The organism is Prevotellamassilia timonensis, from assembly GCF_900106785.1.
Taxonomy (GTDB): domain Bacteria; phylum Bacteroidota; class Bacteroidia; order Bacteroidales; family Bacteroidaceae; genus Alloprevotella; species Alloprevotella timonensis.
In genome coordinates this window covers 125535-183205 of record NZ_LT629845.1, presented here as the reverse complement: position 1 = coordinate 183205, position 57671 = coordinate 125535, and the positions used below count along the sequence as shown (strand labels likewise).

At 47.3% G+C, this 57671-nt stretch carries 33 protein-coding genes and 4 pseudogenes (1 of these 37 only partly in view); 16 read left to right on the top strand and 21 right to left on the bottom strand.

All coding sequences use genetic code 11. The annotated features are described in order from the left end of the window. On the bottom strand, nt 1–239 hold the beginning of the coding sequence (locus tag BQ5453_RS09400) for a phosphoribosylaminoimidazolesuccinocarboxamide synthase (protein ID WP_022102762.1). 703 nt of this gene lie to the left of the window's left edge; only the first 239 of its 942 coding nucleotides appear in the window; its start codon is at nt 237–239; the stop codon falls past the left edge of the window. A gap of 344 nt (nt 240–583) precedes the next feature. Further along, complete coding sequence (locus BQ5453_RS09395) at nt 584–1567, bottom strand: PhoH family protein (protein WP_071123025.1); 984 nt, start codon at nt 1565–1567, stop codon at nt 584–586. Between the two features lie 147 nt (nt 1568–1714). On the opposite strand from BQ5453_RS09395, the gene BQ5453_RS09390 reads away from it, so the two are divergent. Continuing rightward, nucleotides 1715–2530, top strand: a complete 816-nt coding sequence (locus BQ5453_RS09390) for a DUF5715 family protein (RefSeq protein WP_071123024.1) — start codon at nt 1715–1717, stop codon at nt 2528–2530. Nucleotides 2531–2759: 229 nt separating this feature from the next. Continuing rightward, entirely contained in the window at nt 2760–4592 is a 1833-nt protein-coding gene (locus tag BQ5453_RS09385; protein ID WP_071123023.1) for a DUF262 domain-containing protein, read from the top strand. A 67-nt stretch (nt 4593–4659) separates the two neighbouring features. Here BQ5453_RS09385 and BQ5453_RS09380 read toward each other — a convergent pair whose 3' ends face one another. From BQ5453_RS09380 to lpxD, 6 genes are all read right to left on the bottom strand, one after another. Further along, nucleotides 4660–7317 (bottom strand): transglycosylase domain-containing protein, encoded by a 2658-nt coding sequence (locus tag BQ5453_RS09380; RefSeq protein ID WP_071123022.1) that lies wholly within the window; start codon nt 7315–7317, stop codon nt 4660–4662. 231 nt (nt 7318–7548) lie between these two features. Next, on the bottom strand, nt 7549–8406 hold the full coding sequence (gene miaA / locus BQ5453_RS09375) for a tRNA (adenosine(37)-N6)-dimethylallyltransferase MiaA (RefSeq protein WP_071123021.1): 858 nt from the start codon (nt 8404–8406) through the stop codon (nt 7549–7551). A 435-nt stretch (nt 8407–8841) separates the two neighbouring features. Then, nucleotides 8842–9417, bottom strand: coding sequence for an IS1096 element passenger TnpR family protein (locus BQ5453_RS09370; RefSeq protein WP_071123020.1), 576 nt, complete (start codon nt 9415–9417; stop codon nt 8842–8844). A 211-nt stretch (nt 9418–9628) separates the two neighbouring features. Then, nucleotides 9629–10396, bottom strand: coding sequence for an acyl-ACP--UDP-N-acetylglucosamine O-acyltransferase (lpxA, locus tag BQ5453_RS09365; RefSeq protein WP_071123019.1), 768 nt, complete (start codon nt 10394–10396; stop codon nt 9629–9631). Between the two features lie 36 nt (nt 10397–10432). Next, the gene (locus BQ5453_RS09360; RefSeq protein ID WP_071123018.1) at nt 10433–11818 is read right to left on the bottom strand and encodes a bifunctional UDP-3-O-[3-hydroxymyristoyl] N-acetylglucosamine deacetylase/3-hydroxyacyl-ACP dehydratase; all 1386 of its coding nucleotides are present in this window, start codon (nt 11816–11818) and stop codon (nt 10433–10435) included. 166 nt (nt 11819–11984) lie between these two features. Further along, entirely contained in the window at nt 11985–13019 is a 1035-nt protein-coding gene (gene lpxD, locus BQ5453_RS09355; RefSeq protein WP_071123017.1) for a UDP-3-O-(3-hydroxymyristoyl)glucosamine N-acyltransferase, read from the bottom strand. A gap of 1215 nt (nt 13020–14234) precedes the next feature. On the opposite strand from lpxD, the gene BQ5453_RS09350 reads away from it, so the two are divergent. After that, complete coding sequence (locus tag BQ5453_RS09350) at nt 14235–15638, top strand: VapE domain-containing protein (protein WP_071123016.1); 1404 nt, start codon at nt 14235–14237, stop codon at nt 15636–15638. Between the two features lie 930 nt (nt 15639–16568). Here BQ5453_RS09350 and BQ5453_RS09345 read toward each other — a convergent pair. The 7 genes from BQ5453_RS09345 to BQ5453_RS09315 all read right to left on the bottom strand — a co-directional run bounded on the left by BQ5453_RS09345 (nt 16569) and on the right by BQ5453_RS09315 (nt 35126). Beyond that, nucleotides 16569–18803: a RagB/SusD family nutrient uptake outer membrane protein gene (locus BQ5453_RS09345; RefSeq protein ID WP_071123015.1), complete on the bottom strand. Its 2235-nt coding sequence runs from the start codon at nt 18801–18803 to the stop codon at nt 16569–16571. 84 nt (nt 18804–18887) lie between these two features. Beyond that, nucleotides 18888–22310 (bottom strand): SusC/RagA family TonB-linked outer membrane protein, encoded by a 3423-nt coding sequence (locus BQ5453_RS09340; RefSeq protein WP_083361194.1) that lies wholly within the window; start codon nt 22308–22310, stop codon nt 18888–18890. Nucleotides 22311–22396: 86 nt separating this feature from the next. After that, nucleotides 22397–24289 carry a hypothetical protein gene (locus BQ5453_RS09335; protein ID WP_071123014.1) on the bottom strand — a complete coding sequence of 631 codons (1893 nt, stop codon included), beginning with the start codon at nt 24287–24289 and terminating at the stop codon, nt 22397–22399. Between the two features lie 26 nt (nt 24290–24315). Continuing rightward, the gene (locus BQ5453_RS09330) at nt 24316–26532 is read right to left on the bottom strand and encodes a fasciclin domain-containing protein (RefSeq protein ID WP_071123013.1); all 2217 of its coding nucleotides are present in this window, start codon (nt 26530–26532) and stop codon (nt 24316–24318) included. Nucleotides 26533–26540: 8 nt separating this feature from the next. After that, on the bottom strand, nt 26541–28499 hold the full coding sequence (locus BQ5453_RS09325) for a RagB/SusD family nutrient uptake outer membrane protein (protein WP_071123012.1): 1959 nt from the start codon (nt 28497–28499) through the stop codon (nt 26541–26543). A gap of 91 nt (nt 28500–28590) precedes the next feature. Continuing rightward, nucleotides 28591–32064 carry a SusC/RagA family TonB-linked outer membrane protein gene (locus tag BQ5453_RS09320; protein WP_071123011.1) on the bottom strand — a complete coding sequence of 1158 codons (3474 nt, stop codon included), beginning with the start codon at nt 32062–32064 and terminating at the stop codon, nt 28591–28593. 11 nt (nt 32065–32075) lie between these two features. After that, complete coding sequence (locus BQ5453_RS09315; RefSeq protein WP_071123010.1) at nt 32076–35126, bottom strand: fasciclin domain-containing protein; 3051 nt, start codon at nt 35124–35126, stop codon at nt 32076–32078. A 1798-nt stretch (nt 35127–36924) separates the two neighbouring features. Here BQ5453_RS09315 and BQ5453_RS09310 point away from each other — a divergent pair. The 7 genes from BQ5453_RS09310 to BQ5453_RS09280 all read left to right on the top strand — a co-directional run bounded on the left by BQ5453_RS09310 (nt 36925) and on the right by BQ5453_RS09280 (nt 45847). Next, the gene (locus BQ5453_RS09310; protein ID WP_143033361.1) at nt 36925–38754 is read left to right on the top strand and encodes a hypothetical protein; all 1830 of its coding nucleotides are present in this window, start codon (nt 36925–36927) and stop codon (nt 38752–38754) included. 16 nt (nt 38755–38770) lie between these two features. Beyond that, on the top strand, nt 38771–39418 hold the full coding sequence (gene rpe / locus BQ5453_RS09305) for a ribulose-phosphate 3-epimerase (protein WP_071123008.1): 648 nt from the start codon (nt 38771–38773) through the stop codon (nt 39416–39418). A gap of 496 nt (nt 39419–39914) precedes the next feature. Continuing rightward, nucleotides 39915–40943, top strand: coding sequence for a DHH family phosphoesterase (locus BQ5453_RS09300; protein ID WP_022101495.1), 1029 nt, complete (start codon nt 39915–39917; stop codon nt 40941–40943). Nucleotides 40944–41122: 179 nt separating this feature from the next. After that, nucleotides 41123–42646, top strand: a complete 1524-nt coding sequence (locus tag BQ5453_RS09295) for a DUF4301 family protein (protein ID WP_071123007.1) — start codon at nt 41123–41125, stop codon at nt 42644–42646. 181 nt (nt 42647–42827) lie between these two features. After that, nucleotides 42828–43379, top strand: coding sequence for a chromate transporter (locus tag BQ5453_RS09290; protein WP_071123006.1), 552 nt, complete (start codon nt 42828–42830; stop codon nt 43377–43379). A 262-nt stretch (nt 43380–43641) separates the two neighbouring features. Then, nucleotides 43642–44214, top strand: a complete 573-nt coding sequence (locus BQ5453_RS09285) for a chromate transporter (protein ID WP_071123005.1) — start codon at nt 43642–43644, stop codon at nt 44212–44214. Between the two features lie 253 nt (nt 44215–44467). Beyond that, a complete protein-coding gene (locus tag BQ5453_RS09280) occupies nt 44468–45847 on the top strand; it encodes an NAD(P)/FAD-dependent oxidoreductase (protein ID WP_071123004.1) in 1380 nt (459 codons plus the stop codon). Between the two features lie 108 nt (nt 45848–45955). Here BQ5453_RS09280 and BQ5453_RS09275 read toward each other — a convergent pair whose 3' ends face one another. Next, a complete protein-coding gene (locus BQ5453_RS09275) occupies nt 45956–47083 on the bottom strand; it encodes a hypothetical protein (RefSeq protein WP_071123003.1) in 1128 nt (375 codons plus the stop codon). A gap of 154 nt (nt 47084–47237) precedes the next feature. Here BQ5453_RS09275 and BQ5453_RS09270 point away from each other — a divergent pair, with 154 nt between their 5' ends. The 4 genes from BQ5453_RS09270 (at nt 47238) to BQ5453_RS09255 (ending at nt 52625) form a co-directional block, all read left to right on the top strand. Next, nucleotides 47238–49067: a S9 family peptidase gene (locus BQ5453_RS09270; protein WP_071123002.1), complete on the top strand. Its 1830-nt coding sequence runs from the start codon at nt 47238–47240 to the stop codon at nt 49065–49067. Nucleotides 49068–49163: 96 nt separating this feature from the next. After that, a complete protein-coding gene (locus BQ5453_RS09265; protein WP_071123001.1) occupies nt 49164–50462 on the top strand; it encodes an MATE family efflux transporter in 1299 nt (432 codons plus the stop codon). 138 nt (nt 50463–50600) lie between these two features. Further along, nucleotides 50601–51311 carry a UMP kinase gene (gene pyrH, locus BQ5453_RS09260; protein ID WP_022102554.1) on the top strand — a complete coding sequence of 237 codons (711 nt, stop codon included), beginning with the start codon at nt 50601–50603 and terminating at the stop codon, nt 51309–51311. Between the two features lie 150 nt (nt 51312–51461). Beyond that, complete coding sequence (locus tag BQ5453_RS09255) at nt 51462–52625, top strand: sugar transporter (RefSeq protein ID WP_071123000.1); 1164 nt, start codon at nt 51462–51464, stop codon at nt 52623–52625. A gap of 954 nt (nt 52626–53579) precedes the next feature. Here BQ5453_RS09255 and BQ5453_RS14165 read toward each other — a convergent pair. After that, a pseudogene (locus BQ5453_RS14165) lies at nt 53580–53723 on the bottom strand (IS1380 family transposase); the annotation flags it as partial. 432 nt (nt 53724–54155) lie between these two features. Between BQ5453_RS14165 and BQ5453_RS09250 the strand changes: the two are divergent. Next, a complete protein-coding gene (locus tag BQ5453_RS09250; protein ID WP_235860071.1) occupies nt 54156–54800 on the top strand; it encodes a hypothetical protein in 645 nt (214 codons plus the stop codon). On the opposite strand, the pseudogene BQ5453_RS09245 reads toward BQ5453_RS09250, so the two are convergent. The 4 genes and pseudogenes from BQ5453_RS09245 to BQ5453_RS09230 form a co-directional block, all read right to left on the bottom strand. After that, nucleotides 54781–55182, bottom strand: a pseudogene (locus tag BQ5453_RS09245) (IS982-like element IS1187 family transposase); the annotation flags it as partial. The gene BQ5453_RS09250 and the pseudogene BQ5453_RS09245 sit on opposite strands and share 20 nt — an antisense overlap. Nucleotides 55183–55195: 13 nt before the next feature. Continuing rightward, a pseudogene (locus tag BQ5453_RS09240) lies at nt 55196–55597 on the bottom strand (IS982-like element IS1187 family transposase); the annotation flags it as partial. Between the two features lie 13 nt (nt 55598–55610). Beyond that, nucleotides 55611–56012 (bottom strand): annotated as a pseudogene (locus BQ5453_RS09235) (IS982-like element IS1187 family transposase); the annotation flags it as partial. A 13-nt stretch (nt 56013–56025) separates the two neighbouring features. After that, entirely contained in the window at nt 56026–57006 is a 981-nt protein-coding gene (locus BQ5453_RS09230) for an IS982 family transposase (protein ID WP_071121765.1), read from the bottom strand. 50 nt (nt 57007–57056) lie between these two features. On the opposite strand from BQ5453_RS09230, the gene BQ5453_RS09225 reads away from it, so the two are divergent. Beyond that, nucleotides 57057–57572, top strand: coding sequence for a helix-turn-helix domain-containing protein (locus tag BQ5453_RS09225; RefSeq protein ID WP_235860070.1), 516 nt, complete (start codon nt 57057–57059; stop codon nt 57570–57572). Nucleotides 57573–57671 lie beyond the last annotated feature (99 nt).

Below are 57671 nucleotides of genomic sequence, written 5' to 3'. Positions count from 1 at the left end.
GTGGCCAACTTCCAGTTAGGACAGATGTCGGTTGTGGCATCGAGGAATTTGGCAGCAATTTGGTTGAGCACTTGTCCCTTGAAAGGAATGCCCTTGGGCAAGATTACATCAAATGCCGAGATACGGTCAGTTGCCACCATGGCTAAACGGTCGCCAAGGTTGTAAACATCACGCACCTTGCCATGATAAACACTCTTTTGTCCTTGAAAATGGAAATCAGTTTTTGTTAAAGCAGACATTGTTATTTGGTATTTTGAGCAAAGCTTCAGGCACAGGCCTTTGTCCCTGCCAATGTTTGTAATTATCCGAATTTATGAGTCGTTGTTCACTATCAGCTGGCATGAATTGCGCAGCGTTTGCTTCAGTAGTTTTGGCCTCATCACGTACGCAACCCGTTACGCACGTTCTTCAATCTGAACGTATGCTAACAAGTCGAGGCATATTGACTAATGCTGGACGTGAGCGTATAGACGGAACTTGAATACCTGCATAAAATACAAAAAGGCAACAGGAGAAGCGCCATTTGCCGCATGGCGTTTATATCACCATCACATTGTGCTCCAACTACTACCTTCCCGTCTCATTACGATATTTTGCTTTCGTTTTCTCGCTGCTCGCGCAGTTGCTTTACACGATCGTCCTCACGCTTGTATGCCTCGACTATACGTGTCACAAGTTTATGGCGAATGATATCCTTCTGCGTCATTTCAACAAAAGCTATGCCATCAACTCCCTGCAATATACGCTGGGCTTCGACAAGACCGCTTTTTTGCGACAACGGCAAGTCTATCTGCGTGCGGTCACCCGTCACAATCATTTTGGTATTCCAGCCCATACGGGTCAGGAACATCTTTATCTGTGCCGAGGTGGTGTTTTGCGCTTCGTCAAGTATCACCACTGCATCATTAAGCGTGCGGCCACGCATAAAGGCCAACGGCGCTATCTGAATGACATTGGTGTCCATGTACTCCTGCAGTTTGGCTGCCGGAATCATCTCTTGCAACGCGTCATACAAGGGCTGCAAGTAGGGGTCAATCTTGTCCTTCATGTCACCCGGCAAGAAACCAAGTTTCTCACCAGCCTCAACAGCGGGACGACTTAATATGATTTTCTTTACCGCCTTGCTTTTCAAAGCGCGCACAGCCAAGGCTATGGCAGTATAGGTCTTTCCCGAACCTGCCGGCCCAACGGCAAAAATCATGTCACATTTGTCGTAGGCTTCAACCAATTTGCGCTGATTTTCAGAGCGCGGCGTGATGGGCTTGCCACCCGTGCTGTACACTATTACGTCTTGCGACGTTTCGGCATTGGTTGTATGCCCTTTTACTATATTGAGTATATCCTCCTCTGCCAGGCGGTTGAATTTGGCACAATGCTTTTCAAGCTTTTGAAACACATCTTCAAAATCAGCCATATCCTCTTCACCACCCATTACACGCACCACATTGTCGCGCGCCATAATACGTAATTTCGGACACAAGGCACGCAACATCTTTATGTTCACGTTGTTTGCCCCATAAAATATGACGGGGTCGGCCTCCTCAAGTATGAAATGCTTCTCTATCATGAAAAAGTTTGTACCAGCCCATTTATAGGACTGCCTTTATTATTTCAGTTTTATTTATCTGCAAAATTAAAAAATACCACCGAAATGCGCTAACTTTGTGAACGCATTTTCGCGCAAACTTTACATTTCAAAGCAAGTAACACCTTTATGAAGAACTTTTACAAACCGCGTCGCATACATTTCATCGTGGGTTTCGGCATTATATTCATCACGCTTGGCATACTTAAATGCACACACCCTGAGTGGCGGTTGCCACGACTGGCCAATAACGACAATGACAAAAGCGAAATCAAATCGCACACGCCCGACAGCATAGAGGTGCAAGCTGCCAAAGTTGACAAACTGTTGCTCACCGTGCGCAACAAGCCCATTCTGCTACGCAAAGACGGTAGTCGTGTCAAAAACCGCGTGACAAGTGTGCCACGATTTGAGACCTCCTTTCCCGACCTGAATGATGTGCAACTGGCTACTGCCAAGCGCCTTGGCATTCCGCAAATCCAAAACCGCGAGGAAGCACACAAGCACATGCAGGAGCTGGTCTACATTGCCGACAATCCTTTTTACCATGTGCAACGCCTGCACCAATCTATCCCCTACCTTGTACCACGGGCAGCTCGACTGCTCAATGTCATAGCAAGGGCCTTCAACGACTCGTTGGCCACAAAGGGCTACCCTCCACACAAACTGCTCATCACGTCGGTGCTACGCACAAAGGAGGACGTGCAAAAACTACGCAACTTTAATCAAAACGCATCAGAAAACTCGTGCCACCAATTTGGCACGACATTCGATGTGTCGTACAACCGCTTTTTGGAAATTCAGCCCGACGGCAAATGCGAAATGCGATGGGTGACGGTTTATAAATCTATCCTTGCTGAGGTGCTCAATGATATGCGCGAAATGGGAGTATGCTATGTAAAATACGAAAAGAACCAATCGTGCTTTCACATCACAGCGCGATGACGCCCAATCTGCCACACTACACAGTTTACTGTTAAGTTGCCCATATTGTTCGTCTATAGATGCGACATCTGATTTCAAAAGATTTTCACTACTCGCACTAATATAACTTAATATGCTATAATAGCGCATCTTATATAAAATACGCTACAAGACAATACAAGTCATAAACAAACGTAATGAAGCATCATTCAATTTTGTCTAAACAGCGAACAAACATACAAAGTAAACCATGATACAAAGCGTAAACAAATACCATATCTACGAGATATTCGCCTCGGACGGCAAATTTTACTATTCTATTCCAAAATATCAGCGTGAATACACATGGAACTGCAAAGAATGGGATGCTCTCTATGACGATATCAGCGAAAATAATCCTGAATACTTCATTGGTTCCATCATCTGCATACCTTTAGGGGATTCGATCTGCCCCTACATGGAAGTGATAGATGGGCAGCAACGACTTACCACTATCAGTTTATTTTTAGCTGCCATCTACACTCGTTTGAGAGAATTCAAAAATTATATGGACGAAGATGACGAGGATATTCTTCCAGCATTACGAAAGTCATTGAAAAGTTCTTTGTCACCAAATGAGATGAAGTTGGTTCCACAGGTGCAGAACAACAATTTGGAAGATTACAACTTCATCATGTCCGAACTTGGACTGAAAAAATCAGCCTCAACAAGGAAACCATACTTTGTCTCACGAAAAGTTTCACGTTGCTATCAACATTTTCTGATGCTTATGGATAAAGAGATGGAGAACATGAAACCAGAAAATAAAGTGGCATTCCTTTTAGGCAAGTTTGATAAATTAAAGCAAGCTATGCTTGTCAAGATGGAGGTATCCTCTCATTCGGACGCTTACATTCTGTTTGAATCACTTAATAACAGGGGAACTCCTCTTACAGCCATAGACTTAATGAAGAATCTCATAATGGCAAAAGCTGAAAACAACCATCTCACAACCGATGATTGCTTCAATCGCTGGCAGCAGCTTTTGGCATATCTTTCCGACGACTATGGAACTCAAGAACGTTTCTTCCGTCAATATTACAATGCTTTCAAACGTACCTTAAACGATCCCTTCCGCAGCGACAGCGACAGAAAAAAAGACCCTCTTGGAGTTGTAGCAACGAAATCGAACTTGCTAAAGATATTTGAGAAACTGATAAATAAAGATCTCAACCTGTTTCTTACAGACGTTATCGAGTGCGGAAAATACTACTCGTGGCTAATACTACAAGAACAAGAAGACAACCCATACAAGAAACATCTTGAAGACCTTGAACACATACAAGGTGCTCCTTCTTATCTTCTTCTAATGTATGTATTAAAGTATAAAACGGAGCTTGAATTGGCAGATACTGACATAAACACTTTGATAGAATTGCTAAACAAGTATTTTGTCAGACGTAATGTTACGGACTACCCAAGCACGCGTGATCTTACACGCATTTTTATGGACATCATTGCTCACATAGAGAATGAAATGCCTAAGGGTAAAGAGGTTATTAAGGTTATTGTAAAGTTATTGAATACAGCCAATAACTGCGCGACAGACGAAATGTTCGAGAGAAGTCTGCAAGGAGATATCTACAAGGAAAACGTGGGTGCTGCGCGATATATGCTTTGCAAACTTGCAGAATCTGCCATGACACAAGAAACATGGACTGACCTTTGGGCTCGTACTCCAAAGAATGTGTATATCTGGACTATTGAGCATATATTTCCCGAAGGAGAAAATATACCACAAAGTTGGGTTGACATGATTGCTGGAGGCGATACAGAACGTGCAAAAAAATACCTTAACGAATACACGCATAAAATAGGCAATCTGACAATCACTGGCTATAATAGCACATTGAGCAACAAATCATTCCTTGAGAAACGCGATCGACAGAGTAAAGATGGCAAACGCTTTATCGGTTACCGAAATGGACTCGATATCAACAAAGAAATAGCCGAGTTAGATACATGGACAATCGAGGATATTAAACGCAGGTCTGAAGCTTTAATACAACAGTTAATGATAATGTTTAAGTTCCCCGATATTTAGATAAAGGAGGTTGGAACACACTTGCGTTCCAACCTCCTTTTATTATTCTACTTTGAAGCAATACTCACTAATCAAAGAAAGCTTCAGGGTTATTATTGTTCTTCTTTGATTTTCTCTCCTTCTTCTCCTTCTTTGTAGCAGATTGTGCACTGCTTTGTGAGGAAGATACCGATGATGCTGCACTGTTGTTATGCGCATTGTTGTTATGCGCATTGCCTTCTTTATGGGTTGCTGCATTCTCGTTATGCGACTCTGCTGCATCGGCACCAGCCTCATGACCTTCGCTATGACCTTCGCCGCCCAACAAGTTTTCATCATCATATTCTTCGTTTACCGAAAGCGAGTCGTTCGACAGCGAGTCGTTCTTTGCAGCCGGAGCGTTATAAACAGCCTCATAAGTTGAAGGTGCCACATCAGAAGGGGGCATGCCATACTTACGCTGATATTTGCCGCGAAGCGAGGCATCGTCCATCACACTGCGGAAGAATTGGGCCACAATAGGCAGTGCTGTACGGCTGCCCTGTCCCAAAGCGCCCGTGCGGAAGTGTATGCTGCGATATTCGCCACCAACCCAAGCGCCAGCCACAAGACTCGGTGTCACGCCCACAAACCAGGCATCAGAGTGATTGTTTGACGTACCGGTTTTGCCACCCATATCCAGTTGGTTTGAGAATGGGCCGAGATACATACCTGCACCCAGAGTCTGCGATGTACCGCCAGCGTCGCGCACACCAGCCTCCAACAGTTTCTGCATATAGAAAGCGGCAGTTTGCGGCAGGGCGCGGGTGCCCTCCTCTTGCTTAGCCTCGAATATGGTGTTTCCGTCAGCATCAACAATCTTTGTCACCATCACCGGTTCCTGATGAATACCATCGTCCGCTACGGTGCCATAAGCATTAACCAATTCGAAAAGGTTCACGTCATTAGAGCCCAAAGCCAACGACGGATTGTCATCAAGCGGTGACTTGATGCCCATATCCTGTGCTGTTTGAATCACATTAGATATGCCAACCTCCTGACCAAGTTTTACTGCTATGGTGTTAACACTGCGCGCAAAAGCCGAGCGCAGGGGCATTTCAGCGTTTGAAAAACGGCCATTGGCATTATGCGGTTGCCAATAAACGCTATCGTGCTTAAACTTGTCATACACACGCATACGTATGTATTCGTCCTTGCGCGTATCGGCCGGTGTCAAGCCCTGTTTCATTGCGGTAGCATACACAAAGAGTTTGAACGTTGAACCAGGCTGTCGCATAGAGCGCACCTTGTCGTATTTCCACGTCTTAAAATCGATGTCGCCCACATAAGCTCTCACATAACCCGTTTCAGGTTCCATTGCCACGAAACCCGTGTGCATGAATTTCACCATATACTTCAGCGAGTCGACGGTTGACATGTTCTTGTGCACCGGTCCGTCATAGCTGTACAAAGTCACATCGTGGGGCTTGTTCAGGTAATAATCTACCGAGTCGGGGTTGTTGGGGAACCTTGCCTGCAACATTTTATAGGTATCAGTCTTGCGCACCTTGTCCTCAATAAATCCGGGTATCACTTGTCCCTTTTCGTCACACCAAGGGTCGCCCACACCACGCCAGTGTGCATCAAAATTGCGTTGCACCACCTTCATTTGGTCGTGCACAGCCTTCTCAGCATACTGTTGCATACGCGAGTCGAGCGTTGTGTATATCTTCAAGCCATCAGAGTACACATCGAGGTCGGGAAAATTCTTCTCCATATAATCCTTCAATGCTTCGCGGAAATAGAGAGCCTGTCCATCGTAAGCATTCTCTACGCTAAACTTCAAGTCGATAGGCTTATTCTGCAATTTTTCGAGCGTCTGCTTATCAGCAATATACACATCACCAAAGCGTTCCGACAGCATGGCACGATGCGAATACATGTTGCTGAGCACCGTGTTACGACGCTTCTTTGAGTTTTCAGGATTTATTTTCGGATTGTATGCCGATGTAGCCTTGAGCAGACCAACAAGCACAGCAGCCTCCTCGGGTTTCAAATCGAGCGGTGTTGTACTGAAGTAAGTTTTGGCAGCGGTTTTGATACCGAAAGCATTTGAGCCAAAATCAACCGTATTGGCATACATCTCGAGTATCTGCTTCTTATCGCAGAACATTTCTATCAAGCGCGCAATGATAATTTCCTTGCTCTTCATTATCACGATGCGCAGTCCGGGCACCTTGCCGAGCAAGCCCGTTGAATATTGCGTGCGCACGCGAAACATATTCTTCACCAACTGCTGCGTGATGGTAGAGGCACCACGTGCATGGCCATGAGTAGCATCTTTTGCCGCAGCAAACATACCACGATAGTCTATGCCATGATGTTGAAAGAATCGTTCGTCCTCAGTCGACACCAAAGCTTCGAAGAAAGCCGGACTGATTGAGTCGTAAGGCACTGGCGAGCGGTTTTCATTGAAATATTTGCCGAGCAACTTGCCATCAGCACTATATATTTCAGAGGCTGCTGCCGTTTTAGGGTTTATAATATCTTCAATCGAAGGCGACTTGCCAAACAGCCAGAACAAATTGAAGTATACGGCGAAACAATAAAAAATGACAAAAGCAAAGAACGACCAAATGGCTGTAATAGTCTTATACCACCAGGGGCGACCTTTATATTGTCCTTTATACCAGTTCCAACCGTTGCGCACACCTCGTCCCAACTTGCACAAGGACTGTGCCACTTTACTGATAATATTGCTACTCATTGTAGTAAATTTGTGTGTATTTGTTTTACATTGCCACTGTATTGACAAGGCTACATTTTGTTTCAGTCCTAATCACGGCAATGCCTAATATGCTGCAAAGTTAATGTAATGCTAACGGAAGGCAAAAATTATGCGATAAAAAAATATTAAGCACAACACCGGCAGCGTACGATAACGACCATCTACCTGCCACCCCCCACGCCTGCCAGCCTCCTGCTAACCATCGCGCATTTACAACTCGAGCCACCTCACACCGGCGTCCTTCTTAAACCAAGTAAGTTGCTTTTTGGCATAGACACGCGAGTTGCGACGAATTTTGTCGAGTGCAAAGTCGAGTGTCCATTCGCCATCAAGATATTTGAACAACTCCTTATAGCCCACCGTGTTGAGCGAGTTACACTGCCGGTAGGGCAACACGCGGCGCACCTCGTCAAGCAGCCCCTCCTCCATCATCAAGTCCACACGTCGGTTGATACGGTCAAACAATTCGGGGCGCGGCCTGTTCAAAGCTATTTTCTCTATATTAAATGGGCGCTGCACCTGTTTGCGCACCCGGAACGAGGTGAAAGTGCGTCCCGTCATATAGCATATTTCGAGCGCATGCACCACGCGTTTGGGGTTGCGCTTGTCACAAATGTCATAATATTCGGGGTCGAGCAAGCGCAGTTCGGCCACCAAAGGCTCAAGCCCCTCCTGCTCATAGCGTGTCTTGAGCAAGGCGCGTGTCTCATCGTCCACCGTGGGTATGTCGTCTATGCCATTACACACCGCATCGATGTACATCATCGACCCTCCGGCCATCACCAACGTGTCATGCTCTGCAAACAATTTGGTGAGCAACGCCATGGCATCTTGCTCATACTGCGCTGCACTATAATAGTCCTCAAGCCCGAGTGTGCCCACAAAGTAATGCTTAACACGGGATTGTTCCTCAACTGTGGGTGCAGCAGTGCCTATGGGTATGTCGCGATATATCTGCCGCGAGTCAGCATTGAGTATGGGGCAGCCATACTGCTCTGCCAGTTGCAGGGCATAAGCCGTCTTGCCCACCCCCGTCGGACCGATTATTACCTTTAGTGTCTTGTTCAAAATAGCACGTTATTAAATGTCGTTACCGAATAACAAACAACTGATGTCCTTCACCGGCATGACGCATCTGGTCATTCCCCTTTGACGGACATCAGTTCTATCGTATTCCTTTATAACTTAATTGAAGTTTCGGATTTAGGAAGGCGGGCTGAAAACCTGGGTGCTCAAAACGCTACCTCTAATGGGGGCGACGCGTCTCGCGTCGGAAAAAAATGCAGCTATTATTTAGTAGAGTTTGTATCTTTCCTTTTCATTATCCCGACGCGGGACGCGTCGCCCCCATTAGAGGTAGCGTTTGGTGCTCACGTTTTTTTGCAGCGCGTTTCTGGCAACTCAAAATGCCCAAATTCGGCGTCGCTTTTGAAGCCGATTTTGAACGCCCGAGCTTTCAGCCCACTCTTGCTGAATTCAAAAATTCAACAACTTAGCCAGCAATTACGCGTACGGGGCGCCTTCAGATATTTCGAAGCCGTCCAAATCTATTTCATCATCATTGAACGAAGCGCCACCAAATATGGCATCATCTGCATAATCATCGTCAGCGGCCGACCCCCCTTTATTCTTTTTGGCAGTTATAGCCGTCACGGGGTCATCGTCCATACCCTCAATCTGCTGGGGGGCATCGCCCTTCGAGCGTACAATCTCAGCCTTGTCAAGATGTTCACCAGGTATGAGCTCCTTCACATCGAGGTAGAAACTGCGGTTGTTGAATGGGTCGAACACAAACTCCAGGCGTTGTTCCTCGTCCTCTATCAACTCCGACAGACGTGTGCTGTCCATCACATAGATATCCTCATCTGAGTCGCCAAGGCCCATATCCTCACGTGTTACCTGCTCGCCGCGTTCCCATTCGTCGTTGCACAAATAGAACGAAGTCATTTGGTCATCGGGGTAGCCACACGATTCGAGTATTATTTTATTCAAGTCAAGGAAGCTTGCCTCGCTGTCGATTTTCACCTCGCGAACAAAGCCGTCCACCTCCTCGCATATAAATTTTATTCTGTATACCATATTATTAAGTCGGTGTTTGTAAGTTAGGCTGGGTGGTTCTAATAATTCTGAAATAGGGATTTGTACGTTATCGGAAGTGTATTTTTGAAAGTTTGTGAGGGAGCATAGCAGGCTATGTGACCGAACAAAACTTCAAAAAGACACTTTCGAGAGCGTGCAAATCACATTTCAGAATAGCAGAACTCTAAAAACAGAATTTTTAGAACCACCCTTATTTGATAATACCACGCTTTGACGACGTTATAAAGTCGAGGATATACTCAATTTCCGGACTCATTGGCACCGTTTCGCGTATTTCCTGCAAGCACTCTTCACGCAGTTTGCCGCGCTGATAAAGCAAGCGGTAAGTGTTGTGTATGTTTTCAATCAGCTCACGGCTGAAACCACGACGGCGCAAGCCCACCAAGTTCAAGCCACAGTAAGCCACCGGCTCACGGGCTGCCATGCAGTAAGGCGGTATGTCCTGGCTGGTGCGTGTACCACCACCCACCATCACATAACTGCCCACATGGCAGAACTGGTGTATCAGCACACAGGCCGAAATGATGGCAAAGTCGTCTATCACCACCTCACCGGCTATTTTGGTAGTATTGCCAATGATGCAACCATTACCCACCACAGCATCGTGTGCCACATGCATACCCTCCATCAGCAAGTTGTTGGAGCCTACCACAGTCTTGCCTTTTGCGGCAGTACCACGGTTAATAGTCACATTCTCGCGAATGGTGTTGTTGTCGCCCACCTCGGCGGTAGTTTCCTCACCCTTAAACTTGAGGTCTTGTGGAATGGCACCTATCACAGCACCCGGAAAAATGCGGTTACCATCGCCAATGCGCGCACCCGACAGCAGCGTAACACTGTTCATCAGATGGTTATTTTTGCCTATTACCACATTTTTGTCGATGTAACAAAACGGACCAATCTCACAACCCTCGCCTATCACAGCTTCGGGGTGTATGTATGCTAACGGACTTATCATATTTAATCTTTATATGCATGAGAGCCTTACAAGCTCTTACTTATTCTTAACTATCTGAGCCGTAAAGGTGGCCTCCATCACCACTGTTTCGCCCACAAAGGCAAAACCATGCATTGTAGAAATGCCGTGGCGTATTGGCGCCATCAGCTCAACCCTGAACAGGAGCGTATCGCCCGGCACCACCTTCTTGCGGAATTTTACATCGTCTATGCGCAGGAAGTAAGTGCTCCATCGCTCGGGTTCCTCAATAGAGTTGAGCACGAGCAAACCACCTGCCTGGGCCATGGCCTCAATTTGCAACACGCCGGGCATGACAGGCTCCTGCGGGAAGTGACCTTGGAAGAAGGCTTCGTTCGACGTCACATTCTTTACAGCCACAATAAAGTTTGAGCCAGTCTCTACCACCTTGTCCACCAACTGCATGGGGTAGCGGTGCGGCAACAACTCGCGTATACGGTTAACGTCCATCAGCGGCTCTTCATTGGGGTCGTAGTTTGGCGCCTGTATTTCGTGCTGACGGATTTCGCGACGCATTTGGCGCGCAAATTTATTGTTGATAGTGTGTCCCGGACGTGTGGCAATAATTCTACCCTTTATCGGACGGCCTATAAGGGCCATGTCGCCTATGATGTCGAGCAACTTGTGGCGTGCCGGTTCGTTCTGCCATACCAAGGCACGATCCTGCACATAGCCAAGCTTTGTAGCGTCGCGATGCTCCACGTGCAGGTGGTCGGCCAAGCGGTCGAGCGCCTCTTGCGATATTTGCTTCTCGTATATAACGATGGCATTGTCCAAGTCGCCGCCCTTGATAAGACCGGCCTTGAGCAGAGGTTCAATTTCGCGTACAAACACGAATGTACGTGCCGAGGCTATTTCTGTTTCAAAATTGGCCATGTCGTCAAGGGTCGCAAACTGACTGTTGATAAACTGCGACTCGAACGATATCATGGTAGTGATCGAGAACTGGTCGTCGGGCAGTATGATAATAGACGAACCGGTCTCCTCATCGCGGAACTCGATCTTCTTCTTTATCACATAAAAGTCTTTGGGGGCATTCTGCTCCACCACGCCCACGCGCTTGATGTTTTCAACGTAAAGTATAGAACTACCATCAAGGATAGGGAACTCCGGACCATTCACCTGTATCAAGCAGTTGTCAATACCCATGGCATAAAGTGCAGCCATGGCATGCTCAATGGTGCTGCATCGGGCTTCACCCTTTGCCACCACTGTGCCGCGCGAGGTGTCTACCACATTCTCGGCTATAGCTTCAATTATGGGTTCGCCCTCAAGGTCTATGCGTTGTATTTTATAGCCATGATTCTCAGGGGCGGGATTAAATGTCACCGTCAAACTGAGTCCGGTGTGCAGCCCCTTGCCATAGAGCGAGAAACTGCCGGCCAATGTTTGCTGTTTTAACATAATGTTATATGATGTGGACAATTACAAGCAACTGTCCTCTGTTTTGTATGGATAATATGATTTGATTTTCGAAATTGAGCAGCACATACCGTGCAAATGCCAAAGCGCCCCAGGGCCGAGATTCAACTTACTTTGCCTCTGCACCGCCAAGTGCGTTTTACGCACGCTATTTTGCCTTCAGCGCCTGTATTTCCTTTTTGAGCGCCTCTATTTCCTGACGCATTTCGGGCAGATACTTGAACACCACGCTCGAGCGCATAAAGTTCTTGGCATCGATTGCCGGACTGCCCTGTATTGTCACATGGCCCTTGCGTATGCTGCCTGCTATGCCTGCCTGGGCGCCACAAAGCACACGGTCGCCTATCACAGCGTGGCCCGCTATGCCTACCTGTCCGCCAAACATACACCATTCACCAATCTTGGTAGAACCTGCCACACCCACCTGGGCCGACATCACTGTATTGGCGCCTACCTCGCAGTTGTGTGCCACCTGCACGAGGTTGTCAAGCTTAACGCCCTTGCGCACAATGGTCGAGCCCATGGTTGAACGGTCAACACAAGTGTTGGCACCTATTTCTACATCGTCCTCAATGGTAACAATACCTATTTGAGGAATTTTTTCATAGCCATCGGCAGCAGGAGCAAAACCAAAACCATCGGCACCTATCACACAACCTGAATGCAGCGTCACACGGTTGCCAATTTTACAATCGTGATATACCGACACGTTGGGATAGAACAAGCAATCGTCGCCCACGGTGGCACGTTCCTCTATCACCACGCCGGCATATATTTGACAGCCCTTGCCCACAACGGCGTGTTCACCTACATAAGCAAACGGGCCCACATAGCTGCCCTCGCCCACCGTAGCCGTTTCAGCCACACAGGCCAAGGGGTGAATGCCTGTGCGCTTCTGCATGGTCGACTGATAGAGCGTAAGCAAACGGGCTATGGCCTCATAGGCATTCTCCACACGTATCAGTGTGGTGTGCACCTCGTGTTCTGGCTTAAAATCCTTATTTACGAGCACAATACTCGACTGGGTGTCGTAAAGGTAGTGTGCATAATGCGGGTTAGCAAGGAAAGATATGGCACCTTTCACGCCTTCCTCTATTTTGGCAAAGGTTTTTACAGAGGCATTTTCATCACCTTCAACTGTACCGCCAAGATACTCGGCTATTTGCTTTGCAGAAAATTCCATGTATAGTGATTGCTTTTCTTGTTTGTAAAGAGTGGTCTCCACCCACCTCATTAGCAGGTGGACGACGCGCAATATCTTTTTATTTTCGTTGTCTAAAGGCTTTGGCCTTGGTATGTCTTTGTGCGTCAATTATTTGACAACAACATCGTTTGCAACAGTTTACAAATCGTAATACGTTGGTTTTCAGCACATTTACTTCAAACATACGACTTATAGACTATATTTACCCGTATTATCAAAGACATAGGTTTATGCAAATATCGCAAAAATATTCGATATAAGCCCCTACACCTATGGTTTTTTACACGAATGCGCAGTTTTGTACAGGTTTGTAGGGGTTTGTACTATTTCCCATTCCTAAACTATAGCCTATCAGGGCTGTCTGCTTGAGGATGACGCTATCTCAATGACAGATTTACATGGCAATAAGCAGAACACTCACCTACCCTTACATACAATATCTTGTAAAACTGTCTGCACTCTGCACTTTTCCTTATAATAGCATTGATACAGAACACTTTACAGCGTGTAGATAACGCCAAAATTTGTATACACACCGCTTAATTTGTCTGCACAGGCTGCTGTATCAGACATCGCACTCTGAGGGTTTTGTTATGGGGGCAAGACTTTTCTGTTGCTCCGACAGAAAAGTCTTGCCCCCATAACTGTTTTTACGCTGTGGCAAATCTGATGCGTGCAGACGGCAGTGCAGACAAATAATGATGGTGTCTACACGCTTTTATTTACTGATTATCAACTGCTTACATTGTAAAAGTGTAGAGTGTAGCGAGTTTGTGTGCGCGGACTAATATGCTAATGCGGGAATATGCTAATATGTTAATGTGGTAATATGCTAATGAACTGACGCCGTAGCATTACCACTTGTAACACTAAGGCGTCAGCCCTTATGTTCTTTAGGCCACGCGGACGTTAGTCCGTGGCCTAAAGCCGCGCAGCGGCCTTATGTACTTATGTTCTTTTGTTCTTATGGTTACCGCGTTAGCGGCCAAAGCACTAAGGCGTCAGCCCTTATGTTCTTGAGGTCACGCAGACGTTAGTCCGTGGCCTCAAGAACATAAGGGCTACGCCGTAGTGTTGCTTGTTGGTTGCTTAGCACGGGAAACATTATTTGTGTACAACTTGTACACTTTTTTTGTTTGCAAGCCATAATGCACCCTATCTTTGCACCCACTACTAACTAAATTGTATATTATCATGAATACCAAACAAGCCTTGCTGCAATTTGTGCAGCAAATTATGCACGAGGGCATCGATGCACTGATTGACCGTATCGCCAACCGCGTGATTGAAAAACTTGACGAAGCCCGAATGTCCATGCCACAAACGGCGGCGGAGTATGACGACGAACTACCACAGCCGAAAGAATTTGTCAAGCCACAACCGAATAATGTTACCGAGCCGCAACCAGTAAAAGCATACCATGAGCAACCCGACACGCCCTCCCTTACGGAACAAGCCATGCAAATGGTTGACGAGATGTACGACACGCGCTATAACGTGCTTGACCGCGTGGCCGAAATACGCCGACACAATGAGGTCTCTGCCCAGTTTGTGCCGGTGAACAAACTGGTGCGCAACACCATTGTTATCGACTTGCACAAACGCGGGTGCATGGTGTGGAACAACGATGTGGACCGCATTTTGGAGTCGGACTATATGCCGCAATACCACCCCTTTACAAGTTATTTGAAATCGTTGCCCGCATGGGACGGTACCGACCGCGTGACACCCCTCGCCGCCCGTGTGAGCCGCGATCCGCTGTGGACCACCGTGTTCCACCGCTGGCTGCGCGCCATGGTGGCCGGGTGGCATGGTGCTGAGGGTGGTGCCGCCTCGCAGACGGGTGGCAATGCCATGATACCCTTGTTGGTGAGCGAGGAGCAGGGTCTGCGCAAGAGCACCTTCTGCCGCATGTTGCTGCCGCCCGAACTGCGCAACTACTACTCCGAAAAGTTTGAACTCTCGGGCACGGAGCGGCTCGAATTGGCGTTGTCGCGCTTTGCACTTGTCAACCTTGATGAGTTTGACCGTTACAGCCAGCACCATGCGGCCAAACTCAAGAATTTGGTGCAGCTCGGCACCATGCAGTCGCGTCGTCCGTATGCGAGCGGTTTTTCCGAGATGCCGCGCGTGGCCTCGTTTATTGGTACGAGCAACCGCTACGATTTGTTGAACGACCCCACGGGCAGCCGCCGTTTCTTTTGTCAGGAGGTGCACGGGGTGATAGACTGTGACACGCCGCTTGACTATGCGCAGCTTTATGCGCAACTGTTGCACGAGGTGTTGTCGGGTGAACTGACTTATTTCACGCACACCGAGGAGGCTGCCATTCAGCATCACAACCGATTGTTTTACCAGTCGTCGCCCCTGCGCGAGTGTTTTGTGCGCCGTTTCGAGGTGGCTGATGAGGGCAAGCTGGTTGATGGTGGCAAGTGGCAGACGGCCACGGCCATATTCCGCACGCTCAAGCGTGACTTGCGTGGCATGGTGCGCAATGCCACGCCTAACACTTTGGGACGTGAACTGATGCAGCTCGACGTGCCGCGCAAGAGGTGCAACCGCGGGGTGATGTATTGGGTGAAAGCACGAGAAAGTTAATGTGCTAATGGACTGACGCCGTAGTGTGGCTTGGCAGCCGCTAACGCGGTAAACATAAGGACATAAGAACAGAAGGACAGAAGATATACGTTTGTGTTAGCCGCTTACCGCGGGAACATAAGAACATAAGCTACATAAGAAACACAAAAGGCCGCTGCGCGGCGGACGGCCACGGACTATCGTCCGGGTGGCCTCAAGAGACATAAGGGCTGACGCCGTAGCGTGGCAACCGGGTTACTATTTGCAACTATTATTACTTCTATATAACAAAGTTCAAATATCATCTTTGTTATTATCTCAACTTGTTTGCCATTCTGGCAAAGGGAACTGTTCGGTAAAACGAAAGCTCGCAAACAGACTCAAGCTCCAAACGCTACCTCTAATGGGGGCGACGCGTCTCGCGGGAAAGTGCAATTTTCATACACTAAATTATTGCTGTCCAGTAAAAGCATTCTGATATTAAAGCTCACGGATCGCACCGATTGCACGGATTTTTTTGCTTGTGCAACGTGCTTTAGCACCACGGAGATGACGGATTTGACGGATTTTGTGAGCATTGCATGCTCACTTCGCTATTGGCCCGTAACGTACCTGTGACGAAATACGTTAGCACAGATTATGTAGTAAGGGACCTGGTCGCAGCAACGAGCTAATAGCGAAGTGAGCATGCAATGCTCACAACATCCGTAAAATCCGTCATCTCCGTGGTGCTAAAGCACATTGCATAAGCAAAAAAATCCGTGCTATCGGTGCGATCCGTGAGCTTTAATATCAGAATGGTTTCACTGGACAGCAATAATATACTATACTGAGAAGCATTGGAGGGTTATACGTATTACACAAAAAGGATTCGAAGTTTGTTTGACTAAACTTCGAATCCTTAATTAGATGTATTCCGTATGGGCGGGATTATCTGCCACGCCCACGTAATTACTTGTTATAAACAGGACTGATGATATACCAGTTATCCTCAACGAGCAATTTGCCGAAGAGTAAGCCATCGTAAGTGGCAGGTGTCTCGTAAGGTGCACCATCAAAGTTACGACGGGCAATCTTCCATGCCAACCACTTTGTACCATAATCGGCAGCAGTGTTGCTGTCAAGGTTCATGTGACGGGCAATACGAATGAGGTCAAACATACGTGTACCCTCATAAGCCGTTTCGAGTGCATATTCGTCAGCAATCAACGTTTCAACAGCATTGATTTCGGCAGGATCTGCGGCAAGCGGCTCAACCGGATCAAGCGTTTCATAGTCCTTGCGCTGCTCCTCGAGGCTTGGTGTGGTAGTACCACCTTCTTCAGGTGTTACAACATCGTTCCAAGGCAAACGTACACGGCGCTTGATGCTCTGCACATTGGTCTCGGCAAGTGCTGCACAACGCTCTTTTTCCTGCAATATACGACCCTTGATCTTTCCGCCTTTGGCAATATTGCCATGTACAGCCAATGCAAAGCTATTGAGGCTGTCCATTGACGAGGTTACGCCTGTACCCATCTCATGAATACCTACGTTTGACCAGTTGTTTGAGGTGAAGTCGAGGAACTTGGCGTACTCGGGCTCAGCCTGTGCACGGCGCAACTCATCAACACCGACGAAGAATGCGGCATGATAGGGAGTCGTGGTCTTGGTACTATCCAAGTAATAAACGAGTTGCTTTGTATGTGCAGCGTCGTCGTAAGCGATAGAGTCGCCCAATTCGGGAACGGTGTTTTTAGTCAAACCTGTGTTGAGCACGGCGTAAGCCAAACGCGGGTAGCCGGCACGGTTGATTGCCTCGGCGTAACGCAAGTAAATTTGCTTCAGACGATAGATTGACTTGTAGTGTCTGAAGTCGTAACCACCTGCTGTGCTGCTGGCATTGACATAGGTTACAGGAGCCTCCTTTACAATGTAACGGTTGCGGCCTCCCTCCTTGGTTTCGAAGATAGGAGCTGTAGCAGCCAAACGTGCATCACCTGCGCCAGTGTAATACTCTACGCTGGTAGGAGCACCTGTGGTGTTATCTGAAGTTGTAACAGAGTAGTTCTGAGCCTTACAGAGATTGAGATACGCATTTGAGGGCTCTACCTGACGTGACTTATAGTTTACGCTGAGTGAAACACTACCTGATGTAGAACCACTTGACGAGGTGCTGTTGGTTGAGTTAGAATCGAAGCCATAGATTTGTGCCACCTTGGTCAAAACGCGACCAAAGGTGCTGTTGGCAGCTGAAGGCAACAAAGTGACATTCTCGGCATTGAGCGATGTGGCTGCAAGGCCGCGTGACACCCATGAGTTGATGTTGGGCGAATAACTATATGAGCCATTGGTGTTGATGTTCTTGCCGAATGTGGCATAAGAGCCTGATACACCTACGCCCTTGCGTGACTGCTCCTTCAGGAAGTAGTAGTAATTCTTAGCTGCTTCAACATAATCTTGCTTTGAGGCACCACGGTAAAGGTAGAGGTCGCCAAGGAGTATGTCGGAATAGAAGCGCAAATATGAACTGTTTACCTTGAAGTTGTCATTACCTGTGGCAAACTCACCATACTGCGGATAGCCTAAAGTGTGCTCTATGGCATTGGCACGCTCGAGGTCGCCCTTCAACAGGTCGACCAAGTTGTCGGCTGTTGCCCAGATGTCGCCCTCGGGCTTGGTTTCCCAACCGGTGTCGGCATTGTCAACAGGCTTGGTGATGAAAGGTACACGGCCGTAAGTCTGTACTAACTGAATGTAAGCCCAAGCACGAATGTCAACAACCTGTGCATACTCACGCTTCATGTAGTAAATGTTGTTCTTTACTGCACTGGTGTCAACCTTGGCAAGGTAGAAGTTGCACTGGTTGATTACCTTGTAGTAGGCAGAACGATTGAGCAAGCCATTGTCGCCGTCACGATTGGCATTGGCATTGGTGCGGTCGTAATTGATTATGCCCGAAACGGAGTCGCTCACATAAGCTGTTGGGGCTACCAAATCACTGCGCAGGTCACCCAAGAGTTGGTTCTGCTCAACCATGTCCTGAACGTTACGCAAAATACCTGTGTAGAAGTAGATGGTATCCTTTCCACTAAAGTTTTCAGCGTAACGATTCATATCGGGGGTCAACATATCTTCGCAAGATGTGGTGACAGCACCAAATCCCATGAGGAAGATGAGAAGACTTAAAATCGATTTGTGTTTCATTGCTGTATTGTATTGAGAGTTGAGAGGTGAGAGTTGAGAAGTCAGAAACCAACTTCTGAACTCCCCACTCCCTACCCTTTTCTGTTAGAGGTTGATGGTTACACCAAGATTGAAGTTGCGGCCCTGGGTGAGGTAGCCTGCATCGATGCCCTGATAGAGCACGCCGTTGCCTGCCGAGAACTCGGGGTCGTTGCCTGTGTACTTGGAAATGGTAAACACATTGTTGCACTCGCCCCATACTGAGAGGCCAAGCAGCCAACTGAGGTTTACAGGCACATTGTAAGTAAGGCGGATATTCTTAAGCTTGAGGTATGAACCATCTTCAATCCAACGGTCTGAGAAACGCTCGTTGTTTACCCACTGTGTGCTGGTAGGATCCATTGCACGGGGTATGTCGGTCTTTTGTCCCTCGTAGCGCCAACGGTTGACAGCAGCAGTTGTTTGATTCCAGTTGTTGTTGAGTGCCTCCAACTGCGAACGCTGGTAGTTGAACACGTCGTTGCCCAAAGAATACTTGAAGTTGACGTCGAGTTTCAGGCCCTTCCAGCTGAGCGAGGTGTAGATGTTACCATAGATATCGGGATTGGGGTCGCCGATGACTACCATATCAGCTTCGTTGATCCAACCATCACCGTTTTGGTCTACAAAGTGTACATCACCTGCCTTGAAGTCGCGCGAGGGCTGTTCGGCCAAACCTGTCGGATAGCGGAGGTAATTGCCGTCCTTGCCAGCTGCACGTGCCTCGGCGTCTGATGAGAACACACCTGCTGTTTTGTAACCATAGAATACACCTGCAGCATGACCTACAGCGGTAAGTATGTTGTTGGTGCCATACACTGACGAGGTGTAACCATGTATCTGCTTTTCAGTATCAGCTATACGGTTGCCGTTATCGTCAAGGGCGTATGTGCGAATGGTGTTGAGCGAGGTTGAAGGCAGAGCCGTGATCTCATTCTTGTAATGGCCGATTGAGAAGCCTGCCTGCCAACGCCAATCCTTGCGCTGCACGAGCATGGCATTGACGTTGAAGTCGACACCACTGTTGCGCAATGAACCGTCGTTAGACCACATGGTGGCCAAGCCTGTGATGTCGCTCACTGCCTTGCGGGTGAGCAAGTGGTCGGTGTTGCTGTGGAAGTATTCGATGGCGAAGTTCAAGCGGTTGTTGAGGGCACTTGCCTGCAAACCGATGTTATAACGCTTGGTTGTTTCCCACTGCAACTTGGGGTTCTGAATGTTTTCGAGTACAAGTGCCGTTGCTTTGTCAAGGAACTGGGTGTTGGCAAAGTATGTACGTGTGGCATAGTAGTCGATGTTGTCATTACCGCTGATTTCATAACCACCGGTGAGCTTCAAATAATCGATGCCCTTGACATTGAACCACTTTTCAGACGACATAACCCATGCAGCCTGCAATGAGGGGAAGAGACCCCAAGTAACACCACAGAGCTTGATGCCTTGTTCGGCCTTCTTACCAAAACGCGAAGAGGCTTCCATTGACATGGTACCTGTAAGGAAGTACTTGTTCTTGTAGTTGTAGCCTACGTTGAGGTAATATGCCAAGTTGGTCCACTTGTCGTTTGCACCACCATAGCTCTTGTACTGCAATGAGTAGGCCATGTTAGGCATCTTATCCTGGTCGTTGTTGTAACCAGTGATGTTGCTCGCATTGTATGAGTAAGAGTTCATGCGGAAACCGCCATACAACTGTACGTCGTGTGCGCCAAAGGCACGGTGCCAATCAACACAGAAGTCGTTGTAAAGGGTGGTTTCCTTGGCAAACTGTGTACTTACGATACTTGTTACATCGCCAAGTCCTTCAACGTTCTTGGGAGGTGTACCATACTTAGGCAAGTAGTACTTTTCGTTGCTGCGATTGAGGATATAGCTGAAACGGTCCTTGATGGTGAGGAAACGGTTAATCTTGTAGCTCGGAGATACATTGAGATTGAACTGTGTCTGTTCCTGGAAGTTCTTGTTGTCACCATCACCATTCTGCAAAATCCAATAGGGGTTGATCAAGCCCGTATAGCCGTAGCTGCTGCCAAACATATAGGGGTTGTTGTTGTCGCTATAGATCTTGCCTGAATATACGGTGTTAGAGTGTACCAGTTCGAGATTGTTGCCCGTAGAGTGTACATAGTAGGCATACGGACTGATGAACGGTGTCTGTATCATGCCCAACACATTGGGCGAAGTGATGTTGCGTGTGGCATAGCTCTCGGCCCAACCATTGTCGCGAAGGTTATAGGCATTACGCGAATAAGCGAAGTCCAAACCTGTAACAAAGTCCTTGAACATGTTTACGTCGGTGTTGAAACGAATGCTCAAGCGGTTGAAGTCGTTTTTCTTGGCTGTGGCATCGCTCTGGGCATAACCCAAAGAGAGGTGATACAATGCCACATCATCACCACCATCAACGCTCACCTTGTAGTTCTGCGTGAATGTGTTGTGATAGAGGTCCTTCTGCCAGTCTGTCTCGTTGTGATAGAGCTTGTAGTAGAAGTAGTTGGGATCCTCGTTGAGGAACGGTGTAGTCTTGGTGCTGCTGACAACGTCGTTGTTGGGCTGTGTACCAATCAATTCGCTGATGTAGTTGCGATACTGGCTGGCATTCATCACCTTCATCTGCTCAGGCGAAGTTTCAAAACCTGCATAGGCACGGAAGTTGATGCGTGTTACCATGCTCTTGCCACGACGGGTGTTGATGAGCAATACGCCATTGGCGCCTTTTGCACCATAACGGGCAGTACCGTTCTTGACAACTTCTACGCTTTCAATGTCATCGGGGTCGATGATGTTGAACACGTTGTTGACAAAGCCCTGGTGCAAAGAGCTGCGGTCGTACTGCATATCGAGCATTACACCATCAACAATGACAAGAGGCTGTGCATTGCTGTTGAGTGAGTTCAAACCATTGATAAACATGGCTGCACCCTGAGCGGGCATACCACCACGATTGATGACACGCAAGCTACCAGCCAGCCCCTTCTCCATCTCGTTCTCGATGGTAAGTGAGTTGGGCTCGTCAACCATCATCTTCTGATTATTGTTCAGCTTGGTGCCATTGGCAAAGAAGTCTGCGTTCATGCCGCTGGTGAGGAACACGTCCTGACCTGTGGCACCCTTGATGGCCAACTGGGCAGGATTGTAGTTGGTGTCCTTGGCAGAGACATACAACACGTCTACAAACTCCGGCACACGAATGGTGTACTTACCATTCTCATCGGTCATGGCGCTGTAGTAGCTGTTGCTCAACGACTGAACACTTGCACCTACAACAGGCTTGCGGGTGGCACCATCAAACACGTATCCGGTAACCTCCTTCATCTGATATTTGGGTGCCTTTTTCTTTGCAGCCGGTGCCGTTGGGGCAGAATGGGCTGCAACGTTGTCACCATCTTGAGGGGTCTGGGCTGAAAGCACGCATGCACCTGAAAGCATGAACATACATACTCCTGCTCTCAGGGTACCCTGCATCAAGTGTATTTTCTTATTGTTGTTCATTATTTGCAATATTAAGGTTGAAATAAGGCTCAAGCATTGTTCGCACTGCACAATGGCAGGCGAAACAAATGCTTAAAACTTGATGCTTATTCACCAACGGGTTCAACAAATATTTTGACGACGCTCAAACCTGAAGGCTGCGTTTTAAGATAAGGACGATAAGGCTTTAACTTGCCAGGAATTTCGAGCTTCAACAGCGGGTAGCACTTGTTGACACCTGAAGGCAAGTTGTAATAGCACTTGGGTATTTCGATTGACTCGAACAAAGTGTATGTCTTAACCTCATTATCATCGACAGTTATATCAGGGCTTTGCTCACCGATTTGATTACCTTCGTCATCGTAAACGGCAGCAAAGAACTTGGTATTTTGCATGATTTCCTTTTGCTCACCAGTTTCCTTGTCTTCTACCAAGTAACGGTGGTTGAGGTCCACGCGGTTTGGTAGGAGCAAGATGCGAATGCGGTACTTGCCACTCATGAGCGATTGAAGCGGGATGAACACCTTCATTGCACTTGTCTGACGGGAAGGTACAGAGAAGTAGCGATAGCCCTTTGTTTCAAGTGATGAGATGTCAATATCCTTATTCCAGTTATCACCCTCTACCAAGTAGGTGTAAGTGCCCTTACCCATGCTACCTGATACTGAATAGAAACCGACATTTGAGTCGTAAAGCATGTCGATAGAGCTTTTCTGCATGATGGTGTTGGCAGGATCGGCCTTATACTCAGTGATGGGGAATATAACACCATTTGATGCCTTAACATAGTGACCATCGCCGAAGAGCGGGTTCAACTGGCCCTTGACGGGGTTGTAGAACGTACTGTTGTTTGTCGAAATCAACGAGTCGGCGTACATGGCATAATTGGCAATCATTTCCTTGGCCTCTTCGCGGTCCTTTTTCTTGTACTGTTCTACAAATGACTGTGCAAAGATTGAGGGTGAGAAGTACATGCTCGTAATAATCGTGCGCTTGGTGTTATAATCAACCAATGAGTCACGATCTTCCTTTGAGAATGTTTTTTCGGCAGTAAATGCCTTGTCCACATCATCGTTTACAGGATTGTAGTTGTACTTGTAGTAAGTGCTGTAGTTGAAAAGCTTTTTCGTTTTCTCTTCTGCCACAGTCCAAGCTGCATCGGTAGGAATAACCGCTACATACAAGCTATCCTCATTCTTGATCTGCGCACCGCAAGAGTTGAGCAACTCGTTGTTGTAATAGAACACCGAGTCTACATAGATCATCTTGCCGTCCTCGCCCATGCCACCAGGAGTGCTGGCACCTTCGTTGAATGTGCGTTTGTTGATTTCAGGATCTGTCAGTGTGCCATATACATTCTGAAAGATGTCCTCGTTGTCACCCATGTAGTCATAGATGTTGTAAGCGAAGGCTGCCTTGCCGTCGAGTACATGCAACATACCATTTGACGACGGGATAGTAGGCATAGTGGCATCAAGCTTTACAGCATTGAATACGCCCTCGCCTGCATTGTATGAGCACAACTTGCCATTGAAAAGGCGCACGTTCTGCTGTGACTGTTCAGCCTCATAGTTGAAGCGGGCCATGTGGTTTTGTGCGAACTGCAAACCGATGTTATACTCCATACGGTCGGCCTTTTCTGTCTGACCAGCCTCACGCAATGCTTTGATCTCTTCAATCTGGTCAAGATACTGCTTGGCATTGTATGTACCGTTGCGGGGAGCCCAGAACGTGAACGACTGTGCCTGATTGAGCAATTCGGCATAGGTCATTGTACGCTTGGTGTCTTCCTCCTTGGTGTAGACTCTGACCTGCTTAAGGATCATACCAAGTGAGTCTAACTCCTCAGGGTGACTCTCGATGTTCTGCCAAATAGTTTTGTTTGAACCTTCGGCACCCGTCAAGATATCGTAATGGTCATCTGAACATGCGGGGAAAGCCAGGAGCAATGCTGCTCCCAACGTGCCGCCCATGACCTTTTTTACTTTATTTAGTTTCATGATAGGAATTGTTGTGGTGTTATGCGTTACCAAACGTCCTCAGGCTCAGAGCCATTGTATACGCTTGAAGGTACGAACTCTATGTAATCGAGGAACAACTGCGACTTTGAATAGTCAGGTATGGCTGACTTGAAACGCAGATAGTAAGTTTGGTTGGCCTTGAAATAGTCCGTGGTCAAAATACGGCGCAAAGCGCAGCTCGAACCACCGATATTACGTGCCGGCGTTGCTTTGCTCTTACCACCTGCGTGGAAGTACTGCGGTGCCTTCATGTAACCTTGGTTACGCAAGTTGCGGTCATTCTCGCGACAAGTTTGCTCGTCGTAGTCTGACTCTTTGTCATCAACCCATGGTTTACCGGGAATCATGTCAACCGTTTCACGCTGGTCGATTGGAAGGCCAACAGGATTCATGATGTTAGGCGATTCACCCAAATAGATTTGCACCATACCACGGAGGTTGTTGTTTGAACTTGCCAAACGCAATTCGTACATACCATCTTTAGGCACACGGGGCAACTTAATTGTCAAGTCGTACAAGCCCGTTGCAATGAACTCATCGCCTTGATAGTCTCTCCAGTCCATACCCTTACCGCAGAAGCCTTCTTGCAAATAGAAGAGTTCGGTACCAACGCTTTCGTTTGTAATGCCTGAGAAATATCCTCTCGGGAAGAAAGCAGGCTTTGAACCTCTGATGTCATTTGAAAGAATCTCGGGGAAGAATGTGGTGAAGTCGATACGCATACGCTCTGAGCTCAGAGCGTCCTTCGTTGCATTGCCATTTACAAGCACGTGGTCGATGGGGAAATAATAGCCATTGGCACCATCGTTTTCATAAATGGTTTCCTTTCCGTTGCTTTCGACACGGTTCTTGTTGCTGGGTGCCACGTTCAAGCCCTCACCTGTACGCACGCTACCATCGATTTCCTGATAGTCGCCAAGGATAGGTGAACCGTCCCACAACGTGTTGTACTTGCACACACGGTTGATATAATACTTGGGCTCGCCAATATTGTCGCCCTTGCCCTTACCCGGAGTTTGGGTAATTTTGAGCAATGCGCCAGATTTTGTGGTATAGTAATCCCACACATCAACCATATATTTTGTCGAAGACTTTACAGTGTAGCTCTCACCACACTCGTAGTCGTACTCGTTCCAATGGTGTACGGCAGAACGGTCCTCAAGCACAATTTTACCATCAAGCAGGTGATAAGCCATGAACTTGTTCAAGGCATTGCCCTCCTTCTTGAGATCATCAGCATCAGCCGTGCCATAAATGGCCTCACACTTAGCCTTGAGCTGCGGAAGTATTGTGCTGTTCCAGAAAGCATCGGTAATACAGCCGTTCTCGTCAACCTGTTCGGGATTGTTGTTATCGGGCTTTGTTATGCCCCAATCTGAAGCAAACACGTCGTCGGTTTCGACAAAAGCGGTATAACCAATCAATCTCTTGCTTTGGTAAGTATAGTCGCTACCCGCATTTTCGAGTGTGCGCTTTTCACCAGCATGAGAGAGGTGCTCCTTTTCATAAGCCTCTTCCTCTTTGGTTTGCAGTCCGAGTTGGTCGGCATAGCCAGTAACTTCGAGCAACTTGCTGATAATACGCATATTGGGAGCGGCAGAGATCAGATTGACTACAGACTTGTCAGAAGGCACGATCACATTGTTAATCAAGTGAAGCATACCATTTGAAGCCTCCAAGTTTGACTCAATAACCGTTGCGGTATCATTAAGCTGATATTCGCCTGAGGTCAACTGCTTGCAAGAGATACGACGCTCACGCAAGTTAGTCGTGGCAAACATACCATCGCTTGGAAAGTCTGCCAACTCGTATGCCGAGTTTGAACCATTATCGATGATACAGTTCAAAGCGACAGCTGTCTTTTGCTCATGAGTCAGCACATTGTAATCGCTGCTCTCACCATTAGTAAGCAAAGACACATACTTTGCTACGGCATCATTATTGGGCGCAAACACGGTGTAGTTACCACGTGCAGACAGTACACTTTCTATAGAAGACGCATTGTCAGAAACGCCCAACTTTGCATCAGCAAATATGGCGCGAATGCTCGACAGGTCAGGACGTTCAGACAAATAATCGTCCAGTGTCTTCTTCGTTTTGATGGCATAGGCATCAGCACTGATCTCCTCCTTACACCCTACAAAAGTGAAGGGAGCGACAAGGAGCGCCAGCAACGAGATGCAAGCCACCAAACGACGACTATTAAACATATAAGTATTCATAGTAGTACTTATTTTTTAGTGTAACGATCCCAAATCGGGTTCTGCACAAGCTTGCCACCATCAGCCTGTCCCTTACCGTTCACCTTGAGTTCCTCACTGTAAATCGGATTGTAGAGGCTGTAGAGTTTTGACAAACGGTTAGTAACCTGCTGCTTGAAGCTACCGAACGCCAGAGCCGAAGAAGTGCTCTTTTGGTTGGCTACATACGAGAATTCAGCCTGACGCACGATGTCGTACCAACGCTTGCCTTCAGCAACGAATTCACGCTGGCGCTCACGGTATACATTAGACAGAAGCGTGGTAGCAGATTTGCCAGTCACATTGTAGTTCTCATTCAAACGATCGCTGTACAAATTGTTTGACAGCTTGTTGGCATCAGCCTGCGCTTCAGCAGGTGTAACCAAAGCAGGGTTGTTACGCTTGAATATCTCATTAATCAACTTGTAACCCTCCTTCAAGTCTGCCTCACTGATAGAACCAGACATCAAGCCCAAACGTGCAATAGCCTCTGCCTTAATCAGCATCACATCTGTAAGGCGATAAACAGGCCAGTGTGCATTGTTAGAAGAAGTTGTACGACCAGAGATATTCGAGAATGAGTTGAGCTGCGACATATCCTCAGTGCTTGTTATCGAGAAGTTCTGGGTTACGAACTTTGAAACAGGCTTTTCTGTTCCTGTGTAAGGATAATAGCAAGTCTCCAACAAACGGAGGTCTGACTTACCAAAACCAATTTCGGGATCAACCGATGTAACAGAAGAGAGCAAGTTGTTAGACAACACCATAGTACCCGGGGTAAAGGTGTTGTTTGAATAGGTAGACAAATAGTTATTGACAGTACCATTGGTCATGGTAGTACCATCATACTGCAGTTCGAAAACACTTTCGAGCGAATTTTGCGAGCCGAAATTGTTCGAGTAAGAATTATCTATTATACCATTGGTAATCTTGCGCTCGTTCAAGTACAAGGGATAAGGTTGCGTCTTCTGCTCGGCAGTGGCCGAAGTCAAATTCTTCTGCAACTCTTCCCAATACTTTTCATACAAGAGGTCGATAACTTCTTGTGAATAGTTTTTAGCCTTTTCCAAGTAAGCCTTGGCCAAGTCATTACACAAAGCGTTATTTATAGTCTTGCCATCCTTTGTGGTATAACCAGTTACATTGCCATTCTCATCTTTAACGGCAATGTCGTCCATATTGATTTGTGCTGTGTTTTCCTTGCTCACATAATCCTTGAGCATGCAAGCACGCCACAGACACATATCAGCAAGCAGCGCCTTGATACCCTTCTTTGTAAAGCGGCCACAGTTGTCAGCGTCCGAACCGAGGTTCTTTGCTGCATAATTAACGTTAGCCTCGAGCGAGTCGATGCACTCACCCAAGATAGCCACACCAGGCACGGCAGCAGACTTGCTTGCTCTTGCCTCGGCATCGGTACGTACAGACTTCGTGACATAAGGCACATCGCGGAACGACCTTACCAAGTAGAAGTAATAGAGTGAACGCAAAGCCAACATTTCAGCACGGTATGAGCGGTAGTCGGCACGCGTAAAGCTGGGGTCAACCTCCTTGCCAGGAACGGTCATGTCCAAACCCTTTTCCAATACGAGGTTGCAATAGTTAATGCCTGTGTAGAAGCCAGACCAATCGAACATGCCCTCACTCGGCTGCAACACAGCATTCTGCAAGTTGTCGACAGCTGTGTTCGACACATTGTTCAAAGACAAATTGTCTGAACGCAACTCACCCCATTGCAATATTTTCTCAGTCTGAGATGCCTTAGCCAACTGACTGTATGCACCAGCACGCACACCATCAAGGTCAGACTTATCCTGCCAGAAGTTCTCTTCAGGCAACTGGTCAGTTGGGAGCAATGTCAGATAGTCGTCGCACGAAGTCATTGCGCCGCCCATGAGGATCAAGCTGCCAGCAAGCAGGAGTTTTGTATATATTTTCTTACTATTCATGATAATGAATTTGTTTCGGTGGTGGATAGTGAAGCACTGCCTGCCATGCCTGAGGCATTATGGCAAGAAGCCTTCACTATCCATACACTTTTTAGAAACCAAAGTTCAAACTAAATGTGAATGAACGAGAACGCGGAGTCTGCGAAGAGTCAGTACAAGGAGAATAACCGCCTGCAGAGTGTTCAGGGTCAACGCCTGAATACTTAGTCCAGAAAATCAAGTTATTACCTGAAGCACTGATACGCAATGTGTTCAAACCGATCTTCTTCAACTTTTCAGGAGCCACGCTATAAGAAAGCTGGAAGTACTGGAAGCGGAGGAAGTCGCCGGGTTCTACATAACGGTCGCTCACCAATGAGTTGTAAGTGGTCTTAACATTCGCACTCATGGCGTGAGGAATTGTGGTGTACTGACCATTCTTGCGCCAGCGGTGGTTAACCGAAGCACACTGGTTCATGTTGCTTGTCATGCTTTCGGCATTCAAGCGAGCAAGGTTGATGATCTTGTTACCCATACGGAAGTTGAAAGAAGTCTTCAATTCCCAACGTCCATACTTAAAGTTCACACCGAAACCACCATTGAGCTTAGGATTAGAAGTACCCAAGTATACAATATCGAGTTCGTCGATATTACCATCATGGTTGATATCCTCGTAGATAGCATCACCACCATCAAACTGGTAGTTCTTGCCACCATAGTTAAAGTACATGGGGAGCGGGTTACCGTTCTTGTCGTAAACTACATTGCCATTGGCGTCGAACACGATAGGTGTAGACTTGGCCAATTCAGGACGTGCAGAGCTCTTGTCGCTTACCCACAAGTCGGGACGAATGTTGCCGGCAGCCGTGTTCGGGTTACCATATTCGTCAGTCCAGTTGTTCTTCGGGTTCTCCTGGCCATTGATGGGCTGGAAGTAACCATTGTGGTCGTAGTCGTAAGCATAAACGCCCTTGAACTTGAAACCATAGATACCACCCAAAGCATTACCAATCTGCACACGGCTGAGCACCTCACCATTATAGTATTGGATATCAGTGTTGTACGAAGCCAACACCGAAGCGTCCATATTGGTGATAGTGTTCAAGTTCTGAGAGATATTGGCACGGAAGTTCATGCTGAACTTACCCACCTTGAAGAGGTCGCGCGTTGAAACATAAAGTTCCCAACCCTTGTTCTCCATATCGCCGACGTTGGCCCAAGCCAATCTTGCGAAACCGGTAGTAGAAGGGATACGCACGTTAGAGTTCAACAAGTCAGAAGTCTTTTTGTTGTACACATTCAAGTTGAACCTGATAAGGTCCTCAAAGAGGTTCAAGTCCACACCAATGTTCCACGACTTAGTCTTCTCCCAACGGATTTCGGTAAGCTTCAAGTTTTCAGGATACATTACCTGCGTACCATTGTATGATACACCGCTACGGTTGTACTTGTTGTACATCAAGCCCTCGCTACCTGGAGCAAGACCAGTCATACCCCAACCTGGAGAGAATGCCAACATGCTGATGACACCGCGCAGAGGCTTGAAGAACTTTTCGTCAGAAATGTTCCAACGACCAGACACACCAGGGAAGAAGCCCCACTTGTTGCCCGAACCAAAGCGTGTGCTACCATCGGCACGAAGCGTGAAGTCGAAGATGTACTTAGAACCGAAAGCGTAGTGGATAGAACCAGTACCGGCTGCACGGTGGCTCTTGCCAGTGCCCGAGCTTGAACCAGTGAGGTAACCATTTACGGTCGGGTCGGTGATACCACCAGTCACACCAGTAGTTGAGTGGCTCTGCGAAGTGCTGTTAGTCGAAGTAATTTCGAAACGGCCGAGAACCTGCAACTGGTGGTCAGTATTTGCAAAGTGCGGGTGGAAAGTCAACTGGTGACGGGTTGTGAACTCAAGGTTCTTGTTCTCACCATTACTTGTCTTGTAAATACCATCGCTCCAAGTATCAGAAGTGAGCGAACCAGGATAGTAAGACTGAGAAGAATAAGTGTAAGCGTTCATGTAAACATCACCACGGTAGTTGAGTTCCGTTTCATCATCGCTCTTGCCCAACAACTTGTACTCGATGTTGAACTGCGGTTTGATGGTATAGGTAGACTCGTGCTGCCAAGCCAAATTGGCAATGGCCACGGGGTTACCATTGGTGATCATGTCGTTAAGATAATAAGAAGTACGACCGCTATTAGCACCTACCAAGCCAGAAGAAGAGGCACGCGGCGGCATGATGAAATATTCGCCAGTGTCGAAGTATTCACCCACGCCATCAGCAGTTTCGCGATATTCGTAGCGGTTGATAGACATATTAGGCATGGCCTTATATGCACGTCCCAAGATGCCGCTATCATAGTTCTTATTATTCTTTGTATAAGTCAAAGAGAAAGTTGAAGAGAACTTGATACGGTCAGAAACCCAGTAGTCCAAGTTCATCAACGTAGTCAAACGGTTAAGAGACTGCTTGATGATGGTACCCGTTTCGTGGTCGTAAGTACCAGACACACGGAATACGGCCTTTTCACCACCACCTGATACAGACACACCATATTGATGAGTCTGACCAAACTGTGTAACCTCCTTAACCCAATCGGTGTTCTTATTATAGTTACCATAATAAGACGGGTGGCTTGTCAAGTACATGATTTCGGCAATACTTGACTGCTCCTCGGTAAGCATACGGGGGTTGTGGTAAGCCTCCTTCAACATCATGGTATAGCCGTCACCATTGAGCATTTTCATGCCTGAAGGCTGCCATGAACCAGAGAAACGATAGTTGAAGTTTACTTTGGTTTTACCACGAGCACCACGACGTGTGGTGATTTCGATTACACCATTCGAACCACGAGCACCCCAAATAGCAGTAGCCGAGGCATCTTTCAGCACCTTGATGCTTGCAATATCCTCAGGAGCCACCTGCAAGAGTGTGGCAAACTGCTCTTGGTTGTCCATATTGTCGAGTTCGAGAGAACTGTTGTCATAATCCTCAAGGATATAGCCATCGACAACAATCAAGGGGTTTTGGTTACCATTGATAGAAGTTACACCACGCAGACGCATGCTTGAACCCGAACCGAGGTTACCAGAGTTTGACACAATGTCAAGACCGGCAATCTCACCTTGAAGGGCGTCGGCAGCTGTCTCGAACGAGAGGCCAGCCATCTGGTCCATATCAAGCGTTTGCTGAGCGGTAGAAATTTCGCGTTCAGGAATGACGAGACCATTAGAGCGTGTTTTACGCGTTGTGGTAACCTCGGCAGATTTGAACGTATTCTTATCAATGAGTTCGATGTTAAATCGCGCATTGGCACCAATAGGAAGAATCTTCGTCTGGTAGCCAATGTAAGAAACGCGCAGACGGTTGGCCGGATTCTTTACAACCATAGAGAAGTTACCATTGGCATCAGTTTGCGCTGCGGTAACGTTACGGTTATTTTTGTCCTGCTCAACTACGTACGCCATTACAATGGGGCCGTCGGCTTTACTCCACACACGACCCGAGATGCGCTTCTGTGCGTTAGCGGCTAAAGCACAAAAGAAGCACAAGACCAGCGTTAATAGGAACTTTATGTTATTCATAATATTGGTATTTATTTCTTGAGTCCGAACTTCTTAACAAATGCTCTTGCCGCAGCAGGAGTAGCCCAATCCTTGTCAAAGCGACCACCTGTCAGCGTCTTAAAAAGTAAGAAATCTTGACCTTTCAAACCATGCAAAACAGCATAAGAAGACGATTTAATGCTACGTGCTTTGGTAGCTTCGTCATTCAATTCATAGTCGCGAGCGAACAAGTTGTGTGCGCCCTCCTCGGTTGATACATTAATTGCCTGAGCGTTGCCTTCAATTACAGCACCAGTATTCACGCCAGCATTATTAGTCATTGAGCGGGCATCAAATACTTGGAGTCCGCCAACTTTATGACGTACTGCAACAGGAATAAATGTATTAGTCTTGCTATCGCTACATGCAGACTGGCTGAAGTTGTAACCATTGTCGCTGTAACCATCAACAAAATAAGATTGGTCGCAGAAGTGATACTTCAAGAAGTCAACCAAGCAAGTAATCATTGCCTTTGCCTTATCCTGAGTGCCTTCCTTCCAAGTCTTATTATTATCGGTGTAGTTATCCTTTACATACGCCTTGATAGATTCAAGGGTAGGCAAGCCAAGACTTTCAGCTTGAGTAATAGCATCGTTTGTCGGCACGAAGATAGTATAACGATAGTTGTTGAAGAAACGTACCAAACTGGTGTTGACAGCAGTCAGACGTGCTCCCACACCGCTACCATTCATGGCAAAGATGGCATACTTCTGCTTCTCTGTAGTCCACTGGTTGTCAGTCAAACCAGCATTCTCAAAGAAAGCGGCCTTCAACTCATCTTCGTTCATACCATATTCAAACGAAGAGCAAAGTTCGAAGAACTTGCTATACTCAGCGTCCTTTTCAGCCAAATCCTTCAACACTGTGAATACATTGTTGATAGTAGGCTGCATAGGACGGTCGAGGAAGTAAGTGTGACCGTTACCATAACCAATAGAAGCGCGTGACTGATCAAATCCCTTTATTACACTGCATGAGAAGTTGTTGTTGGGGTATCTATCGTTGTTCACATCACGTTGGAAACCACCTTCAACTACCATGCCTGTGCCATCAGACTTGTTGGAGTGTGTTACTACCACAACGGGAGCGCCACTACGTGACAAGTAATAGCTTTGGTTAGGTTCGATGCTTTCAGCACCATTGCCCGAACCATGTACAACAATGTGCTGGTCCACCATGTCACAAAGAATCTGCGCCTTGGTAGCACCAAAGCCAGAGCCTACATTATCATTTGCAGCACTTGAAGTTGAAGTACCGAGCGGTCTGTCAGTCTTTGCACTCATCTGCGCATCGCGCTCATAACGATAACCCTTTGCTACGACAGGTACAACCTTGCCCTTGGCCGTCACATTAGATGGTGTCAACGACCAATATCTGTACGACGTCACATTGCCAGCAGCAAAGCTCACGGGGTCAGCATAACCAGTGTTGGCCAATCCTTCGTCAACCGGCACAAACAATGAGAAGTTAGACTGCATGGCGAGCAAATAAGTGCTGTAGAACTTACGCAGCGGAGCGTTAGCATAATCAGACGTAATATGTCCGTCGTCAGCGTGAATGGCTGTATTCATTACGCGGGTACCCTGGTCAAAGAGCACCGGACCTGAAACAGATGCAAAGTCAGGCGGTGTAATCATGTCCTTCATTACATAAACCACACCGTTGTTAGCCACGAGCACCTTTTCGATAGCAGCCTTATAGTCCTTCACATCAGGATACTGCGAGAACATTTGGTCCTGTGCAGTATTCATTACAGAAAGATACTTGCTGGGCACTGTAGAGTTGAAAGATTCCTTCATCAAGTTGTTGATCAACTTGACCATAATGTTTTGCGGAATCTGATAAAGGTCCTCGAGCAAGTTTGAGTGATCGCTATTGGGTGCGTAGTTTTCAATCAAAGAGCGGCCAGTACCTTCGAGGAAGTACTTGCGCATAGCCTCATCGCTAGGCACGAACATGGCAGCCATATCCTGCTCCTTGGTAGAGTTGTCTACAGAATAGGCATTCCATCCCGGATCGTATGAAAGACGAGACACTGAGCTACCCAAATCTTCGCCATCGGGATCCTTAGCCAAAGAACCCTGCTGGCCACGCTGAGCTATATACAACTTTTGGAATACAGAGTCTGCCTGAATGCTGTGCAGCGCTTTGTACTCCTCAGTCAAAGTAGCATCATAATAAGGTGCGCTAAAGCGGTCGAGCATGGCGCTGAAGAGCTTCGTGTCAGGATTTTTACGAATTTCCTCAGCCATGTTGCCCGGAGTTACAAGCACCTTGTCGAGCACATGAAAATAACCGTTCAAGCAAGTTACGTCAGGTGTAGTAATTTCGGCATCGTAAACGAAGCTGCGGTTCTTGCTATCATTCCATGCCTTGTCAGTACCATCCAAGTTAAGAATGAAAGAGATATCGCTTGGTGTGATATTCTTTTCATTCATCTGAGCCTGGAGGAAGTGAGTCATCATAGGCGTGGTTTTGTCCAATGCCATATAAATACCCTTGCCAGGATAGCCCGGATTGGTGTAACGGTCCCAAAAACGCTTGTCGGGTGTTTCACTCGTCGGCTTGTTCAAGTTGTGAGGTAAGTCCTCAGCCTTGAAGAAGGGCACAGAGTCAGTAGCCGACAACGCAGAGAGCTGACGGAGACAAAGGTTTTTAACTGGTCCCTGAATAGTGCTCAACATCTCGACAACATAAGCATTGTTAAGCATTGAACCATTCAGGAGCAAACGCTTTTGGTTAGTAGACAATTGGTCGTAGCTATTTACGCCCCAACTGTTACTTGAGAAGAACTGATTATAAGACTCATCGTTTGCCACAAACAGGGTTTTACTACCTGTTTTTTGCATCACGTCCTTATAACCCAGATCATCAATCAACCTAATTACAGTTTTGAAGTTACCGCGGGCGTTCAACTCGTCATATATACTCTGACCTAAGAAGCTGGGCTTTGTTTCGTCCAGATCATAATCGTCGGAGCACGAGTACGTCACACCGCAGGTAGAAAGCAAGCAAGCTACGCCAAGCAACTGCTTACCCATTCTGCAAAAACGGTTTTTCATACGCTTTGAATTGGATTAATTATTTTATTTTGTTTGTTTTCTGATATAATGGTCAGGGAAGATGGCCCCTGGATAACTGTTTTCTGAATGCCATCAAGTTGATACACACCGACTTATTAACTATTCGACATGTTACAACTCAGCATTTTGCTCACACTGCCTTACAAGCTCAAAGATTAGGCACGCTGTTTTCGACAATGCTCACTTAGTGAATTGACTGCAAATTTAATAGTTTTTCTATGGGTCACACAAGCACCGAGCAACATTATTTTAGAAATTAAGATTTATTAGTAATACGTTTTGTCACAAGTGTTAAAGGGCACGGGCTTTTGATTTTGCAAAATAGAACCCAGCATTACAAATAACCACACAGAACGTCAAAAAACTATACCAAATAGCCTAACGAGTGTTATCATTCTCACTATTTTTTAACAGCAACGGCGTAAATGCCCATACACATTGCGCGTCACAAAATCACACACTTTTGAAGCGGGGAGATACCGCCAAGTCTTGAAGAAGATATTTTCGACTATTTGCGCACGCATTAAAATGCGCACATCGACCAGTGCAGACAATCACGCACCTTACTCAACTTTCGGATTTAGAAAGTGCGGGCTGAAAGCCCAATGGAGCACCCAGCCCAGGGCAAGCGAAGCGACACCCTGGGTATCGCGTGTTGGAGCAGTCGCGCCCTGAAAGGGCAAAAGCTTTAAGACATGGCGCAGGTATTGAAAGATATACATACGATGTTCCACTTTAAGACCGCTAATTCAGCTATCAAGTAAGAATAACAAAATAAAGGCTTAAAGCTTTTGCCCTTACAGGGCGCGACTGTTCTAACACGCGATACCCAGGGTGTCGCTTCGCTTGCCCTGGGCTGAGTGCTCCATTGGGCTTTCAGCCCGCACTTATTAAATCCGAAAGTTAAGTACCGTATATATCTACCCCCTATTTACTTAAATTGCAATTTTGTCTACACTCTACACTTTTGAGGCATAATGTATTGAATATCAATCGTTTCACGAGTGTATACACGCTTGCACTTTGCTTGCACTGTCACATACACTCATACACTCATGCCCATTACTTACACAACGTGCCAACAAGAGGCATCTGCCACGGCAGAGCCATAAAACGGCTATGCGAGAGCGGCAGAGCTGTTAGATGGACAGAAATTTCTGTCTGGCACTACCGAAAAATCTGTCCCCGGTTACAGCTATGCGCCTTTGTCTGCCACAGCATACGCCACGCCTGAAAACAAAAGGTTGATCATGCACTAAGAACAGGCAGAGTGCAGGCAGAGTGTAGACGGAGTGCAGGCAGAGTGTAGGCAGAGTGTAGACGGAGTGTAGGTAGAGTGCAGACAGAGTGTAGGTAGAGTGCAGGCAGAGTGTAGACGGAGTGTAGGTAAAGTGTAGGCAAAGTGTAGTTATATACACTCTTAAAATCATTGATAATCAGCGCAGTGCATACAAAAAGTGCAGAGTGTAGACAAAAAGAGAAAAAAACATAGTGTGAGTGCAGCGTAGCATTTTCCAGCCACCTTTTATGCTATTCACCCACCCCAACACGCATTATATTTTCAACAGCATTCGTCAAGTTCAATATGATTTCACTAAATTTGCATCAATATATGTTGACGGAGGCTCTTGATGCAATTTTTGATGCGATTCTCATAAACACTAAAAAATGACATTTGCCAGCACATCATTGGCACAAGTTTTGCAATAGGACCAACCATTGCTATCAACATAACCGAATCAAAACCCACCCCCCTATGAACAATCTCATTATACAGATAATAGTATTAGGAGCCATACTTCTACTATATAATTACCGCAAACAGATACATAGATATCTCGATCGGCTCATGAACAACGACGATAGAGAAGGAATTTTCCAAGAACCCTGTGCACTCGAAAACGCATTTGACGAGCTGAACATCGAGTACAAAAAAGATCTTGACGACGAAGGCAACGTCCTCTATATGTTCAAATACCAAGCGGGGGAATTCTATATGAGATACAACGAAGCAGCGACCTCAATGCAATTGACATTTCCCTACATTACAGATGCCGAGGTCGATAAAATCGATTTGGTGCGAACTGCGTGTAACGATGTAAACGGCGTGGCCCCCATGACCTCTGCTGTATACAAAGTGGACGTCGAAGGTGACACCTATAAAATAAACATACACATCATTGCGGGATTACCCAGACTGAGTGACCTCAAAGAAATGGTCCACACACTACGCTATACGCTGAAAGACTGCTTTCATCTGCGCAGCATGTTTTGCAGCCACCTTAAAGACATTATAGAAGCATCAAACAGGGAGCAGGCTGACGACATCGAATACGAGATGGCCAGCAACGAACGCATGAAGCAAATCATGGCAAGCACCGAAGCTATGACATGCGAGGCTAAACCCCACGATGCAACTGTGGCAGCTGATGGTATCACGACATTGGGCGAATGGCTTGCAAATTGCGACATACTGCCACAAGGGGCTCAGATACAGCAACTTGTGTGCGAAGGTGACGACGGTTATCACTTTACGAGCAAAGACATCGACACCATTACGAGCTATCGCCTGACAGAACCCATCGTCCACCAATTAGGCGCAGGTAATGCCCCTACAGCCGAAACAGCATCTATCAAAATCATATTCACCATTGGTGATGAAGCTGACAGCAACAAGCACACCATCATTGTGGCACTTGAAAAGGCTGCCACCATTGACAAGGACAAGGTTACATACATTCGCATCAACTATGTCACTTCTAATCGTGCTGCCACATCAACGGCTACACGCATACCGGCCGAAGTTGCCGTCACCCCCAAAGCCGGAAGCATGACGATTGGCTTTGATTGGACTACCGGCAAAAACAAACAGGCAGAATTTGACTATATGTGGGCCGATGCACGCGACAAAGAACGCGACGGGCATCGTGACGAGTGGACAGCCGAGCAAAAGCTTATACACGATTTGACAGACCCCACCTTGGCCTACAATATGTATTGGGGCTACAAACTCATGCTTCAAAAGCGCTTTTACGAGGCATCGCAGCACTTTGAATACGTATGGAGGCAAAACAATGAACACATTAAGCGCAACGGCGAGAAGAGCCATGCCAAATGGCAAAAGTTCTACGACACATGCCTCATGCTGGGCACATGTTACCTCAACATAGGACAATATTATAAGGCGTTTTACTACCTGCAAAACCTTGAGGGCAGCAGCCACCCGCAATATGTGCGCACCACCATTGCTTGCATGATGGGCGCAAAAGACTACCGTGCACAGCAAGCTATCGAAAATTGCCAGACACAAATAGAGGAGCGTATAAAGGAGCTTACACAGACTGAACAAGAAGTGCCCCCTTATCTGCTCGACCTCTATCATTTCATAAAGTGCAACAGCGTTACTTTCAATATTGAAAACGCACATTACGACGAAGCTGAAAAGTCTTGCAAAGAGATGCTCAAAAATAGTGACGAAAAGGATTTTGCACTCGACAGCTTGGCTAAAATACAGAGTTTGCGCAATGAAGGCAAGGCACTGCCTACTGAATCGCAACCAACCTCTTCAGACACACAAGAAGATTAAAACAATACATTAAATTATGCCTCTTATATCTCCCTCCCTGCTCTCGGCCGACTTTGGCAATCTGCAACGCGACCTTGAGATGCTTAACAACAGCGAATGCGACTGGTACCACCTTGACGTGATGGACGGTGTGTTTGTACCCAACATTTCATTTGGATTTCCGGTGATGCAAGCCATGGCCAAACACGCCAAAAAGCCACTCGACGTGCATCTGATGATTGAACGCCCCGAAAAGTTTATTAACGAGGTGAAAGCACTCGGTGCCAAAGTGATGAACGTGCACTACGAGGCTTGCACACACCTGCACCGCGTGGTGCAACAAATTAAGAATGAGGGCATGATGGCCGGTGTCACGCTCAACCCGCACACCCCGGTGAGCCTGCTCGAAGAGATTATTGGCGACCTCGACCTCGTGATGCTCATGTCGGTAAATCCGGGTTTCGGCGGACAGAAGTTTATTGAGCATTCACTCGACAAGACCCGCCGGTTGCGTGAACTGATTGACCGCACCAACTCGCATGCGCTGATTGAAATTGACGGTGGCGTCAACCGCCAAACCGGCAAGCAACTGGTAGAGGCTGGTGCTGACGTGCTGGTGGCTGGTTCGGCCGTGTTCAAAGCAGATGACCCTGTTGAAGAAGTGCATATACTGAAACACTTGTAACACGCTATCCGCTGGCGAGATTCCTGGTTAACGAGGTAACAAGTTGACAAGTTAACAAGTAAATATGATTATATACTCTAATTTCGGATTTCGCAAGTGCGGGCTGAAGGCCCAATGTTCTTCATAGCCCAGGGCAAGCGAAGCGGCACCCTGGGTTGATATGAAAGTAAAAGTTACGCCCTGTAAGGGCAGAAGTAACAGAGCTTTTTTACTTTTGCCCTTACAGGGCGCGACTGCTTCAACACGCGATACCCAGGGTGCCGCTTCGCTTGCCCTGGGCTATGAAGGACATTGGGCCTTCAGCCCGCGCTTGCGAAATCCGAAACTTGAGTTATATCTCGAAGTCAGAATGCCAGGAAGCTTAAAAAAGGCTTGGCAAACTTACCCGTCAACGTGTCAACCTGTTTACTAATTCCGCCGACGCGCTTTCCGTTGGCAAAATGATTGGCTAACGCCATCGCGTTACAGCCCCCTACCCCAACAGCCCAAGACACCAATGAAACAATTACTATCAAACACCGAACTATTTGCCCTGCTGCAAACCATACAGCAGAGCAAACATATCGTAATATGCGCCCACCGCGGCCCTGATGGCGACGCCGTGGGTTCCTCGCTCGGTTGGGCCGATTATTTGACGTCACTCGGCAAGCAGGTGAACATCGTGCTGCCCAATCCCTTCCCCGACTTTTTGCGATGGTTGCCCAACTCACACCTCATACATTTCTACGTAAAACATGAGGCCGCAGCCACACAAATTATCAATCAAGCGGACCTGATATTCTGCCTCGACTTTAACAGCCTGTCGCGTCTGCAAGAGATGCAGACAGCTGTGGCCAGGGCCAAAGCCGACAAGGTGATTATCGACCACCACCTCGACCCCGACCGCACCTGCGCCAAACAAGTCATTTCATTTCCGTCGGCATCGTCGACAAGCGAACTTGTGTTCCGTCTTATCCACCAATTAGGCGGATTTGACAGCATGACACGCAACGGAGCCGCGTGCATCTACACGGGCATGATGACAGACACGGGGGGCTTTACCTACAACTCTAACAACCCCGAGATATACGAAATCATCTCATTGCTGCTGACCAAGGAGATTGACAAGGACAAGATATACCGCAATGTGTTCAATGTATACTCGGCTGACCGCATGCGACTGACGGGCTACGTGCTGTACGAAAAGCTGCACTTCTATGCCCGAAACCGTGCATCTATCTTTACCCTCACACGCGAGGAGATGAAACGCTTCAACTTTATCCGCGGTGACGCCGAAGGACTTGTCAACATGCCGCTACAGGTTAAAGGCATGCGATTGAGCATATCGCTGCGCGAGGACACTGAACGCGATGTGGTGCGTGTGTCGCTGCGCTCTGTTGACGACTTTCCGTGTAACAAGATGGCCGAAGAGTTCTTTAATGGCGGCGGCCACCTCAACGCATCGGGTGGCGAGCTGCCCTTCCCGCTTGAAGAGGCTGTCAAAACGGCCGAACGGGCGATTGAGGCTTATAGCGAAAAGTTGTAATGACACGTTGATTAGCACGTTGATAGGTTGATTGGTTGACAGGTTAACCAAGAATTCAGACAACGGGTAGCACTTTCCAATATTTATTTGTACATTTGTGGACGCACAACACGCCGCTGCATGGCAAGCGACGGTTGTGCGTCTTACCAATGTTGTAAAACCACCTAACATCTACAATCATGATTACTGAAAGAGACAAGGTGCTGCTGGCCAAGAAAGGCATCAGTGAGGATAAGCTCAATACACAATTAGCCTGTTTTGCCAAAGGTTTTCCGTATCTGCGTCTGGCGGCTGCAGCAAGTACCGAAAAAGGTATACTTGCGCCCAGCCACGAGGAGGTAGACAAATATCTTGAGGCATGGGAGGCCTACACCAACAATACTGCTCACCGCATTGTGAAATTCGTGCCTGCATCGGGCGCTGCCAGTCGCATGTTCAAGAATATGTTCGCGTTCGTTGATGCTGACTACACCACACCGACCACAGATTTTGAAAAATCTTTCTTCAATAATATACACAAGGCCGCATTCTACGGGGATTTGGACAGCGCTTGCCAGCGTATTTATGGCAAAAATATTGACGAACTGTTATCAGCCAACCAGTATAAAGAGGTAGTTAAAGCCATGCTTGACAAAGAAGGCCTCAACTATGGTGCGCTGCCCAAGGGCCTTCTCAAATTTCACAAATATGCCAATGGCTCGCGCACACCGCTTGAGGAGCATCTGGTTGAGGGCGCACTCTATGCACGCGAGAAGGACGGCACGGTTAACATTCACTTTACTGTGTCAACCGAACATCGTGCTCTGTTCGAAGCATTGGTCAACAAGGTTGTGCCCGCATACGAAAAGGAGTTTGGGATAAAATACAACGTTAGCTTTTCAGAGCAAAAGCCAAGCACCGACACGGTGGCTGCCAATCCCGACAACACGCCCTTCCGCACCAAAGACGGCGACTTGTTGTTCCGCCCGGGCGGACATGGCGCTTTGATTGAAAATCTGAACGACATTGATGCCGACGTGGTGTTTATCAAGAACATAGACAATGTGGTGCCCGACAGACTGAAGGCTGACACGGTGCGCTACAAAAAGCTGCTGGCAGGCGTGCTTGTAAGTTTGCAACAACAGGTGTTTGCCTATCTGCGCAAGCTCGATAGCGGCAAATACACCATGGACGAGTTGCGCGAGATGCTGCAATTTGTACAGAAGAAACTCTTTACAAAAAATCCCGAGACGAAGATGCTCGAGGACACTGAACTCGCCATTTATCTGCGCAAAAAGCTCAACCGCCCCATGCGTGTGTGTGGCATGGTGCGCAACGTGGGCGAACCCGGCGGTGGTCCGTTCCTGGCCTACAATGCCGACGGCACCATTTCGCTGCAAATACTTGAAAGTTCGCAAATTGACATGAATGACGCCGAAAAGAAGGCCATGTTTGAGAAGGGTACGCACTTTAACCCCGTTGACCTTGTTTGCGCCGTTAAAGACTACCAGGGTAACGCCTTTAATTTGCCCCAATACGTTGACCCCCAGACAGGTTTCATTTCGCACAAGAGTAAAGACGGCAAAGAGTTGAAAGCACTCGAGTTGCCCGGATTGTGGAACGGTGCGATGAGCGATTGGAGCACGGTGTTTGTTGAAGTGCCGCTCTCCACATTCAATCCTGTCAAAACTGTGAACGACCTTTATCGCGAACAACACCAGTAATGCCTATAAACAGGTGTTCAAAACAAGCTTAATATGTCCGAAGTACTCCCTTTCTGCGGGGAGCACTTCGGTGCATTTATAAAGCAGAGTATTGGCTTATAATTAGGCACTCAAACCTACTTATGCCCCACCTCCACCTAACACAAGCATCACTACTTTTATTAAAAAACACGAGACTAACTTGGCACTCAACTTTATCACATTATTCACCACATTTCTGCAAGCCGGTGGTTTGACCATAGGCGATGGCTACGCCGTGATAGCCCCTCTGAGACGCGCACTCGTCAAGCGAAATTGTTGGCTGAGCGACGACGAATTTGCACAACATTTGGCTGTGGTGCAAGCCATGCCCGGCGTGTTCAATATCAACCTGGCCACTTACATAGGCCGAAAGCTCTATGGGTGGAAAGGGAGTGCGGCTTGCTTGTTGGGCATGATACTGCCACCACTGCTCATATTCCTTATATTTTCTATTTTCTACAACGACCTGTGCAACCAGCCAGCCATCAAGGCATTTCTTCGCGGTGCACGTCCGGCCATTGTGGCCCTGATAGCGTTGCCCTGTCTGCAAATGTGGAACAAGTCGGGCATTTCGCTCAGCACCGTTTGGATACCCGTAGGTGCAGCCATAGCCATCGGTCTGTTGGGCATTTCGCCCACCTATATCATTTTAGGTTTGATACTGCTGGCGGCGCTATATGCAGTGTTTGTACTTTCGTCTGACGACAAATAAGCAACTGCCACTGCACGATACACGCCACACTCTTGGCGGTTGTTAGTAAGCAAGTATTATTCATACACATACAATAAGTAGGTGTTCAAAATTATTTTTACATTAAAAGTGCATTATCGGGGCGCAGATGTTTCCTTCGGGTGAGGGAGCATAGCGGGCTATGTGACCGAGGCCGAAGGGAACAGATGCGCCTCGAGAATGTGCTTTCAATGTGAAAATGACACCTACTGATTGTATAAAATAATTTTGAACACCTACTTATATGCTCATATTCATACTACTGTTTCTGAGTTTCTTTCAGATAGGCTTTTTAGGCATTGGCGGCTATGCCAGCACACAGGCACTGATTGAACACGAAGTCATCACCTTGCACCATTGGCTGACCCCCGCACAAATGGCAGACCTTATGACCTTTTGCCGTGCTCTGCCAGGCGGCACTGGCCTTAACAGCGCCACCCTGGCCGGCGCACTGACTGTGTCGGGCCAATATGGCATGTGGGGTTGTGTGGCAGCAAGCTGCTGCACCATTGGGGCCCTCATCGTGCCATCGGCCTTTTGGACGGCCTTTTACAGCAAAATACAGGAACAAGACAAGTATAAGTCGTTTTACGAATGTGCCATGGTGGTATTGCGCCCGCTCGTGCCAGGACTTATAGCCGCGGCCGCCATACTGATGATGCGCCCCGACACATTTGGCACACCCAGCACTACGCCCTGGGATTTTATGGTGAGCATATTCCTCTTTCTGGCCACACTGATTGGCATTGGCGTGTACAAGTTCAACGCCCTGTTCATGGTCGTACTTTGCGGACTGGCCGGCTGCGTGCTTTATTAAGCAGCCCGCCACGCTCGCTCGCCAACTTGACCTCATGAAGCAAACACCGCCCAATTCACATCAACGAATTTCGAGCAGCCACCTACATTTACAGCAATGCGCATATTGTCACATCAATGTAACAGTATGCGCATTTTTCATTCAAAAAATGCAAGTGCGTGTATCTTTCTTGAACAATTTTGGCGAATTAAGGAATAATGAACGTAACTTTGCATTAGAGTAACTTAAAACCCGAAAAACAAACTGAAGATTTATGAGCTTTAACCTTCCAAAAACGGACAAAAAAAGAGTGGTAATTGTAGGCGGTGGCTTTGGCGGTTTGAAATTGGCCAACAAGCTGCACAACAGCAACTTTCAAGTTGTGTTGGTTGACCGTAACAACTACCACCAATTTCCACCACTTATCTACCAGATAGCTTCGGCAGGTATCGAACCAAGCTCTATATCTTTCCCCTTCCGCAAGATATTTCAAAAGCGCAAGAACTTCTTTTACCGCATGGCCGAGGTGCGCTCCATCTTTCCTGAGCACAAAATTATCCAGACCTCGATCGGCAAAGTAAAGTATGACTATCTGGTACTTGCCGCCGGTGCTACAACAAACTTCTTTGGCAATAAGAACGTGGCAGAAGAGGCCATGCCTATGAAGAATGTGAGCGAAGCCATGGGTTTGCGCAACGCACTGCTTGACAACTTTGAACGTGCCTTGACTTGTGCTACCGACAAGGAGCGCCAGGAATTGCTCAACGTTGTGATTGTGGGCGGTGGTGCTACGGGTGTTGAAATAGCCGGTGCACTGAGCGAAATGAAGAACTTTGTGTTGCCAAAGGACTACCCCGACCTGCCCACATCGCTCATGAATATTTACTTGATTGAAGCCGGCCCACGCTTGTTGCCCGCCATGAGCCCCGAATCGAGCCAAAAGGTTGAAAAATACCTGCGCACGATGGGCGTGAACGTACTGCTCAACAAGATGGTGACCGACTGGAAGGACCACAACGTGATGCTCAAGGACGGCAGCAGCATTGCTACACGTACCTTTATATGGGTGAGTGGTGTGGCTGCACAACCTGTGGGCAACCTCGACCCCTCGCACTTGGGACGCGGACGCCGTGTTGTGGTTAACGCCTTTAACCAGGTGGAAGGACTTGACGATGTATTCTGCATTGGCGACCAGTGCATCATGCCCGAAGGCGACGACAAATGGCCGGGCGGTCACCCGCAGCTGGCACAAGTGGCCATTCAACAAGGCAACAATTTGGCCAAGAACCTTAAACGCCTTGAAGCGGGCAAGGAGATGAAGCCTTTCCACTACACCAACCTCGGTACGATGGCCACCGTTGGCCGCAACCGCGCTGTGGCCGAATTCAGCCACATGAAGTTTGGCGGATTCTTTGCCTGGGTGCTCTGGCTGGTAGTACACTTGCGCTCTATTCTTGGCGTGCGCAACAAAATGATTGTTTTGTTCAACTGGCTGTGGAACTATGTGTCTTACTCACAGTCACTGCGCATGATTATCTATGCCAAAAAGGCCAAAGAAGTGGTTGAACGCGAAAAGCGACTGGCCTCAACGCACTGGGGACACGACCTGTTGAGCGAGGGTTCTGAGGACCCTAACAACAAGACTGAAGAATAAAGCAGCTACCCTCGTGGGGTTGGCCGAAGAGCTTTACATACATAGCCTAAAAAAGGAGGACGCCGTTGTGCGCCCTCCTTTTTTAGCTATATGTGGAGAATATATGTCTTATTCAGAAATGTCGTCGGCAGGTGTTTCAGGTTTCTTGTGCTTGTCCATAAACACCATTAAGTCGCCACCTTCATAACGTTCGAAACTGGTAGATGCCGTTTTTGACGAGCGGAAGCCATAGTCCACTACTTGCTTTATGTCCGTCATCTCGCCCCCCTCAATAGCACTTTTCATTGCTGCCACACGATAGCGCATGATGTACTCGTGAATGTCGTTGTAGCCCTGCGAGCGCAAGCTCTGCAACACCATGTGGCGATTGAAGCCAGCCAACCGGCACAAGCGCTCACGGTTGAAGCCACAATCGAGGAACGGCTTGTCGTGCTGCATGACGTACTCCATCACCTCGAAGCGATGCAAATTGGCCTCGTTAAAGTCGTCAACCTCAGATTGCGTAATTTCCTCACGCGTGGGAGGCGTTTCTACCTGACGAAAGTCGGGGTACGAAATAGCCTCAACAGTTGGGCGCAATATGCGGAAGAACAAGAACATGTTGACGGCAGTGAACAGCAACATATAAATAGTGAGCAGCACAAGGTCGAAACGGATTGTGAGCACAACAAACAGCAAGCTTACCAAGCCGAGAGCCGAACCATAGGCTATCAAGTCGTTGGGCAGTTGCATATTCTTGACCAATGTGTGTGGCAACCGAAATATGTTGACAATGTAGTAACCCGATAACAGCAGTGCTATGATGCGTAACACAACATCGCCCGACAAGAATGAATTGAATATGTCGTTGAAGGTGTAGACATTGGCCAAGTTGCTGCCTACCGCCGCCCCAATACTGTAAATGAATATCAGCACCAAGGCAGGTGCCGCATATCCCCACATACGCCCCCACTGCAAATAGCCCGGCATGCACAAGCCGAGCGGATAGATGCTCAACAGATACGAACAAGCTAATAAATAGATGAGCAACACGGGGTGCATGATGCCCGGTTGGGGTATGACGTCGTTGGTCGCCACGAAAAACAAGCCGGCACAATACATCAAACAAATCAACAGCATAATCCAGGCCTGCGACAAGAATTGCACGCTACGACGGGCCAGGTAAAACATGACCAGACTCATCATAAAATGTGTGGCGGCGGCAAACTCAACGGTCACCAATACAAGTGTACGCATAGAAATTATAATTGTAAATAGGGTGTAAAGTTACAAAATAGCTTCCATTAAGCACTGATTATGGCGATATTTGTGGCAACTTCGACGCCACACCTTGTTAAAGTGTGGCATTATGGTTAATTTTGCGTGCAAAAATATACGACTTCTTATTCACATGACACGACAAATACCATTAGAGGATTTTTTCAGAAACTCAGAACGCACCGGCTATCAGCTTTCGCCCGATGGCAGCTACATATCATACATGGCTCCCTACAAAGACCGCCTCAACGTGTTTGTGCGGCGGGTGGACGAATCCGACGAGCATGCAATACGAATAACCAACGAAACAGAACGCAGTGTGGCAGGCTACATGTGGGCAGACAACCAGCGCCTGCTGTATATGAAAGACACTGCGGGTGATGAAAACTACCAGCTCTATGGTGTGCACCGCGATGGTAGCGACGACCGGGCCTACACCGCCTTTGACGGTGTACGCACCAGTTTGATTGACGACCTTGAGGAGCAACAGGGGGTTGTGATGATTGGCATGAACAAACGCAACCCCGAGGTGTTCGACCCCTACCGTCTGAACATTGAAACGGGCGAACTGACACTTTTGGCCGAAAATCCGGGCAACATTCAGGGCTGGATGACCGACCACGACGGCCGTCTGCGCGTGGCCACAGCCATTGTGGACGGTGTGAACACGCAAATTCTATATCGTGACACGGAGGACGAGCCTTTCAAACCTGTGCTGACCACAAACTTTCGCGATGTAGTGAGCTTTATGGAATTTACACCCGACAACAAGGAGGTGTACGCAGCCACCAACCTGCATCGCGACAAAACGATATTGGTGCGCATGAATCCTGCCACCTGTGAGGAACTTGAGGTGCTTTATGAAAACGAGCGCTACGACATAGCAAGTATCAGCTATTCGCGCAAGCGCAAAAAGTTGCTCAGTGTTTACTGCACCGGTCACAAAGAGCCTGTACGCCACTATTTTGACGCAGAAGAGGAGCAGCTGCGTCAGCGCATCAAGGCACACTTCCCCAACCAGCGCTATGGCATAGCTGATACCGACAAGGCTGAAGAGAACTACTTGATATATGTGGGTGGCGACCGCACAAGGGGCAGCTACTGGCACTACAATGCCTTGACAGACAAGGCTAAAAAGATTGCCGACCTCGCACCATGGATAAAGTCTGACGAGATGAATGCCATGCACCCTGTGTGCTACACCACACGTGACGGACTGCAGATTGAGGCTTATCTCACCCTGCCCGACGGCCTTACACCCGACACGGCCAAGCAACTGCCCGTAGTGGTGAACCCACACGGCGGACCATGGGCACGCGACTGCTGGGGGTATTCGTCGGAAGTGCAATTTTTGAGCAACCGAGGCTATGCCGTGTTCCAAATGAATTTCAGAGGTTCCACTGGCTATGGGCGCCATTTTCTTGAAGCCAGTTACAAACAATGGGGACTTAAAATGCAGGACGATATTACTGATGGCGTGAAATGGCTCATTGAACAGGGCATAGCCAATCCCAATCGCATTGCCATCTATGGCGGCAGTTATGGTGGTTACGCCACTCTGGCCGGATTGACCTTTACCCCCGACCTTTATGCTTGCGGCATTGACTATGTGGGTGTGAGCAATTTGTTCACCTTCATGCAGACAATACCGCCCTATTGGCGCCCCATGCTCGAAATGATGTACGAACAGGTGGGACACCCCGAGCACGATGCCGACCAGTTGGCCGCCACATCGCCGGCTTTGCATGCCGACAAAATTAAAGTGCCCTTGTTTGTGGCTCAAGGAGCTAATGACCCACGTGTAAACAAGGCTGAAAGCGACCAAATGGTTGAGGCACTGCGACAGCGGGGTGTGGTGGTAGAATATATGGTAAAAGACAACGAAGGACATGGTTTTCACAACCAAGAGAACCGCTTTGACTTTTACCGCGCCATGGAACGTTTCCTTAAAGCGCATTTGTAAGAGAGGAGGGGGCTAAAAAATCTGTTTTCACCCCCTCTTTGAACCAAAGCATCTACCGCACCCAACTAACGACTTACCTCTTACTCCCCCACTCCATTGAACAAACAGATATTACACATAGCCATACCAAGCATCATCTCAAACATTACCGTGCCGCTACTGGCATTGGCCGACACCACCATTACGGGACATCTTGGTTCGGCTGCCTGCATTGGCGCCATTGCCTTGGGAGGCATGGTATTCAACATGGCCTACTGGCTGTTTGGCTTTCTGCGCATGGGCACCAGTGGACTGACGGCTCAGGCCCACGGCACAGGCAATCGTACACAGGCATTGCATGTGCTGTATCGGTCACTCATTGTGGCATGGGGAGTGGCCCTGCTGCTCATTGCAGCACAACGCCCCATATTCGATGCCGCTTTTAACTTTGTAACAGCCACACACGAAGTGGAACAACTTACGGCCACATACTATCACATTCTTATTTGGGGTGCCCCGGCCGTATTGGGGTTATATAGTTTTGCCGGCTGGTTTTTAGGCATGCAAAACGCCAAAGCGCCAATGGTCATAGCCATTGGACAAAACATCATAAACATCGTTGCGAGCACAGTGCTGGTGTTTGGTTTTGCACAAGGTATGGCCGGCGTGGCTACCGGCACATTGTTGGCACAGTACGCTGGATTGTTTGCAGCTATCATCATTTGGCAGAAACAATATGGCAAGCATCAAGCATCAGCTATTAAATGGCGTGAGGTGTGTAATGTGACGCAATTCAAACGCTTCTTTGCCATCAACGGCGACATATTTCTGCGTACACTCTGCCTCATCGCCGTCACCACCTACTTTACCGCCGCTGGTTCGGCACAGGGCAACATGGTGTTGGCCGCCAACACACTGCTCATGCAATTTTTCATCATCTTTTCCTACATCATGGACGGATTTGCCTACGCTGGCGAGTCTATCGGCGGACACTATTATGGTGCACGCAATTTGAGCAGCTTCAGCCTGCTCACACGGCGGCTTTTTGCATGGGGCATGGCCCTGTCGGCAGCATTCACTCTGGCATACGCCGTTGCGGGGCAGTGTTTATTAGAACTACTGACCAACAACGCCCAAGTGGTGGCACAAGCCATCAACTTTATGCCCTACGCCTGTGCCATTCCGATGGTGTCGTTTGCCGCCTTCATCTACGACGGGCTATTTATTGGCACCACTTCCACCAAACTGATGCTTGCCAGTATGCTGGCAGCCTCCATGTGCTTTTTTGCCGTCATCACGCTATGCCCCGATGGCAATGTGTCATTGTGGTGCGCCTTTCTCAGCTATTTGGGGTGCCGCGGCCTGATGCAAGCATGGCTTTACCAACGAATTGTCAAGAAAATGAGACTGCTCTGACAGCTGTTTAGCGCAACATAAGTTTGCGCCCCATATCATTTACCACAAAATTATTATAACTTTGCACGGAGTTGGCACGCATACCAAACATACGTGCCATCACACTAATATATACTTACATAACAACGTATCTACATTATGGCTAAATTCAAACGCATTCTGCTCAAGCTCAGCGGCGAGAGTCTCATGGGCGAACAAGGTTATGGCATTGATGTCAAACGACTTAACGAATATGCAGCACAAATAAAGGAGGCACTCGAAATGGGTGTGCAAATAAGCATTGTCATTGGTGGCGGCAACATTTTCCGTGGCCTCAGCGGTGCAGGCAAGGGTTTTGACCGCGTAAAAGGCGACCAAATGGGCATGTGTGCCACTGTAATTAACTCTTTGGCCTTGAGTTCGGCCCTTGGCGCTATTGGCGTAAAGAGTCACGTACTCACAGCTATCCGCATGGAGCCTATTGGCGAATTTTACAGTAAATGGAAAGCTATCGAAGCCATGGAACGCGGCGAGGTGGCCATCATCAGCTGTGGCACAGGCAGCCCCTATTTTACCACCGACACGGGCTCATCACTGCGCGGCATTGAAACCGAAGCCGACGTTATGCTCAAGGGTACACGCGTTGATGGTGTCTACACCGCCGACCCCGAAAAGGACCCCACTGCCACCAAGTTTGACGAAATCACCTACGACGAGGTGTTGTCACGCGGACTCAAGGTAATGGACGTGACTGCCACCGCCATGTGCCGCGAAAACAAGTTGCCTATCTATGTGTTTAACATGGACGTTTATGGCAATCTGAAGAAGGTGCTCTCTGGCGAGAACATTGGCACCTATGTACACGCATAATCAATGTGACAATGGATTAATGTGACAATGGGTTAATGTGGTAATGAGGACGGAACTAACACACACTGTCTGACACTTCACAACTCATTGTCACATTAGCGTATTAGCTCGCTCATCAGCTATTTTTACACAAAAACTACACTAAACTAAATGCAAGACAAAATGTCGCTGGCTAACTGGCTTTCGCTGCTTGGCCTAACTTTTGCCACCTTTATTTTCAACACTTCAGAGTTCGTGCCCATCGGTTTGCTCACCGACATAAAGACCGATTTCCATCTGACCGAAGCCACCGTAGGCATGCTCATTTCGGTATATGCCTGGGCTGTCATGATACTTTCGTTGCCGCTAATGCTGCTGGTGTCGAAAATGGAAATGAAACGTCTCATGCTTTGGCTCGTAGGACTGTTTGCCGTCTTTCAGTTCATGTCCTTCCTGTCAAACAGCTACGCCATGCTCATGCTCTCGCGCATAGGTGTGGCATGCACACACGCCGTATTCTGGTCTGTCATTTCGCCCATTGCCGTGCGCATCGTACCCGACAAATATCGTTCCGTAGCCTTAAGCATGGTTGTTACAGGCTCTTCAGTAGCCATGATATTGGGCATGCCCCTTGGCCGCATCATTGGTCTGCATGTAGGTTGGCGCATCACCTTTTTGAGCATCGGCATTTTTGCCGCATTAACGCTGGTATATATGGCATTCCGTTTGCCACGTGTGCCAAGTCGTGGCGGCTTTTCGCCCCGCAAGCTCCCCGCATTATTGCGTCAGAAGGGCGTTGTAGGACTATACATTTTCACCTTGCTCATTTCCACTTCGTACTATATAGGTTATAGCTACATCGAGCCGTTTATGAAACAAGTGGCGGGCATGCGCGACTCACTTGTCACCACCACACTCATGATATACGGCGGAGCAGGTTTCCTTGGCAGCATCGCATTCTCTCGCTACTACAACCGCAACCGTAAGCGGTTTATCTCAGTAATTGTGGCCATCATGTCGGTTTGTCTGCTGCTGTTGACACCCATTTCGGGCAGTTGGGTCACGCTGATTGCAGTATGTGCCTTATGGGGACTGGCTGCCACAGCCTACAATGTGGCCATGCAGTCAAACATCATTCTCATCACCACCCCCGAGAGCACCTCGGTGGCAATGTCTATATTTTCGGGCATATTCAATCTTGGCATTGGCAGCGGCGCCTTTTTTGGCGGCATCATCTGCTCTCAGGCGTCAATAGCCTACATCGGTTATGCGGGAGCCTTGCTTGGTCTGACAGGCTTGGCATATTGGGTATGCAGACTTGGCAGCAGGGTATAGAAGGTGGCATTGCGCATACGTGCATAATCCGCCCTGCTTGTAAGAGACATAGGGCTGGCACCGAAAAGCACTGCACTCTTTTTATTGTTTCGTTATATTGCTGCCAGGTAAAACGTAAATGTGCGAGCGGACTCAACACCAACTCAAGCCCCAAACGCTATCACTAAACGTTATTACTAAACGCCATCACTAAACACTTCCACAAAACGCAAGCTCTAATGGGGGCGACGCGTCCCGCGTCGGGAACTAAAGCAAAGGCTCACAAACAGGCATGTAATTAGTGCTGTCTGTGAGCCTTTGTTTTGTGTATGAACCTATGCCTTAATGCCCGCGGGACGAGTCGCCCCCATTAGAGCTTGCGTTTTGTGGAAGTGTTTAATAGTAGCGTTTAGTAGTAGCGTTTAGTGATAGCATTTAGTGATAGCGTTTAATGCTTGAGACCGTTCGCATGGTTACGTTAAAAGCATCAAGACGAAAAAGTTGCACTTGAGGCCTTTTACCATACTACAATAACTTATACACCGAGTATCTTACATCTTACACTAATACGCTGCAGCTCATTGGTTATCAACGCTTTGCTTAGTGTAAGATACTACAAATTCCACCTACACGCAACCTACACGCCCGCACATACTGCCACACGGCACAAGCACGGGAGGGCGATATCACAGCATAGGGGAGCAGAAAAGTCTGTCGCTCCGAAAGATTGTTCTACGTCCCTATGGCGTAAAACCCACCGCATACGTCCAAATCGACTGCGAGGCAACGGGGGTGGAGCGTGTAAGATGTATGCAGGGGAGTGTAAGATACTTTGGAATCATCTTACACTCTTGAAACATCTGTATATCAACTTGTTACGCACAAAAAGTGTAAGATGGCAGTAAAAGCACACACACTCGTTTACAAGTGGGCTGACGAAATCTGGAAGATACTCATGAGAGAACGGATTATTTAACTGTACTGATAACCGAACAATCTACATCTTAAACTGAGGGTTGAATCGCTTACTGATGACTATGTGGAGTTAAATCACTGCATGACCGAAAATATTCCTTCAAAAGAAGTGAGTTTCTCAGATTTAATTTGTTCCTTTGCCATGCCTATCGACGGATTCTCTTGTTTATTTTTGCTACACTAAAGTAAATGAGCTCAAGTTCCGGTTTTAACCTGAACGGGTTGAAGGCCCAATGAATTCCATATTCCAAGGCAGCGCCTTGGGATATCATCAAGAGGAAAAGTGATGCCCTGCAAGGGCAGAAGTATGATAAAGTATTTCTACTTCTGCCCTTACAGGGCGTCACAACTATGCTCAATTTTACCCAGAGCGTTGCCCCGGGCTAAATAAAATACTTGGGCCTTTAGCAGCCCGCACTTGCTAAATCCGAAAGTTGAATAAGTGAATTCTTAGACATGGCAAAATTCTGGGCCGCTCGGCTTTGCCGCTTGGCTTGTACAAGAACTTTTTGTTGCTCAGATACTTAAAAGGATTAAATTACAATAGTGTTGCTGAATTAAGATAAGAACAAGATCATGAAATCGCTATTCATATTACAACTTGTATGTTGCGTCATTACAGCCATGTTAGCATTGCAATTAGCCATGGCAAGTTTGCAGGTGAGATGGAAGGTGTGGCGCTACGAAATATCAAGATGGATTCTCGTTGCATCCATGCTATTATTCTCTGTCCACTACCTCTTACAGATGATTCATGGGCTTCGTGCACAAGGTACCGATGTGGGCGCAGCATTCAACATACTGTTCTATACCCCAGTGGCATTTGCCATCACTCTCTCCATCATCAACATAGATAGCACAGGCAACAACGTGCGCCGTTATTGTTTACGTAGTATGATGGCATACATACTCATCGCCATAGCTTTCGGCATTGGCATGTTCAAAAATAATAGTTTGCACATTGGCAATATGCTCTATGTGATGCTCGGGCTTTTTGTGGCAAGCATGGCATATTTTATTTTTATCATTCGCAAAGAAGCAAATACCCGAAGGCAGAAGCTCATGGAAAATTTCGGAAGCGACTTGATTTCATACGTGCGCTATTCGCAAGCCAGCCTCATTTTGCTAAACCTTACTGCTGGACTCCTGCCTGTAGCAATCCTCTTCAATACCTTATTATATATAATACCTGTTGGCGGAATTAATTTAGTGCATACTTAATTCTGCCAATGGGCTTGTCGTTAATGAAGTTTACGTATTGCAGAATGGTAAGTGCACTAATTTTGCCAATGATCCTGGCAAACAAACCATTCGTTATTTTCGCATAGTTCCTGATGACCAAGAACTGGTCTGTAAGTTGTGAGAATATTGTCTCAATCCTCTTTCTTGCCTTTGCAAACGGAATGAATGTCGGTTTCCAATCCTTTTGGTTGAGCCGATACGGACACTCCAGTCTTATGTGTGCGGTTTCGAACAAGTCAAGCTGTACGTCAGCTCCAATATACCCTTTGTCACCATAGATGCTACAGTCGTGATAAGTATGTTTTACATCCTTCATATAATGGAGGTCCGCCACACTTGCCTTTGACAGATCATAGGAATACCTGTTGGCGGAATTAATTTAGTGCATACTTAATTCTGCCAATGGGCTTGTCGTTAATGAAGTTTACGTATTGCAGAATGGTAAGTGCACTAATTTTGCCAATGATCCTGGCAAACAAACCATTCGTTATTTTCGCATAGTTCCTGATGACCAAGAACTGGTCTGTAAGTTGTGAGAATATTGTCTCAATCCTCTTTCTTGCCTTTGCAAACGGAATGAATGTCGGTTTCCAATCCTTTTGGTTGAGCCGATACGGACACTCCAGTCTTATGTGTGCGGTTTCGAACAAGTCAAGCTGTACGTCAGCTCCAATATACCCTTTGTCACCATAGATGCTACAGTCGTGATAAGTATGTTTTACATCCTTCATATAATGGAGGTCCGCCACACTTGCCTTTGACAGATCATAGGAATACCTGTTGGCGGAATTAATTTAGTGCATACTTAATTCTGCCAATGGGCTTGTCGTTAATGAAGTTTACGTATTGCAGAATGGTAAGTGCACTAATTTTGCCAATGATCCTGGCAAACAAACCATTCGTTATTTTCGCATAGTTCCTGATGACCAAGAACTGGTCTGTAAGTTGTGAGAATATTGTCTCAATCCTCTTTCTTGCCTTTGCAAACGGAATGAATGTCGGTTTCCAATCCTTTTGGTTGAGCCGATACGGACACTCCAGTCTTATGTGTGCGGTTTCGAACAAGTCAAGCTGCACGTCAGCTCCAATATACCCTTTGTCACCATAGATGCTACAGTCGTGATAAGTATGTTTTACATCCTTCATATAATGGAGGTCCGCCACACTTGCCTTTGACAGATCATAGGAATACCTGTTGGCGGAATTAATTTAGTGCATACTTAATTCTGCCAATGGGCTTGTCGTTAATGAAGTTTACGTATTGCAGAATGGTAAGTGCACTAATTTTGCCAATGATCCTGGCAAACAAACCATTCGTTATTTTCGCATAGTTCCTGATGACCAAGAACTGGTCTGTAAGTTGTGAGAATATTGTCTCAATCCTCTTTCTTGCCTTTGCAAACGGAATGAATGTCGGTTTCCAATCCTTTTGGTTGAGCCGATACGGACACTCCAGTCTTATGTGTGCGGTTTCGAACAAGTCAAGCTGTACGTCAGCTCCAATATACCCTTTGTCACCATAGATGCTACAGTCGTGATAAGTATGTTTTACATCCTTCATATAATGGAGGTCCGCCACACTTGCCTTTGACAGATCATAGGAATGGATAACTCCACTTAACCCACAGAGAGCGTGTAACTTATAACCAAAATAATACGTGTTCTGCGAAGCACAGAAGCCGAAGTCGGGAGCTTGCGAGAAATTGCCGGTACGTCCCATCTTGCAACGTTTTCCTCTTGCAACCCTACAGACCTCTATCGGCTTGGAGTCAACAAAGAATTGTTCCTCTCCGCCATCCATTTCCATGGCAATCCGCTTGCGCAGTTCCTCACACAGGCCTGCCGTTTTCTTCCTGCGGTCATTGAACTGTCTCCTTGATATGAGATTAGGAATGTTGTCCTTGTACTCTTGCAATTTATAGTCGAACAACCACTTCTCACTATCAATGCTCTCGGTCTCTGCCGTCAAGGATAGCGCCACCACTTCCAAATCCGAAAACTTGGGAACAGGACCACGACGTGGAACATTACCCGATTCATTGACGAGATTTTCAGAGAATTGCTTGCATATCTCGAGTATTTTGACGAATTTTGTATAAAGGTTGTACATACGATGGTTTGGACTTAATGTTTTGAACACCACTAAGTTACTAAAAATCAGCGATATGTGCAACTTTTTACTCATATTTATCAACTTAAATTAATTCCGCCAACGGGTATATAATAGGTCCCTTGATGCTACTCTCTATAATCTTTTTCGTCCACACTTTCATCGCTATGGGCTATTACATCACCCCCAAAGAAGTCATTCCTGAGGATAATGATGCAGAAGCAACAGACACGGAAGCAGAATACACAGAAGACACAAAAGACGACAAGAACACTCTTGACACAAATATCTTGACAGCTAATAGAAAGACAGAAATAGAATTAGCCCTCAAAAAATGGTGTGAAGAGGGATTATACAAGGACTATGAAGTTAATATCTATTCGTTAGCTACTAAGTTGGGATACAAGAAAAACGAACTGACAGAATACTTCAATCAGTCAGAATACACCAATTTTAGAACCTGGCTTAGCGACATTCGTTTTAATGAGGCAGTACGCATGATGAAAGCCTACCCCGAATATAGCATTGACGCTATTTCCACAGAGTGTGGTTTCTCATCCCACACATGGATTTATCGCATATTCAAACAAAAAACGGGCATGTCACCCAGCCAATGGCGCAAACAGTTTGCCTCCGCCTAAATGTATATTTTTGTAATTTCTCATTAAACAACATCTAAAAAGTAGTAGCTTTCCTATGAAAGCTACTACTTTTTTTGTGGAAAAGCTACAACCACCATA

Excerpts from the sequence above, each read along its gene's own strand:
- BQ5453_RS09395 (WP_071123025.1), bottom strand. The coding sequence starts at position 1,567 with ATGATAGAGAAGCATTTCATACTTGAGGAGGCCGACCCCGTCATATTT.
- BQ5453_RS09390 (WP_071123024.1), top strand. The coding sequence starts at position 1,715 with ATGAAGAACTTTTACAAACCGCGTCGCATACATTTCATCGTGGGTTTC.
- BQ5453_RS09385 (WP_071123023.1), top strand. The coding sequence starts at position 2,760 with ATGATACAAAGCGTAAACAAATACCATATCTACGAGATATTCGCCTCG.
- BQ5453_RS09380 (WP_071123022.1), bottom strand. The coding sequence starts at position 7,317 with ATGAGTAGCAATATTATCAGTAAAGTGGCACAGTCCTTGTGCAAGTTG.
- BQ5453_RS09370 (WP_071123020.1), bottom strand. The coding sequence starts at position 9,417 with ATGGTATACAGAATAAAATTTATATGCGAGGAGGTGGACGGCTTTGTT.
- lpxA (WP_071123019.1), bottom strand. The coding sequence starts at position 10,396 with ATGATAAGTCCGTTAGCATACATACACCCCGAAGCTGTGATAGGCGAG.
- BQ5453_RS09360 (WP_071123018.1), bottom strand. The coding sequence starts at position 11,818 with ATGTTAAAACAGCAAACATTGGCCGGCAGTTTCTCGCTCTATGGCAAG.
- lpxD (WP_071123017.1), bottom strand. The coding sequence starts at position 13,019 with ATGGAATTTTCTGCAAAGCAAATAGCCGAGTATCTTGGCGGTACAGTT.
- BQ5453_RS09350 (WP_071123016.1), top strand. The coding sequence starts at position 14,235 with ATGAATACCAAACAAGCCTTGCTGCAATTTGTGCAGCAAATTATGCAC.
- BQ5453_RS09345 (WP_071123015.1), bottom strand. The coding sequence starts at position 18,803 with ATGAAACACAAATCGATTTTAAGTCTTCTCATCTTCCTCATGGGATTT.
- BQ5453_RS09340 (WP_083361194.1), bottom strand. The coding sequence starts at position 22,310 with ATGAACAACAATAAGAAAATACACTTGATGCAGGGTACCCTGAGAGCA.
- BQ5453_RS09335 (WP_071123014.1), bottom strand. The coding sequence starts at position 24,289 with ATGAAACTAAATAAAGTAAAAAAGGTCATGGGCGGCACGTTGGGAGCA.
- BQ5453_RS09330 (WP_071123013.1), bottom strand. The coding sequence starts at position 26,532 with ATGAATACTTATATGTTTAATAGTCGTCGTTTGGTGGCTTGCATCTCG.
- BQ5453_RS09325 (WP_071123012.1), bottom strand. The coding sequence starts at position 28,499 with ATGAATAGTAAGAAAATATATACAAAACTCCTGCTTGCTGGCAGCTTG.
- BQ5453_RS09320 (WP_071123011.1), bottom strand. The coding sequence starts at position 32,064 with ATGAATAACATAAAGTTCCTATTAACGCTGGTCTTGTGCTTCTTTTGT.
- BQ5453_RS09315 (WP_071123010.1), bottom strand. The coding sequence starts at position 35,126 with ATGGGTAAGCAGTTGCTTGGCGTAGCTTGCTTGCTTTCTACCTGCGGT.
- BQ5453_RS09310 (WP_143033361.1), top strand. The coding sequence starts at position 36,925 with ATGAACAATCTCATTATACAGATAATAGTATTAGGAGCCATACTTCTA.
- rpe (WP_071123008.1), top strand. The coding sequence starts at position 38,771 with ATGCCTCTTATATCTCCCTCCCTGCTCTCGGCCGACTTTGGCAATCTG.
- BQ5453_RS09300 (WP_022101495.1), top strand. The coding sequence starts at position 39,915 with ATGAAACAATTACTATCAAACACCGAACTATTTGCCCTGCTGCAAACC.
- BQ5453_RS09295 (WP_071123007.1), top strand. The coding sequence starts at position 41,123 with ATGATTACTGAAAGAGACAAGGTGCTGCTGGCCAAGAAAGGCATCAGT.
- BQ5453_RS09285 (WP_071123005.1), top strand. The coding sequence starts at position 43,642 with ATGCTCATATTCATACTACTGTTTCTGAGTTTCTTTCAGATAGGCTTT.
- BQ5453_RS09280 (WP_071123004.1), top strand. The coding sequence starts at position 44,468 with ATGAGCTTTAACCTTCCAAAAACGGACAAAAAAAGAGTGGTAATTGTA.
- BQ5453_RS09275 (WP_071123003.1), bottom strand. The coding sequence starts at position 47,083 with ATGCGTACACTTGTATTGGTGACCGTTGAGTTTGCCGCCGCCACACAT.
- BQ5453_RS09270 (WP_071123002.1), top strand. The coding sequence starts at position 47,238 with ATGACACGACAAATACCATTAGAGGATTTTTTCAGAAACTCAGAACGC.
- pyrH (WP_022102554.1), top strand. The coding sequence starts at position 50,601 with ATGGCTAAATTCAAACGCATTCTGCTCAAGCTCAGCGGCGAGAGTCTC.
- BQ5453_RS09255 (WP_071123000.1), top strand. The coding sequence starts at position 51,462 with ATGCAAGACAAAATGTCGCTGGCTAACTGGCTTTCGCTGCTTGGCCTA.
- BQ5453_RS09250 (WP_235860071.1), top strand. The coding sequence starts at position 54,156 with ATGAAATCGCTATTCATATTACAACTTGTATGTTGCGTCATTACAGCC.
- BQ5453_RS09230 (WP_071121765.1), bottom strand. The coding sequence starts at position 57,006 with ATGAGTAAAAAGTTGCACATATCGCTGATTTTTAGTAACTTAGTGGTG.
- BQ5453_RS09225 (WP_235860070.1), top strand. The coding sequence starts at position 57,057 with ATGCTACTCTCTATAATCTTTTTCGTCCACACTTTCATCGCTATGGGC.